At 64.7% G+C, this 57671-nt stretch carries 51 protein-coding genes and 1 tRNA gene (2 of these 52 running past the window's edge); 33 read left to right on the top strand and 19 right to left on the bottom strand.

Going from position 1 to position 57671, the window contains the following annotated elements; genetic code table 11:
* On the bottom strand, positions 1–637 hold the 5' portion of the coding sequence (locus tag IPM18_00735; protein MBK9118124.1) for a hypothetical protein. The gene continues 134 nt to the left of window position 1, outside the view; 637 of the gene's 771 nt are visible here — the first part of the coding sequence; it begins with the start codon at positions 635–637; its stop codon lies beyond the left edge, outside the window.
* A 363-nt stretch (positions 638–1000) separates the two neighbouring features.
* Here IPM18_00735 and IPM18_00730 point away from each other — a divergent pair, with 363 nt between their 5' ends.
* The 3 genes from IPM18_00730 (at position 1001) to IPM18_00720 (ending at position 4479) form a co-directional block, all read left to right on the top strand.
* Positions 1001–2626, top strand: coding sequence for a 2,3-bisphosphoglycerate-independent phosphoglycerate mutase (locus IPM18_00730; GenBank protein MBK9118123.1), 1626 nt, complete (start codon positions 1001–1003; stop codon positions 2624–2626).
* Positions 2627–2931: 305 nt separating this feature from the next.
* Positions 2932–3522 (top strand): pre-peptidase C-terminal domain-containing protein, encoded by a 591-nt coding sequence (locus tag IPM18_00725; protein MBK9118122.1) that lies wholly within the window; start codon positions 2932–2934, stop codon positions 3520–3522.
* 360 nt (positions 3523–3882) lie between these two features.
* Entirely contained in the window at positions 3883–4479 is a 597-nt protein-coding gene (locus tag IPM18_00720) for a PEP-CTERM sorting domain-containing protein (protein ID MBK9118121.1), read from the top strand.
* A 365-nt stretch (positions 4480–4844) separates the two neighbouring features.
* Here the strand turns inward: IPM18_00720 and IPM18_00715 are convergent, their stop codons facing one another.
* Positions 4845–7571 (bottom strand): serine/threonine protein kinase, encoded by a 2727-nt coding sequence (locus tag IPM18_00715; GenBank protein MBK9118120.1) that lies wholly within the window; start codon positions 7569–7571, stop codon positions 4845–4847.
* An 18-nt stretch (positions 7572–7589) separates the two neighbouring features.
* Entirely contained in the window at positions 7590–8186 is a 597-nt protein-coding gene (locus tag IPM18_00710; GenBank protein MBK9118119.1) for a sigma-70 family RNA polymerase sigma factor, read from the bottom strand.
* Between the two features lie 105 nt (positions 8187–8291).
* On the opposite strand from IPM18_00710, the gene IPM18_00705 reads away from it, so the two are divergent.
* Positions 8292–9020, top strand: coding sequence for a hypothetical protein (locus IPM18_00705; GenBank protein MBK9118118.1), 729 nt, complete (start codon positions 8292–8294; stop codon positions 9018–9020).
* A 120-nt stretch (positions 9021–9140) separates the two neighbouring features.
* Here IPM18_00705 and IPM18_00700 read toward each other — a convergent pair whose 3' ends face one another.
* Entirely contained in the window at positions 9141–9872 is a 732-nt protein-coding gene (locus tag IPM18_00700) for a class I SAM-dependent methyltransferase (protein ID MBK9118117.1), read from the bottom strand.
* A 449-nt stretch (positions 9873–10321) separates the two neighbouring features.
* On the opposite strand from IPM18_00700, the gene IPM18_00695 reads away from it, so the two are divergent.
* From IPM18_00695 to IPM18_00685, 3 genes are all read left to right on the top strand, one after another.
* Positions 10322–11365 (top strand): DUF21 domain-containing protein, encoded by a 1044-nt coding sequence (locus IPM18_00695; protein MBK9118116.1) that lies wholly within the window; start codon positions 10322–10324, stop codon positions 11363–11365.
* A gap of 15 nt (positions 11366–11380) precedes the next feature.
* Positions 11381–11833, top strand: coding sequence for an NERD domain-containing protein (locus tag IPM18_00690; protein MBK9118115.1), 453 nt, complete (start codon positions 11381–11383; stop codon positions 11831–11833).
* Between the two features lie 64 nt (positions 11834–11897).
* On the top strand, positions 11898–14267 hold the full coding sequence (locus IPM18_00685; protein ID MBK9118114.1) for a tetratricopeptide repeat protein: 2370 nt from the start codon (positions 11898–11900) through the stop codon (positions 14265–14267).
* A gap of 571 nt (positions 14268–14838) precedes the next feature.
* Here IPM18_00685 and IPM18_00680 read toward each other — a convergent pair.
* The 3 genes from IPM18_00680 to IPM18_00670 all read right to left on the bottom strand — a co-directional run bounded on the left by IPM18_00680 (position 14839) and on the right by IPM18_00670 (position 17517).
* Entirely contained in the window at positions 14839–15093 is a 255-nt protein-coding gene (locus tag IPM18_00680; protein MBK9118113.1) for a DUF4469 domain-containing protein, read from the bottom strand.
* A gap of 583 nt (positions 15094–15676) precedes the next feature.
* A complete protein-coding gene (locus tag IPM18_00675) occupies positions 15677–16903 on the bottom strand; it encodes a BtaA family protein (GenBank protein MBK9118112.1) in 1227 nt (408 codons plus the stop codon).
* Positions 16900–17517, bottom strand: coding sequence for a methyltransferase domain-containing protein (locus tag IPM18_00670; GenBank protein MBK9118111.1), 618 nt, complete (start codon positions 17515–17517; stop codon positions 16900–16902). Before IPM18_00670 ends, IPM18_00675 begins: the two co-directional genes overlap by 4 nt.
* Before the next feature lie 296 nt (positions 17518–17813).
* Here IPM18_00670 and IPM18_00665 point away from each other — a divergent pair, with 296 nt between their 5' ends.
* From IPM18_00665 to IPM18_00640, 6 genes are all read left to right on the top strand, one after another.
* Positions 17814–18179 (top strand): STAS domain-containing protein, encoded by a 366-nt coding sequence (locus tag IPM18_00665; protein ID MBK9118110.1) that lies wholly within the window; start codon positions 17814–17816, stop codon positions 18177–18179.
* 31 nt (positions 18180–18210) lie between these two features.
* The gene (locus IPM18_00660; protein MBK9118109.1) at positions 18211–18648 is read left to right on the top strand and encodes an ATP-binding protein; all 438 of its coding nucleotides are present in this window, start codon (positions 18211–18213) and stop codon (positions 18646–18648) included.
* A 292-nt stretch (positions 18649–18940) separates the two neighbouring features.
* Complete coding sequence (locus tag IPM18_00655; protein MBK9118108.1) at positions 18941–19333, top strand: 30S ribosomal protein S12; 393 nt, start codon at positions 18941–18943, stop codon at positions 19331–19333.
* Positions 19334–19385: 52 nt separating this feature from the next.
* Positions 19386–19868: a 30S ribosomal protein S7 gene (rpsG, locus tag IPM18_00650; GenBank protein MBK9118107.1), complete on the top strand. Its 483-nt coding sequence runs from the start codon at positions 19386–19388 to the stop codon at positions 19866–19868.
* A gap of 159 nt (positions 19869–20027) precedes the next feature.
* Positions 20028–21299, top strand: a complete 1272-nt coding sequence (locus tag IPM18_00645; GenBank protein MBK9118106.1) for a CCA tRNA nucleotidyltransferase — start codon at positions 20028–20030, stop codon at positions 21297–21299.
* Between the two features lie 68 nt (positions 21300–21367).
* Positions 21368–21826, top strand: a complete 459-nt coding sequence (locus IPM18_00640; protein ID MBK9118105.1) for a hypothetical protein — start codon at positions 21368–21370, stop codon at positions 21824–21826.
* 78 nt (positions 21827–21904) lie between these two features.
* On the opposite strand, the gene IPM18_00635 is transcribed toward IPM18_00640, so the two are convergent.
* Positions 21905–22333 carry a hypothetical protein gene (locus IPM18_00635; protein ID MBK9118104.1) on the bottom strand — a complete coding sequence of 143 codons (429 nt, stop codon included), beginning with the start codon at positions 22331–22333 and terminating at the stop codon, positions 21905–21907.
* 146 nt (positions 22334–22479) lie between these two features.
* On the bottom strand, positions 22480–23433 hold the full coding sequence (locus tag IPM18_00630; protein MBK9118103.1) for a prepilin-type N-terminal cleavage/methylation domain-containing protein: 954 nt from the start codon (positions 23431–23433) through the stop codon (positions 22480–22482).
* Between the two features lie 394 nt (positions 23434–23827).
* Here IPM18_00630 and IPM18_00625 point away from each other — a divergent pair, with 394 nt between their 5' ends.
* The gene (locus tag IPM18_00625) at positions 23828–26203 is read left to right on the top strand and encodes a DEAD/DEAH box helicase (GenBank protein ID MBK9118102.1); all 2376 of its coding nucleotides are present in this window, start codon (positions 23828–23830) and stop codon (positions 26201–26203) included.
* Positions 26204–26279: 76 nt separating this feature from the next.
* Here IPM18_00625 and IPM18_00620 read toward each other — a convergent pair whose 3' ends face one another.
* The 3 genes from IPM18_00620 to IPM18_00610 form a co-directional block, all read right to left on the bottom strand.
* Positions 26280–27239: a prepilin-type N-terminal cleavage/methylation domain-containing protein gene (locus IPM18_00620; protein MBK9118101.1), complete on the bottom strand. Its 960-nt coding sequence runs from the start codon at positions 27237–27239 to the stop codon at positions 26280–26282.
* A gap of 499 nt (positions 27240–27738) precedes the next feature.
* A complete protein-coding gene (locus tag IPM18_00615; protein ID MBK9118100.1) occupies positions 27739–28026 on the bottom strand; it encodes a hypothetical protein in 288 nt (95 codons plus the stop codon).
* A 348-nt stretch (positions 28027–28374) separates the two neighbouring features.
* Complete coding sequence (locus tag IPM18_00610) at positions 28375–29127, bottom strand: hypothetical protein (GenBank protein ID MBK9118099.1); 753 nt, start codon at positions 29125–29127, stop codon at positions 28375–28377.
* A 91-nt stretch (positions 29128–29218) separates the two neighbouring features.
* On the opposite strand from IPM18_00610, the gene rsmD reads away from it, so the two are divergent.
* From rsmD to IPM18_00590, 4 genes are read left to right on the top strand one after another with little or no spacing between them, the layout of a single operon-like run.
* On the top strand, positions 29219–29803 hold the full coding sequence (gene rsmD, locus IPM18_00605) for a 16S rRNA (guanine(966)-N(2))-methyltransferase RsmD (protein MBK9118098.1): 585 nt from the start codon (positions 29219–29221) through the stop codon (positions 29801–29803).
* Between the two features lie 53 nt (positions 29804–29856).
* Complete coding sequence (locus IPM18_00600) at positions 29857–30669, top strand: hypothetical protein (protein ID MBK9118097.1); 813 nt, start codon at positions 29857–29859, stop codon at positions 30667–30669.
* Positions 30670–30727: 58 nt separating this feature from the next.
* Complete coding sequence (locus IPM18_00595; protein MBK9118096.1) at positions 30728–31894, top strand: amidohydrolase; 1167 nt, start codon at positions 30728–30730, stop codon at positions 31892–31894.
* A gap of 29 nt (positions 31895–31923) precedes the next feature.
* A complete protein-coding gene (locus tag IPM18_00590) occupies positions 31924–32895 on the top strand; it encodes an ADP-ribosylglycohydrolase family protein (GenBank protein MBK9118095.1) in 972 nt (323 codons plus the stop codon).
* Here the strand turns inward: IPM18_00590 and IPM18_00585 are convergent.
* Entirely contained in the window at positions 32865–33842 is a 978-nt protein-coding gene (locus IPM18_00585) for a calcium/sodium antiporter (protein ID MBK9118094.1), read from the bottom strand. The genes IPM18_00590 and IPM18_00585 overlap by 31 nt on opposite strands.
* A 185-nt stretch (positions 33843–34027) precedes the next feature.
* Between IPM18_00585 and IPM18_00580 the strand changes: the two genes are divergently transcribed.
* From IPM18_00580 to IPM18_00570, 3 genes are all read left to right on the top strand, one after another.
* A complete protein-coding gene (locus tag IPM18_00580) occupies positions 34028–34372 on the top strand; it encodes a hypothetical protein (GenBank protein MBK9118093.1) in 345 nt (114 codons plus the stop codon).
* Positions 34373–34506: 134 nt separating this feature from the next.
* Positions 34507–35043 (top strand): hypothetical protein, encoded by a 537-nt coding sequence (locus tag IPM18_00575; protein MBK9118092.1) that lies wholly within the window; start codon positions 34507–34509, stop codon positions 35041–35043.
* A 218-nt stretch (positions 35044–35261) separates the two neighbouring features.
* Positions 35262–35936, top strand: coding sequence for a hypothetical protein (locus IPM18_00570; protein MBK9118091.1), 675 nt, complete (start codon positions 35262–35264; stop codon positions 35934–35936).
* Between the two features lie 99 nt (positions 35937–36035).
* Here the strand turns inward: IPM18_00570 and IPM18_00565 are convergent.
* A tRNA-Glu gene (locus IPM18_00565) sits at positions 36036–36108 on the bottom strand.
* Positions 36109–36279: 171 nt separating this feature from the next.
* On the opposite strand from IPM18_00565, the gene IPM18_00560 reads away from it, so the two are divergent.
* Positions 36280–36837, top strand: a complete 558-nt coding sequence (locus IPM18_00560) for a hypothetical protein (GenBank protein ID MBK9118090.1) — start codon at positions 36280–36282, stop codon at positions 36835–36837.
* Between the two features lie 36 nt (positions 36838–36873).
* Here IPM18_00560 and IPM18_00555 read toward each other — a convergent pair whose 3' ends face one another.
* Positions 36874–38256 carry a mechanosensitive ion channel gene (locus tag IPM18_00555; protein MBK9118089.1) on the bottom strand — a complete coding sequence of 461 codons (1383 nt, stop codon included), beginning with the start codon at positions 38254–38256 and terminating at the stop codon, positions 36874–36876.
* A gap of 328 nt (positions 38257–38584) precedes the next feature.
* On the opposite strand from IPM18_00555, the gene IPM18_00550 reads away from it, so the two are divergent.
* From IPM18_00550 to acpS, 4 genes are all read left to right on the top strand, one after another.
* Entirely contained in the window at positions 38585–39958 is a 1374-nt protein-coding gene (locus IPM18_00550; GenBank protein ID MBK9118088.1) for an MmgE/PrpD family protein, read from the top strand.
* Between the two features lie 247 nt (positions 39959–40205).
* Complete coding sequence (locus IPM18_00545; protein MBK9118087.1) at positions 40206–40736, top strand: hypothetical protein; 531 nt, start codon at positions 40206–40208, stop codon at positions 40734–40736.
* A 353-nt stretch (positions 40737–41089) separates the two neighbouring features.
* Positions 41090–42215 (top strand): peptide chain release factor 2 gene (gene prfB / locus IPM18_00540; GenBank protein ID MBK9118086.1). Its coding sequence is split into 2 segments (ribosomal slippage): positions 41090–41167 and positions 41169–42215, totalling 1125 coding nucleotides; the frame shifts between segments, so codons are not numbered across the junction.
* Positions 42216–42261: 46 nt separating this feature from the next.
* Positions 42262–42648 carry a holo-ACP synthase gene (acpS, locus tag IPM18_00535; protein ID MBK9118085.1) on the top strand — a complete coding sequence of 129 codons (387 nt, stop codon included), beginning with the start codon at positions 42262–42264 and terminating at the stop codon, positions 42646–42648.
* On the opposite strand, the gene IPM18_00530 is transcribed toward acpS, so the two are convergent.
* Positions 42619–43560, bottom strand: a complete 942-nt coding sequence (locus IPM18_00530; protein MBK9118084.1) for a HEAT repeat domain-containing protein — start codon at positions 43558–43560, stop codon at positions 42619–42621. The two genes, acpS and IPM18_00530, sit on opposite strands and share 30 nt — an antisense overlap.
* 276 nt (positions 43561–43836) lie before the next feature.
* Between IPM18_00530 and IPM18_00525 the strand changes: the two genes are divergently transcribed.
* The 4 genes from IPM18_00525 to clpX all read left to right on the top strand — a co-directional run bounded on the left by IPM18_00525 (position 43837) and on the right by clpX (position 47602).
* The gene (locus tag IPM18_00525) at positions 43837–44658 is read left to right on the top strand and encodes a transglutaminase family protein (protein MBK9118083.1); all 822 of its coding nucleotides are present in this window, start codon (positions 43837–43839) and stop codon (positions 44656–44658) included.
* 226 nt (positions 44659–44884) lie between these two features.
* Positions 44885–45640, top strand: coding sequence for a hypothetical protein (locus tag IPM18_00520; protein MBK9118082.1), 756 nt, complete (start codon positions 44885–44887; stop codon positions 45638–45640).
* A gap of 94 nt (positions 45641–45734) precedes the next feature.
* Complete coding sequence (locus tag IPM18_00515) at positions 45735–46082, top strand: SHOCT domain-containing protein (protein MBK9118081.1); 348 nt, start codon at positions 45735–45737, stop codon at positions 46080–46082.
* 236 nt (positions 46083–46318) lie between these two features.
* Complete coding sequence (gene clpX, locus IPM18_00510) at positions 46319–47602, top strand: ATP-dependent Clp protease ATP-binding subunit ClpX (GenBank protein ID MBK9118080.1); 1284 nt, start codon at positions 46319–46321, stop codon at positions 47600–47602.
* Between the two features lie 208 nt (positions 47603–47810).
* On the opposite strand, the gene IPM18_00505 is transcribed toward clpX, so the two are convergent.
* Together IPM18_00505 and IPM18_00500 are read right to left on the bottom strand one after the other, a co-directional pair.
* Positions 47811–48074, bottom strand: coding sequence for a NifU family protein (locus IPM18_00505; GenBank protein MBK9118079.1), 264 nt, complete (start codon positions 48072–48074; stop codon positions 47811–47813).
* A gap of 666 nt (positions 48075–48740) precedes the next feature.
* Complete coding sequence (locus IPM18_00500; GenBank protein MBK9118078.1) at positions 48741–51467, bottom strand: right-handed parallel beta-helix repeat-containing protein; 2727 nt, start codon at positions 51465–51467, stop codon at positions 48741–48743.
* Between the two features lie 739 nt (positions 51468–52206).
* On the opposite strand from IPM18_00500, the gene IPM18_00495 reads away from it, so the two are divergent.
* Together IPM18_00495 and IPM18_00490 are read left to right on the top strand one after the other, a co-directional pair.
* Complete coding sequence (locus IPM18_00495; protein MBK9118077.1) at positions 52207–52809, top strand: RNA polymerase sigma factor; 603 nt, start codon at positions 52207–52209, stop codon at positions 52807–52809.
* 3 nt (positions 52810–52812) lie between these two features.
* Positions 52813–56202: a protein kinase gene (locus IPM18_00490; protein MBK9118076.1), complete on the top strand. Its 3390-nt coding sequence runs from the start codon at positions 52813–52815 to the stop codon at positions 56200–56202.
* Between the two features lie 21 nt (positions 56203–56223).
* Here IPM18_00490 and IPM18_00485 read toward each other — a convergent pair whose 3' ends face one another.
* Entirely contained in the window at positions 56224–56934 is a 711-nt protein-coding gene (locus tag IPM18_00485; protein ID MBK9118075.1) for a cytidylate kinase-like family protein, read from the bottom strand.
* Between the two features lie 655 nt (positions 56935–57589).
* Between IPM18_00485 and IPM18_00480 the strand changes: the two genes are divergently transcribed.
* A protein-coding gene (locus IPM18_00480) for a PD40 domain-containing protein (GenBank protein ID MBK9118074.1) crosses the window boundary here: on the top strand, positions 57590–57671 show its 5' end (the start). The gene runs 3359 nt beyond the window's last position; 82 of the gene's 3441 nt are visible here — the first part of the coding sequence; the start codon lies at positions 57590–57592; its stop codon lies off the right edge, out of view.

Here is a 57671-nt window from a genome sequence, read left to right as displayed (position 1 = left end):
CGTCAAACTTCGCGAACTTCTCCCAGTCGAGCCGCAGTCTGCGTTCCGTGCCGGCCTCGTCGTAATACAGGTCAATCCAGCCGCGCTTGTTAAAATCGCGCAGGTCCCGTATCGCACTGAAGGGTATCCGCCGGCCGCCATAGATCAGCCCCTCGCCATCAACGATCACACGGAGGGTGACGGCGCGGTAAAGTTTGTAAAGGAAGAACAGGCCGATCGGCAGGGGAATGAGCGCCCAATAGAATTGTTCGCGAATTGAACCAAGGGACTTGTACCAGACGCGGGCTCCCATCTGGGACAGGTTCACGGCGCCGCCCGGGGCTGGTACCTTGACCCAGCCGTACTGGCTCACCCAGTAGTGATCCTCGCCCTCCGAAAAGTTTGCTTGCTGGCCGAAGAACTCCTCGACTGCGGAGAGGCGGTCCGGCCGGGCCTCGCGCAGGCGCTTGAGGGCTTGTTCCGGGTTGGCCGGCTCTACCGGGAGATTGCTGTAGGTCAGTGCGCCGGCGAACGGTCGCAGCTTCAGTCCGTTGGTGGCCTCGGCCTGGGATTTGGCGGGGTAAAGGTACGCCCCGTCGAGGACAAACCAGCCGGAGAAACCGAGGAAGAGTGCGGCCTGCAGAAGCCGCCATAGCATGTCTGTACGGGCGGGTCCACTTTCAACGTGCGGCAAGCGTCACCCCTTTCGGCGCTTGTTTCATGAAAAGCTCACCTGATCTTATCGTACCGTGGCTCGCTGCCGGCGTACACTTCATTCCCCCCTGTGCCATTGTAGCGCCTGTGGTATGATGCCCCGGAATCGGACGGCGGTCGTTTGCGACCGGGTAGATACCCGGGTAAAGCCCTGCCGTCCGCGGAGGTGCTGGGGGGCTCCGCCGGGTGGTCGGCGGAGGGGCATGGATCCTCCCGTTGGCCCGGTGAACGCAGTTCGGCCGTATGACGCCCCACTGCCAGGCAGTCCCGCACCGGGTGTCTTGATGTGCTTATGAAGGAGTGCCGGATGGCAGCTGCCAAAGTGAAGAATCGACCGTTCATCCTGATCGTTCGCGACGGCTGGGGCGAGAATCCGCACGTGAGCGAGAACGCCACGAACGCCATCCAGGTTGCCCAACCGCCGGTGGATGCCCGGCTGCGGAAGGAATGGCCGTGGACGCTGGTCGCGACGAGCGGCTTCGATGTAGGTTTGCCGGAAGGGACCATGGGCAACAGCGAGGTGGGGCATCAGAACATCGGGGCTGGGCGCATCGTGGATCAGGAATCGGTTCGGATCACGAAGGCCATCCGCGACGGCAGCTTCTACCAGAATGCGGAGCTGGTCGCGGCGGTGGAGACCTGCAAGGCACGCCAGGGGCGGCTCCACGTGCTCGGGCTGGCGAGCGACATCGGGGTGCATTCACTGCTGGAGCACCTCTATGCGATCGTCACGCTCGCGGCGCGGCGCGGGCTCAAAGAGGTCTATGTGCACTGCTTCATGGACGGGCGGGATTCTCCGCCGACCTCGGGGCTCGGCTACGTGCGACAGATCGAGGCGCAACTGCGTGAGATCGGCGTCGGCGAAGTCGCGAGCGTCTGCGGGCGGTACTGGGCGATGGACCGCGACCACCGGTGGGATCGCGTGGCGCGGGCGTACCGCATGCTGGTGCATGGTGATGCGGAGGCGGCGCCAACGGCGGCGGAGGCCGTGCAACGCTACTACGACCAGCCGACCTCGGCCAACATGACGGGCGACGAGTTCATCACGCCGACCGTGATCAGCGAGGATGGCCGGACGCCGCTGGCGACGGTGCGCGACGGCGACGCGATCGTGTTCTTCAACTTCCGTGGCGATCGTCCGCGCGAGTTGACGAAGGCGTTTGTCTACGACAAGTTCCCGTACGAGGCGCTGGACAAGGACGGCACAAAGAAGTCGATGGGGTTCGACCGCGGCAAGCAGCTCGACGTGTGCTATGTCACCTTGACGGATTATGAGCGTGGGCTGCCCGTGAAAGTGGCTTATCCCAAACCGCCGAAGATGCGCAACATCGCGGGCGAGTACCTCAGCACGCTCGGGCTGCGGCAGTTCCGTGCGGCCGAGACGGAGAAGTACCCCCATGTGACGTTCTTCTTCAATGACTACCGCGAGGATCCGTTCCCCGGTGAGGAGCGCCTGCTGGTGCCCTCACCACAGGTGGCGACGTATGACCTGCAGCCGGAAATGTCGGCCTATCCGCTGACGGAGGCGCTGCTGGCACGCATCGCGACCGGGATCGACGACTTCATCGTGCTGAACTACGCGAACCCCGACATGGTCGGGCACACTGGCTCGCTCGCGGCCGCGGTGCAGGCGTGCCGGGTGGTGGACGAGTGCGTAGGTCGGGTCTATGAGGCCGTGTTGCAGCGCGGCGGTTGCGGCATTATCACCGCCGACCATGGCAATTTCGAGCGCATGGTCGACCCGGAGACCGGTGCGCCGCACACGGCCCACACTGTCGGAACGGTGCCGCTGTACCTGTTCGGAGAGGCCTTCCGGGGTATGCAGTTGCGGGCGGGCGGTCGTCTCGCTGACCTGGTGCCGACGGCCCTTCAGATGATGGGGCTGGAGGTGCCCGACGGCATGACCGGAGAGTCGCTCTTACTGGGACCGTGAAAAGCACCCGGCCAGTACGACCGATAAAAGACACCATTTTCTGCATCAGAACAGCGTTATTGCGCGCTTTGGGCACGATTTCGGGGATCGTACCGAGGTTTCGGGTTGTGTCGGCCCACCGAGACCGGTAAGCTTCTGTTATCGGGAAAGAGTTGCGCTCCGTTGTTACACGTCTACGGCGGAGTTCCGCATCAATTTTTGGTGCAAGGAACCGGCATATGCGGCGTTCGGGCTGCGCCGAGTTCCTGGCTGGGTCATCCGAAACTGCGGACGGCATGGGTCGTCCGGTAATTGAAGGAGGAACTATGAAGCTCAGGAAAGGCATTACGCTGCTCTGCGGGTTGACGCTGTGTACCGGCACGGCGTTAGCGCAGATCGGCGGCGTCTGGAACGAGGTCGAACCGAACGACAACGTCCCCAGCGCCAACGCCAACAACTACGTTGGCCAGTTTATGATTCCCGGTGGTTCGTTGCTCATCGATGGCTACCTCAGCCCCGGTGACGTCGATTGGTATGCCTTCGACATCGCAGGCCCGGCGCACCTCGTCGCCGCGGCCTATGCCTTGCCGATGAGCTCGAACCTGACTGACGGCCAGTTGATGGTCATCGACGCCGCAGGCACGATTTACGCTGCGGATGATGACAACAACATTGGCTTCATGCCGTCGATCCAGGTGGACCTGCCGGGTCCGGGCCGCTACTACATCGGTATCAGCGGTTACAACGATGGCAACCTGCCGGGCAACCCGACCGTCTTCGACGGTCTTACCCCGTCCGGAGCTCCGCACACCGAGGATTGGGCCTACAAGCTCATCATGGGTGCGAACGTGATTCCGGAGCCGGCATCCCTCGTGTTGTTGGCGCTGGGTGCGTTGTTCGTGACCCGTCGCCGCTAGTGCGGCCGCGGGCGATTGAATAGTTTGCCCCGAATCCAGATGGTTTCCCTCACCCCGCGATGCTTTTCCAGAGGCGTCGCGGGTTCTTTTTTTATCCCGGCAGGGCGCATGCCGTAACCGTTTCCATGGTTGGGAACTCCTGGGAACGGTTTCGAATAACTCACATAACTCACAGGTTTTTTACCCTCCGGTCACCCATCTTTGGGTTGAAAAGAGATAGGCGGTGCGGGTAGACTCTCCGATGGTGGTGAAAAGGACCGAGGCGCGCAAACCGCGCCGCGTGGAGGTTGCCCCGTTTCGGGGCATCGCGCTGGTATCGGAATGAGTGCGGCCTTAGGGCCGACGGAAAGGAGTCAGAGGATGAAGCACTTCTGGAGAGGTACTGCGATCTGCAGCATGGCGCTGCTGGTATCGCCGGCGCTCGCCCAAATTGGCGGCGTCTGGAACGAGGTCGAGCCGAACGACAGTGTCGCAACCGCGGATGCGAACAACTACGTGGGTCAGTTCATGATTCCCGGTGGTTCTCTGCTTATCGATGGTTATCTCAGCCCCGGTGACGTCGACTGGTACGCCTTCGACATTGAAGGTCCGGCCCATGTCGTCGCGGCCGCCTACGCCTTGCCGATGAGCACGACGAGCACCGATGGCCAGATGATGATCATCGATGCCGCGGGCAACATCTACGCTTTCGATGATGACAGCAACATCGGTTTCATGCCGTCGATCCAGACGGACCTCCCCGGTCCGGGCCGCTACTACCTTGGTATCAGCGGTTACAACGACGCGGGCGTGGCCCGGGTAACGCCGACCGTCTTCGACGGTATCGACGACGACACCGATCTGCCGCACACTGAGGACTGGGCGTACAAGATCATCATCGGCGCGAACGTGATTCCGGAGCCGAGCGCTCTGGTGCTCCTCGCGCTGGGTGGCATCTTCGCGGTTCGCCGCCGCTAGTCCGTCCTCCGCACGAGATTTTCTCGCGATCGATCGACCGCGGGTTCCCATGTCCGGGAACTCGCGGTTTTCTTGTTTGGGTTCTGACACAACCGGGATTCGTTCCCGCGACACTCAAGGAACGAAGACTCGTCGTCGCGGCTGTGACGGTGTACTTGCACCGTCACAGCCGATCGTAAATGTGGGGTTGAATCGTAGATTCGGTCGTGTCCATCACGATCACGACGCCGCAGAGGAACTGTGCCACAGCAATAACTCCCCGACCTCTGCCGAGTGGGGATCGGCCCAGCTCAACTTCGAAATGGCCCATTGGACGTTGCGCCCGTTGCAGCAGGTTTGGCCTGGCGGGTGCGACTGCAAGGGGTTCAGTCCGCCACCCATGTGCGGCTGTGCCACGTTGCGGCATCGCTGGCGCGATCCAGCGACGTACACAGCGACGCGAGCAGTGCCGCCGCCCGGCGGGCATTCTCGTGTTCGCCGCGCATCAAGCTCTGTTCGTACGCCTCACAGAGTTGCATCTCGGCCTCGGTGAACCGGCCCGCGACGAGCAGCGCGTGACCCAGATTACGGCGCACCACGGGTACCATCGCTTCGAACGAGTTCTCGATCACGCGTACGAGCGTCGGTTCGAGTACCGCGATCGCCGCGTCCCCATCGCCGGACTCAGCCAGGCACAAGCCGTAATTGTTCCATGCCACAAGCGTCTGTGCATGTGTCGGCCCCAGCGCCGCCTCGAGCGCAGCAATCGCGTCAGCATACACGGCGCGGGCCTGTTCGACATCGCCCAGCCCACAGAGCGCTGCGGCCAGTGTCAATCGGCTGCGGTGATGCCAGAGGTGGTCAGCGCCGAGTGCCCGCTCGGTCTCCTGCACCGCGCGCTGCGCTAGCGCGTGTGCATCGTCATACTGCTTCAAGCGCAGCAGCATGGCCGCATACCCTCCGCAGGCCGACAGCGTCCGATCGTGTCCCCACCCGTTCGACTCGACCCGCCGCTCGAAGATGGTCCGTGTTTCGGCCAGCGCCTCGTCGGATGCGCCTGCGCGGTGAAGAAACTCGGCCAGCGACGCGCGTTGCTCGAGCGTGTGCTCGTGCGATTCGCCGAGATACTTGGCGGCATCCGCCACCACGGCGCGCAGCGCCGCGATCGCGGCTTCCAACCGTCCCTGCTCCGCCATCAGACCCGCGAGGTTGCCGCGCAGTGTGATGGCATCCAGCGTATGTGGACCGCCAGTGACGAGCCGCGCTGCGAGCGCTTCCTGTGTAAGCACTTCGGCTTCAGCATAGCGGCCCTGGGCGGTGAGCACGACGGCGAGATTGCCGAGCGTCGTGAGTGTCTGCGCGTGCCGGTCGCCCCAATGTCGACGACACACTGTAAGGATGTCTCGGTAGGCCTCCTCCGCCGCACCGAGTTGATCGAGGTCGAGCAGACAGCCGGCGAGCGTTTCGGCGGCGATCAGCGTGGTGAGGTGCCCTGCACCGAGGGCATGGTGTGCGCGCTTGTGGACCTGGCTTGCCAGCAGGCGGGCCTGCTCGGGCTCATACTGCCAGCGCAGGATGATGGCAAGGCGGGCCTGGTCTGCCAGCAGGTCGGGGTCTGATTCGCCCACCAGCGGCTTGCGCAGGGCGATCCCGCGTTCCAGCAGCTCCCGCGCGCGATCATAGTCCCCCAGCCCGAAATAAAGCGTGCCAAGCGCCGAGCGCACACCGGCCTCGACGTCGGGTGTCAGACCCGGGGTCTGGTCGATACGCCGTTCGGCCGACGCGAGCACCGCGGCCATCGTGACGTGGCGATCGCCGTAGTGCGGGTCGGCGGCAGAGATCATGTTGCGCAGCAGGGTATTGACGGCGGCGGCCCGGGCATGCTCGCGGTCGGCCCGGATCCAGGCGCGGGTCACGCTGACTCCGGCTGCCGCAACCAGCACGATGAATCCTGCGATTAGGAACAGCCCGGTGCGATGCCGCCGGGCAAACTTGACCACCCGATAACGGAGCGTCGCGGGCCTTGCAGCGATGGGCTCGTTTCGCAGGCAGCGCTCGAGATCTTCTGACAGGGCTTGCGCAGAAGCGTAACGCCGCTGCTTCTCGCGCGCCAGCGCCGTTGTCACGATCAGGTCCAGATCCGCTGCGATCCCCCTGGCCACACGACTCGGTGGTGCCGGCTCCGCCCGCTCAATCCGCTGCAGCGCCTCGTGCAGTGTCGCCCCGCGGATCTCGATCGGCAGCCGCCCGGTAAGGAGCTCGTACAGCAGCGCCCCCAGCGCCCACACATCCGTCCGCACGTCGATCTCATCCGCCCGGCCCAACGCCTGCTCAGGGCTCATGTAGCCCGGCGTGCCGAGCAGCATGCCCGCTGCGGTCGGACCGATGTCGTAATCGCCGGTTCCGCCTGTGATGCGTGCGATCCCGAAGTCGAGCACGTGCGGCTCACCCGCCGCGTCAACCAGAATGTTGGCCGGCTTGAGATCACGGTGAATGATCGCCTGCTGGTGGGCGGCGTGGACCGCGCGCGCCACCTTGATCATTAACCGGAGGCGGTCGCCCTGTCCGAGCGAGCGCACGCGGGCCGCGGTGTTGATCGGCAATCCTTCGATGTACTCCATCGCGATGAACGGCAGCCCCGCACCCGCTGCCGTTCGATGTACGCCCGCCTCGTAGATCCGTGCAATGTGAGGATGCTCGAGCCGACCGAGGGCCGCCGCCTCGCGGGCGAATCGGCCCGATGCTTCCACCAGTGGCAGGGGCTCGCGAAGCAGCTTGAGTGCCACCCGGCGCGCCGGGGCCGCCTGTGTGGCCTCATACACGGCCGCCGTGGCCCCCTCGGCAAGCAGGCGCTCCAGCCGATAGCGCCCAATCCGTTGACCATCGAGCGCCCCCAACTCCGGGCGCCCGAAGCCCACCCATGCGTCCAGCGCCGGCGATAGCACCCCGGCACTCGATTCCGACGAACTCACCAGGGACTCAACCTCGCTGCGCAGCGAAGCATCCGCCCCCGTCTGGGCAGCCAGGTACCCCGCCCGCTCTGCGGTCGGCAGGTCGATCACTTCCGCGACCAGTCGTTTGACGGTTTCCCAGTTGCCCGGCGCGGGCTGCATCGCATCGCACCTCCGGCATCAGGCGCCTCTTGGTTCTATGCGTCGCAGGAGCCAGGCGCGTGCAACCGACCAGTCATATTTCACCGCCCGGAGCGAGCGCCCGAGCGTGGCCGCGACCTCCTCAAACGTCAGACCGGCGAAGAACCGCAGCATGACCACCTCGGCCAGGTCCGGATCGAAGGTCCGCAACTCCGTCAGGGCCTCGTCCAGCGACAGCAACGCAGCCGGGTCGGTCGTCTCGGCCACAGCGGCCCCTGCCTCGTCCACCTGCTCCAGGGATTCCCGGCGGCGGCCCTCACCGCGCTTGGTAGTCGCGTAACGGCGAGCTCGCTCGATCAGGATACGGCGCATGGCCTCGGCGGCGGCGGCGTAGAAATACCGCGGATTTTCCCAGCGTACGTCCGGGTCGCTGCTGAGGCGCAGATAGACCTCGTGAACCAGGGCGGTCGTATGCAATGTCAGCCCGCGCGACTCCTGGGCCATCTTGCGGTGCGCAAGGTCGCGCAACTGCGTATAGATATGTGGAAACAGCGCCCCGCTTTCGCCGGATAACGCCGGCGCGGACTCGTGACCGTGATTCGGATTCTCCGGCCCGGAGAATTCTTGCACGCCCATCCCGGAATTATCGCATATCTCCGTGCGTCATCCAAGGCCGAACGCACGTCGGGATGGTCCCAGTACGCGTGGTTTGTGGCCCACCGACGCCCTGAGGAGTGCCAGATGTCCACCCGGTTTGCCCGCAGCGCGGCCGTTTCGACAATCGTCTTGTTCGTGCTGCTCGTCCCCGCATCGGCTGAAATGGTGACCTATCAGCTAGATCCACAGCAGAGCTTCCTTGAGCTCACGGGCGGTGCGTACGTTGGCTGGAATAACTCGTACTTCGGCTTCGGCGACCAGGGCGCCGGGTCTCGAATTGCACATTTTGGCGGACAGATCACCGGCGACCTCGTCGACTCGACGCTTTCCTTTGCCGGTACGAGCCATATCGTTGGTCTTGAGCATCCCCTGCCGGCGTTCGATCCCCCGGGGCCGGGTGTCGATGTCTTTGGCGCCATGACGTTCGCGCTCAACGGGTCAGCCGCCAACCGGTTCTTCGACATCGCGCTCGAGCTGCCGTCCGGCAGCGCGACACATGGTTCACCGCTGACCGCGCCGATTCGCTATGGCCCGGCTAGCATGGCCCACACGCCCTTCCTCCTTGAGGAGGCCTACAGTCTCGCCGCCAACTTCGCGAGCAACACCGCCGCCGGACCGGTTTCACTCACCCAGTCGGGCAGCACGGAGACGCTGGTGCTTCCGGTGGATGTGTTCATCATCAGCGGCGTGACGTACTGGAATTCCGTCCAGACGCGGCTCCAGGGCCAACTCGTCGCGACGCGCGTCATCCCCGAACCGGCGACGTTCGCGCTACTGCTCCTCCTGGCGACCGTGCTGCGCCCACGTGGCTGACGAGCACCGTGGGGCCGTGTACCGCAATAGCAGCGACGTACCGTGCCCGCTCATATAGCTCCCCGGCCGCGTTACGCACAACGCTTGCCTCGCCACACCTCCGCCAGCCCTTGCAAGTGGTTACTTCGTGGCGATCAGCATCAGTTCGTAGTCGTCCAGGCGGATTGGACGCAGGCCCCAGTTTCCGGCCGTGCCGCCGTAAATGCCCGCGACGCGCAGGCCGGCGTCTTCTGCCATGCGCCGCAGCTCCGGCGCGGTGTAATAGCGTTCACGCATCCTCTCCGCCGCCGGCAGATCGGGCAGCAAGTCATGAACGTCACTTTGCTCGGTCATCGTCAGCGGGTCGAATCGACCGTCGTGGATGCTCTGCTCGGTGGCCGCCCGTGCGGCGCGCAGGGCACTGAGTACGTTCAGAATTACAACACCGCCCGGTCTCAGCGCGGTGTGGATGTTGTGGAGAATAACCAAGTCGTGCCGCAGGGGATCCTCGTTGTTGTTGAGCAGGCACAGCGCGCCTTCGCACAGGCAGATGACCGCATCAAACGCTGCGCAGCGCACGAAGTCCTTCACGTTCGAAAGGACTAGCTCGACCTCTACGCCGACACGTTGGGCCCGCTGCGCTGCCACCGCGAGCATGCCCGCCGAGAAGTCTACCCCGGTCACCCGGTAGCCGCGCTGCGCCAGCGGAATGCTATGGCGACCGGTACCACACCCCAGGTCGAGGAACGCTGACCCGGCCGGCAGGGTGGTCTGTTGGAGGATGAACTCGACTTCGGCGTCGGTATTCTTCGTGAAGACCTCGTCGTCATAATTCTCTGCGTAGCGATCGAAGAACTGTTGCCATGGATTCATGCTCGGTCCCACGTCTCTCCCAGTTGCGGATGGCCGTGGCGCTTCCGGTAGTTTCCCGACCAGTCTAGCCGATGGTGACCGGTATCGCAGCCGATTTCCTCCCGCGCGGCCCTGGGTGCGCGACGATGAGCGGTGGGGATCATGCCTTGCCTCACCCACTCGGCCGGTACCCTGGCGGCAATCCCGTCGCTTGGGAGGGCGGACGAATAGTGCGGCAGCGCTCTCAAGTCCGCGCGCCGCGCCCGCCTTTGGGCGAGTGCCTTCTCAGGCCCTCTCCTTTCATGTCCACTCGCCTCTGCTGCATACAGGAGGACACCCGCAGCGCGCCCCCCGTAACATGCACCGATTGACGCCTGCGCGGGCGCACGCTACGTTCCCTCGTACAAACCAACGCCTCGGCCGGGTCGTAGTCACGTGCGGGCGCATGGTTGCTCACGGTAACACGTTCGATGACACTCCTGCTCGTCTACGCGGTGCTTGCGATCGGCGTTTCCTTCCTCTGTTCTCTGCTCGAAGCCGCGCTGCTCAGTCTGCCACGCAGCCGCGTCGAAGCGCTCGTGGCGCAGGGTTCGCCCGCGGGCCTGAGCATGAAGGGACTCAAGGACAACATCGAACGGCCCTTGGCGGCGATTCTCACGTTCAACACGATCGCCCACACGGTCGGCGCGGCCGGCGTTGGCGCGCAAGCGGCCATGACGTTCGGCGATGCGGCCGTGGGCGTGGCGAGCGCGGTCATGACGCTGGCCATCCTGGTCCTGAGCGAAATCATCCCCAAGACGCTCGGTGCCGTGCATGCCGATCGGCTGGTGGGCATTACCGCGTACACCACGCGCGCGATGATCGTACTCTGCCTGCCGCTCATCGTACCGCTCGAATGGCTGAACCGCCTGATCGGGCACCAGGGCCACCATGATCGCATCAGCCGGTTCGAGGTCCTTGCGACCGTCCGTCTGGGACACAGGGCCGGCGCCCTGCGCGAGCGCGACCTCCGAGTGGTGACCAACGTCATGTCCCTCGAAAGCGTCCGGCTGAATGAAATCCTGACGCCCCGCGTGGTCCTGTTCGCCTTACCCGCCACCGAAACCATCGGTGCTGCCGCCCAGATGCAACCGCCGATTCGCTACTCGCGCGTCCCGATCTACGAGGGCACGATCGAGAACATTGTCGGCTACGTGACGCGCTACGACATTATGACGGCTGCCGGCCGTGGCCGTGGCGACGAGCCGCTCACAACGCTCAAGCGCCCGATTCTCATCCTGCCGGAACTGGCCTCGGTCGCGGATGCCCTCGATCAGCTGCTGGTGAAGCACGCGCATATCGCCGCGGTGGTCGACGAGCACGGGGGCATCGAGGGCATCATCACGCTCGAGGATGTGATCGAGACGCTGCTTGGGCGTGAAATCGTGGATGAAACCGATTCCGTTAAAGACCTGCAGCGGCTGGCGCGGTGGATGGAACACCGCCGCTCCAAAACGCTCCGCCCGCTTCGCTGACTTGCCGATACCTCCATGCCGCCTGCGCCCACGCAATCAATGCTTCGAATCGCCGCCACCCCGGCTATTCTGGGGGGCAACTCTGCCGCAGCGGCGTTGACGGCTGTGTACGTAATCGAGACGAAGTCGCGCTCAAAGTGCGTGGTGTGTCGCGATGTTCATGTGACGTACAACGGCCAGCGCATCCGCGTCGACGGCCACGAGCCCGACCGCGACCCCATCCGCCAGGTGCACGCGCTGACCGACCGCGTGCGGGAGATCATCCAGGTGGAGACCGGGCTCACGCCGCCGATCCGGCCGGTGGTGCTGTTTCCGGGCTGGTTCGTGGAGCCGCAGCCGCGTGGCGTGTCGGTGTGGGTGCTGAGCCCGAAGGCGCTGCCGAGTTTCATTCGCCGCGAGCCGACTGTCCTGAAGCGCGAGGCGGTCGAGCGCATCGCCGCGGCGATCGCGCGGCACGGGCGGGAGTAGCCTGCATCGTAAGTGTCTCGCAGGCGTGTTGCCGCCTCAGGCGAGTTCACCGTACAGTACTCGCATGTTCACGTCGCGGTGGGAATTGGGGTTGCTCGCCTTCATCGAGCAGTTCCGCACGATCGGCGTAGCGCTGCTGGTCGGGCTCCTGCTCGTCGGTGCAGTCTGGCTGGTGTGGTGGTGGCGCCGGCCGTACCTGCGCCTCGCGTGGATATGCCTCGTCCCGCTTGCGATCGGAAGCTGGTTTCCCGCGTTTCATTTCAAGTTCGACCTGCCCGACGTGGGTAGCGGCGAGTTCAGCACGGTGGACTCGCGCTGGGCGCTCTCGCTACCACTCGCGTTGGCGGGCATCGTCGCCCTCGTTCTGCACTTTCTCTGGCACCGCCCGCCGCCCGCAAGCTCAAACTGTTCGCCGGTGCCAACCGCACCCTCGCCGCTGACGCTTGAGATCGTGGACAAGCTGGTGCAGGAAGCCAGGGAGCACGGGCGCGCCCTGGGTCGCGCGGAAGTGGCAGGCGAACTCGCAGGTCTCCGCAACGAAAGCGAATCGATGCGGAACGAACTGACTGCCGCGGTGGCTCGCGTGGAAGAACTCGCCCGCGGCGGCGATGAGGGCGCGACGGCGGCGATCGAGGAGGCCCGGGCCTCCGGCGACCCGGCGAAGCTGGAAGCCGCCCTGATCGCGGATGCGGATCGGCAGGAAGCCCAGTACCAGCGGTTTGCGAAAGACTACGTGCAGCGCTGCCGGGAGATCGCGGCCGTGGCGTACCTGCGCGGCAACATCGACGAGGCGGAGAAGCAAGTGACGGCGATCCTCAAACTTTTGCCGGACGACCTCGATGCAGTCAACCGCCTTGCCCGCATTCATTTCCTGCGGGGCGATCTGCAGTCGGCGCAGCGCTGGCTGGAACGCGTCCTAGCACTTGGCCAGGATTGCGAGGAGAGTAAGGGAGTGGCCTACGGCAACCTCGGACTAATCTACCGAACACGCGGAGACTTCATACATGCCGAGCGGCTGCACCGGGCGGCGCTTGAGTGCTTCCAAAGACTCGGGCGTCCTGAGAGCGCGGCGCGCCAATACGGGAATCTCGGCATTATCCTGTACAGTCGTGGCGACCTAGATCAGGCTGAGGTCATGCATCGCAAGGCGCTTGAACTCTACCGACAGCACGGATGCCTCGACGGGGTAGCGAACGAGTATGGCGAACTGGGTCTGATTCATCGGACTCGCGGTGACCTCGCCGAAGCCGAGGCCAAGTATCGAGATGCGCTAGAGATCAATGAACGCCTTGGCCGATTGGAGGGAGTGGCGACGGATTGTGGAAACCTTGGATTGATCTACTACACACGCGGCGAACTTGAGCATGCCGAAGCGATGCAGCGCAAGGCGCTAGAAGTCAATGAGCGGCTCGGCCGACAGGAGGGCATTGCCAACGCATACGGGAACCTCGGCCTGATTCTTCGTTGTCGCGGCGAGCTCGAGCAGGCTGAGCGCATGCACCGTAGCGCGCTGGACATCGACGAACGGCTCGGTCGGAAGCAGGGGATGGCGAGCCACTATGGCAATCTCGGGCTGATCTATGCCGCACGCGGCGACTTGGGGCAGGCGGCGGAAATGCACCGCCAGGCACTCGCAATCTTCAAGAGCCTCGGCGTGCTCGAGGGCCTCGCAAACCAGTACTGTAGTCTCGGTGTGATCCACCGGGTACGTGGCGAGCTGGAAGACGCCGAGGCCATGCACCGCAAAGCGCTGGAGATCAATGAGCAGCTCGGCCGGCGGGAGGGCTTGGCCGCCAACTACGGCAACCTCGGTATCGTCCGCCATATGCGCGGCGACCTGGAGCAGGCCGAGGCCCTGCACCGCAAGGCGCTGGAGATCGACGAGCAGCTCGGCCGGCTGGAGGGCGTGGCCAGCAGCTACGGCAACCTAGGAATCGTCTACCGGATACGCGGCGACCTGGCGCAGGCCGAGGCCATGTTCCGCCGGGCGCTGGAGATTAATGAGCAGCTCGGACGGCTGGAGGGCATGGCCAACCAGTACGGTAACCTCGGAACTGTCTACCAGACGCAAGGAGACCTGGAAAAGGCCGAGGCAATGTTCCGCCGGGCGCTGGAGATTAATGAGCAGCTCGGACGGCTGGAGGGCATGGCCAACCAGTACGGTAACCTCGGAACTGTCTACCAGACGCAAGGAGACCTGGAAAAGGCCGAGGCAATGTACCGCAAGGCCCTAGAGACCAATGAGCGCCTCGGGCGGCTCGACGGAATCGCCAACGCCCACGGTAACCTCGGCATCGTCTACGAGACCCGCGGCGACCTGGAGGCGGCGCGGGAGCTGTGGACGAAGGCCCGCGACCTTTTCGCACAGATCGGCATGCCACAAATGGTCGCGCTGGTGCAGGGCTGGCTGGACAAACTGCCGCCCGCGGAGTGAGGGTTGGCGGCCGCGGGCCGCGGGTGTCGGTGGGGCGCGGGGGGTGGCTTCTTCGTTCTGACTTCATCCTTCTGACTTCTGCTTTTCTTCGCGCTCTTCGTGGTGGCCCTCCGCCCTCGGCCGGCGGGACCCCGCACACCGGCCGGCCGGGTCCGGTAGGAACGCCCGCCGGGGGCACGGGTCGGGGTCGTTCGGGGCGGGGGCCGGGTGGGGTCCGGCAGCGGTTCGGGGCGGGGGGCGCCTCTATCAACCCGAGGCAGCGTGTCGACCACGGCGTGGTACGAACCCGACCACGGCGTGGTACGCACCCGACCACGGCGTGGTGCGCACCAGACCACGGCGTGGTACGGACCGTACCACGCCGCAGCGCGGGCGCAGCCTCTGCCCGGCCCGGATCGCGCCGCGGCAGGACCCGGGATCGCGCACTGGGACGCGAAGGTCCGCGTACGGGCCGCGGGGCCGCCCGTGGCGCGGGCCTTGCCGTTGTTACGTTGTTCCCTTGTTCCCTTCCCTCCCGGCGCCGTTCCCCCGCGCCGTTCCCACGTGCCCCCGTTCCCCCGTTCCCCCGCCCTCACTCCGCGGCGGCCGTCAGCGGGCCGTCGAGCCGGCCGGTGCGCAGCTCGCGGGCGGCGCTGCCGCGGCCCACGCGGGCGCGGACCTCGAGCGTGTACGTCCCGCTCAGCCCCGGCGGGTTGAGGAAGACGAGCAGCGACGGCTTGTTGCGCTGCACCACCTGCGGCGGGATGCGCAGCGCGGGGCCGCCTGCGGCCGGCAGGAGGAAGATGCCCTCATCCGCGGCGGCCGGGTCCGCTTGCAGACGGCTCACGAGGTCGTTGGGCCAGGCGTGCTGCTTGATCTCGTGGCCGGCCGCCTGCGCGTGGCGGCGGAACAGCTCGTGCAGCGCTTGGCGGTCACCACCGCCGAAGCGGCTCCGAATTGAGCGTCCGTCGATCTGCCGTACCCCGCCGTTTCATCCGACCGCACCCCGCGCTGGCGATCGCACGCCGCCGCGCTTTGGGCCATGACGATTCGCCCCCCGTCGCGCCTCACCGCTCGCCACTGCGCACCCCGCAACTTCGCCTTGCCCTCGATCGTACCCGGGGTAATCCTCCTGCATGCGCATGCCGCCCTTCATCCCCGCCGTCCACCCCGACCCCGCGCCGCTCCCGCGCCCCGGAACGCTCCCGCACCGCTTCCCCTCCCCGCGATCTTACCCATCTTCCAAGAATCTCACTTCTGGCGCGCGACAGGCGCGCATTCTTGATATTCTTGGCAGATTCTTCCCCACTCTTGTGCCGTCCCGTTGCGCGAAACCCAGCCATTCCCCCCACCTTCACACCCCACCCCGCCACGCACAGCGCCCCCGCCCCCCGGGACGACGGGCGTCCCGCCCGCGAATCTCTCCATTCCTATACCCCCGCTGCCCCAACTTCCGCGCTGTTCGGCTCGACCGCGACAGCGTGATTTGGATCGTGCCCGTTCGGTTTGCTGAGCACGGACAGGACGTAGAAGCTGCCGTACGTCGCCGAGCGATCCGTCGCGAACAGGCGCTGGGCCAGTTCATCGTGCCGTTGCACGTGCCGCGCGATCGACGGCGGCGGGTCGAGGCGGTAGCTCCCGCTGCGGTAGATCAGGGTGGCCCCCGGGGCGGCCGCGCGCAGGACGCTGCGCAGCGTGCCCTCGAAAACCTCGGGCGTCATCCAGTCGAAAATGTCGAGCAGGTTGAACTTCGTGATCGAGCCGGCCGGCTGCGTATCGAGGAACGGGCCGAGCCAGCCGTTGACCACCAGAACGCGGTCCAGATTAGCCCGCAGCGTCGCGAAGTTCTCCGGGAGCAGGTAGGGGGGGACGCGTTGCCCGCGAAAACGCCCCGTGGCCGTTACGCTGAGGAAGTAATTGTCGTAGATCGGCACGCGTGTCAGCGCGTACTCGAGGCGCTCCCGCACGTAGGCGTACATGTCGTGCCGCCCGTGCACCAGGTCGAACTGCCGCGGATGAACGCCGCACAGGTACATGAACCAGCGCGACTTGCAGAGTCGATGCACCACCGGCCCCCACAGCCGCGGGGCCACGTGGCGCTCGTAGTAGGCCTGCTGTTCCGCGACGCTGCGCAGCTCGAAGAACTCCTCCATGCGCCGGGCAGAGATCCCGATACGCGGCAGGACGAAGCGGATCAGACGCGCCGCGAGCCCCATCTTGCCGAAGTCATACAACCCGCGGTGCGCCATCCACAGGTGCCGATCCCAGAATTCCTGCGAGCGGACCGAGAGTTCACCGCGCAGCCGCGTACGGTACACCTTGCTCACGATGCTCGGACGCCGCGCCGCGAAGATGTCGAAGAACGTTTCGTAGTCACACGTGGCAATCGTCGCCAGTTTCAGTTCGAGAATGGCGTTCTGCGCGGGATTGCCGTCCACGCTGATCAGCCGACGCGGGTTCTGGCAGAGAAAGTTCAGCGGATTGCAGCCGGCCGAACTGATCGAGATCACCGTGTCGTCCGGCGTCAGTCGGAACGCCTGGCGGTCCATCTCCGGGTCTTCCCACGACATGTTGAACACGATGCCGCGGAACACCATCCGCTCCAGCCAGGCGCGCCGCTCGCCTGCGGGCATGTCGAGGACTTGGACCATCGTCATGCTCCCCTTCGGCCGACGGCCGTGAAGTTGTAGCCCCCGCCCCAATACTTAACTTCGCAGTGGTCGAAACGCCGCCGAATCTCATCTTCGTAATTGCGTTCCGTCTCGACATGATTCCACCGCAGCCAGCCCCGCGGCAACGCTCCCAGCGGTCCCCAGCCCGCAAAGCGACTGAAATCGAGCACCACCGCCACCCCGCCCGGCTTGAGATGGGCATACGCCCGTTCCAAGGCCGCCGGCCAGTTCGGGATCATCGTCAGACTGTATGCGAAGTAGACCGCGTCGAACGTGCGCCCCAGGTCCATCGTCGTCGCATCCGCCTGTGCCAGTTCGACGTGCGGCCAGCCGTGTCGCGCCACCCGGCGGGCGGCTCGGCGCAGCATGTCGGCGGAGAAGTCGAGTCCGATGAGTCGCCCATTCGCGGCGGGATTCAGGTGGGCCAGCACATGGCGGAAGTTCAACCCGGTGCCGCAGCCGACCTCGAGTACGGAGCTGCCCGGTCGTAGTCGCAGGGCCGCGGCGGCGCGCCGGCGACCGTGCAGGATCGTCCAGCGCGTCGCGTCGTAGACGTAGGATTGCAGGCGGTAGTACCGTTGGACGGTCGTATCGGACAAGGACGCAGGCCTCCGCGGGTTTGAGTTCGGCCCGGATGCACCGGGGCGCCGCCGTGCCGCGCGCCTCATCCGAGCGGAAGTGGCTATGGTACTCAACGCGGCGGGCTGTGACAAAGGGCCCGCGCAGCCGGCGCGCCCGGGCGGTCCGGCGGACTAAGTTGGTTGACAGCCCCGCGTGACGCCCGCAGAATCGCCTATAATTGGCGCGGCCAAGGCCCGGAGCGTCCGTGGCCCGGCCCCGGATCGGTCGCTGCGGGAGCGTATATTCGCCGAAGCCCGCGGAGGTTACTGCCGGAATGGAACAGCCGTCATCGCACCTCAAGATCAAACGGATCGGGCAGGTTTCGGTCGTCGAGTTCGCCGACCGGAAGATTTTGGAAGAGCTTTCGATCCAGGAGATCGGCGACGAACTGCGGCGTTTGGCCGAGGCCGAACCGGGTCTCCAACTGCTGCTGAACTTCGAAAACGTGGATCACCTGGCAAGCGCTGCGCTCGGCATGCTGATCACGCTCAACCAGAAGGTCCAGGAACAGAAGGGCCGCCTCAAGCTCTCCAACATCAACAAGCAGATCTTCAAGGTCTTTCTGATCACTCGGCTCAACCGCGTGTTCGACATCCACGACACGTCGGAGCAGGCCCTCAGCGCGTTCGAGCAGGGGTAAGTGGCGACCGGTGCAGGGGTCAGAGTGGGCCATGAAGGTGCCTCCTGATTTTGGCATAGCCGACGCGCAATTGACCGATGTCACGGTCAAGAACGATCTGCGTCTGCTGAAGGAACCCGAAGCACGCATCATGGCCGCGCTGCACGACTGCGGTTACGACGAGGATACCATCTTCGCGATCAAGCTCGCCTTCGAGGAAGCGGTGACCAACGCCGTCAAACACGGCAACTGCAACGATCGCTCGAAGCACGTTCACTTGCGTTATTACGTGGACCCGCAGCGCATCGTCTTCATGGTCCGTGACGAGGGTCCCGGCTTCTGCCCTGAAAAGGTACCGGACCCGACTGCGGATGAGAACCTGGAGCGTCCCAGCGGCCGGGGCCTGATGCTGATGCAGTCCTACATGACGAAAGTCGCTTACAGCGACAGTGGGAATGAAGTCTGGTTGTTGAAGGAGAATACGCGCTGAGCAGGTCCGTTGGGGCAGGAACCCTGCCGCCGAGCCCACCACGGTCGCGGATTCGCACCGTAAATCATTGCTAATAAAGAGCATGCGAATATGGCGGGGGCGGGTTCGCACCCATGAGTCCGTTCGGAGACCCTCCCGTCGGGTGATGGTGCGGATCCCCGGCACCCCGCAGCGGTCGGGAGGCCAGGAATTCACAGCGGCGGGGCCTTGGCAGCGTCTCAGCGCACGGTATACTCAACGATCTGCCGCTATTCTGGTGGCATAAGGTTTATGGTTCAGCAGCGGAAGTGCGATGCCGACGATTAATCAACTAGTGCGCCGCCCGCGCCGGGATGTGGCTGCGAAGTCCAAGGTCCGCGACCTGGAGCGTTCGCCGTTCCGGCGGGGGGTCTGCCTCCAGGTTAAGACACAGACTCCCAAGAAGCCGAACTCCGCGTTGCGAAAGGTGGCCCGTGTGCGCCTGACGAACGGCAAGGAAGTCACGGCCTACATTCCCGGGGTCGACCACAATCTGCAGGAACACTCGATCGTCCTCGTTCGCGGCGGCCGTGTACGCGACCTGCCCGGTGTGCGTTTCCACATCGTCCGCGGCAAGCTCGACTGCGCGGCCGTGCAGAACGACAAGGAAGGCAAGGCGCGCAATCGCAGCCGGAGCAAGTACGGCGTCAAGCGGCGGAAGAAGTAGCAGGGCCTGAGCCGGCCGCGGCAGGCGCCGGCCTGAGGGATTGCACGACACCATGGCGTACAAGAGTTTCACGAATTCAGCGAAGCAGCTCCGCGGGGACGCGCGGTACAACCACCGCGTGGCACAGAAATTCATCAACTGCATGATGTGGGACGGCAAGAAGTCGGTCTCGCAGCGCGTTTTCTACGGCGCGATGGAGCGGATCGCGGACAAGATCAAGGATGTACCGCCCATCGAGGTCTTCGAGAAGGCGATCGAGAACGTCAAGCCCGACGTTGAGGTCCGTTCGAAGCGCGTCGGCGGCGCCAACTACCAGGTGCCGATGCAGGTCAACCCGCGCCGCCGGCAGTCGCTTGCCATTCGCTGGATTCTGGACGCCACGCGAAAGAAGAGTGGACGCCCCATGTCCCACCGGCTGGCCGATGAGTTCATGGCCGCCTATCGCCGCGAAGGTGATGCGATGCAGCAGCGGGAAATGGTCCACCGCATGGCGGACGCCAACAAGGCCTTTGCCCACTTCGGCTGGTCGCGCTGAACACACCTGTCGCAAAATGGACTACCGAAATGACCCCGGCTTGAGCGTGCCCGGGGTTTTTTCATGAGATGAGCTCCGCGGAGGGGCTGAGGACGCTCGCAGTCCCCAGCTCCGTGCGACTCTCCACGGCTGGTTCAATCCCACGTACCATAACACACCATGTCCGCAGAGTGTGTCGCGTTTGAAGGGGTGCTTCCGCCGGAAGCGCAGCCGGCCGTGGCCGTGGTGCGTACGCTCGTCGCGGCGGGCTTTGAAGCTTATCTTGCCGGGGGATGCGTGCGCGACTTGCTCCTGGGAACGGTTCCCCAGGACTATGACGTCGCCACTTCAGCCCCGCCCGAGCGTGTCACCGCGCTCTTTCGGCGCACGCGGCAGGTCGGAGCGGCCTTCGGAGTCGTGCTTGTCCAAAGCTTGGGCCGCTGGGTCGAGGTGGCGACCTTTCGTGAAGACGGAGACTACCACGACGGCCGGCGCCCTGCGGTAGTGCACCTGTCGGATGCCCGCCACGATGCCGCCCGCCGCGACTTCACTGTCAACGGCATGTTCCTGGATCCACAGGCGGGAATGCTCCACGACTACGTGGGAGGGCGCGCCGATCTGGTCGCGCGGCGTCTGAGTGCGATCGGGAATCCCGCCGCCCGCTTCGCCGAGGACCATCTCCGCCTGCTGCGCGCCGTCCGGTTTGCCGCACGACTGGGTTTTGTGCTCGCCGAGCCGACCGCCGCAGCCATCCTCCAACATGCCCCACGCCTCGCGGATGTAGCGGCTGAGCGTGTTCGCGATGAGTTGCAGCGCATGTTGACCCATCCAAGTCGCGCGACCGCATGGGCGCTGCTCGGCAATTGCGGCTTGCGGCCGTACCTATGGCCGGGGGCACAATGGGCGGCAGCGCAGGCGGAAAGCGCGCTAGTCACACTCGAGGCACTCCCGGCGAACGCTTCGTTTGAGCTGTCGCTTGCTGTACTGCTGTCCGATCGTGGAGCAACAGAACTCGAACAGATCTGCCGCGCCCTGACCCTCTCCAACGACGAGCGGGCCGCGGTGCTCTGGCTGGTGGCACAGCAGGCGGCATGTGATGATCCGGCTGTGTTATCGCTGGCCGAGTTGAAGCGCTTGTGCGCACACCCGCACTGGCTTGACCTGTGGCAGTGGATGGCGGTCCGTCTCACCGCACAGTCGGATGGCGCAGCGCGACACACTATGCTACGGGAGCGTATTGCGGCCATTGCTCCGCAGGACATTGCTCCCGCGCCGTGGATCACCGGCTCGGATCTATTGGCGGCCGGCCTCACTGCCGGGCCGGCGTTCAAGGACATTCTGAACGTGCTTTACACGGCCCAACTCAACGAGGAACTACCGGATCGTTCAGCGGCCTTGCAACGGATGGAGGCGCTGGTCGCCGAATTTCGGCGCGGAATGGTACAACCATGAAGGAACGTACTCAGAGGTTTCACTACGGAAGCGCAACAGAACGCCACCGTGGGGTCGGAGCCGTGCTCATGGCCGCCGCCCTGACGTGTGGCGGTACGGGGGGTTGTGTGTTGGTCGGGGTGCGGGCGGACCCAGCCCCAGAGCCGGTCCGTTTCGGCCTGCACGTCGCGAGCGAGAAACCGCGCGATGGTTTCGTTCGTACTGTCGACGAGGTCGGGTTGCCGCTGTTCGTCGAAATGGAACCGTTGGTCACGGAGCGGGATGTGCTGACTGCTACGGCGCTCGAAGGGACGCAGCGCTCGTTTGTAAAGGTAGAATTTACCTCGGGCGGGACTGTAGCGCTGGACTATGGCACTCGCGCGCTCGTCGGAGAACGCCTCGCGGTCCTGATTGACGGCGCCCTCGTCATGTCGCCGCGCCTGCGGGCACCGCTCGAAGGGGGTGTGCTCATGCTGAATGGGGATTTCAGCGTGGCTGAGGCGCGCCACCTTGCGGCGCGCCTCAATGCCGCCCGGGCGGGGGGATAGCAGAACAATAAGTGTGCGACTCGCAGAGCAAGTCGGCTCTACCTGCTGCGGCGGTGACCGATCCGACTGGCAGACCCGCTACCCACCACCCTGGGCGGCCTGGGTCTCGTAGTCGATCAACCACTTCGGAATTGGGACATCGCGTCCACGGGAGTCTCGTTCGATGTACCACTTGCCCGTTGGGCCGTGGATGGTGGCCCGGACGATCGAGTACTTGCCGGTCGAATCGTTCTTGAAAACCATCTGGGTCGGACCCATGGCCATGACGCCACCGCCGGCGGAGTCATCAGGGGCACGCAACTTGCCCGGAGTCGTCTGCCATTTGCGCAGTTCAGCCGGTGAGAGGGAGAACCTTTCTTCCGTTTCCTCGTCCATCCAGTGTGTCGCGTACTCGTCCGAGGTGGGTAGGGCCTCCTCGCCAGTGTTACGGGAGTAGAAATAGAAGGCGAGTCCGACCACCAAGAGCAGAACCACGATTAGGATGCCATTCTTTAGCGCAGGATTCAACTTGGACTCCTTTCAACTGGCTGGGGGATAGCCCGGCGCTCGGTGTCGTTCGCGGGGTCGCAAAACGAAAGGACCGCGCGGCGGGCGTGCCACCGCACGGGCCTATCGTGCCTTGCGCCTGATCCACTGTCAACCGTTCAGAGTGCCTAGCGGGGCGGATTGCAGGTGCGCCGCGAAGCCGCCGGGGTCATGCCCGGCAGAATGGACGGCAGGTAATTCGCGATCGACGGCTTAGTCTGCCCAAAGTTCCACACCCAATCCGGGTTGATCGCCGTCCAACCGACGCCGCACCAGCCGCGCGTATCCACGGGTCCGTACACAGCGTGACCATCGAGGTAACCGGTCGAGTGGCGGTTGAACTTACCGTGCCAGCCCGTAACCGGGAGCATCCAGTTCAGGCCGTAATCCATCGGATCTTCAAGGAACATTACAAAGGTGCTGGCGTGCCGTCGGAGCACGCTGCGCATCAATTCGCGGCCGCGCTCGTCCCACTTGCCGGGACCGCCCCATGGGTCCGAAGGGCCGCCACGCCATTGAAACTGCGAGGAATTGCCGACGATCGCGTGCAGGTTGTAGTGGTAGCTCGTGCCGACGCCGACATAGGAACCGGGCGCAACGGGTTCGACGTTGAAGGTGCTGAAGACCTGGCCGTTGTAGGCCTTATTGTCGGATGGGCAGGCCAGGAACTGCATCTCGGCCCGTTTTACGATGACAGAGCCGTTCATGATGTCGAGTTCGGGCTCAGTCCCCAGGATGTAGCGGTTAAGCGGGCGGTTCTGGATGGGGATGTGGAAGATGCCGCCGGCGTAAGTGCGGAAATACTCATCGAGACCCGTTGCGCCGCCATACATCCAGGTGCAGATGCCGCCCCCACCAGGCGTCGTCTGGAACGGGAAACCGTCCTTCCACTCCAGCAGGTAGGATGTGGTTGCCTGCATCAGAGTCCGATAATTAGCAAGGCACTTGGCCACTTTGGCCTGTTCCCGCGCATCCCGCAGGGACGGCAGCAGGATCGAGATCAGCAGGGCGATGATTGCCACCACCACCAGCAACTCGATCAGGGTAAAGGCATGCTTACGACCTAGGTTTGCCCTTCTCATCACTTCGCTCCTTACTGATCGCGGCTCTCGGCCAATAGTAGCAGGTATTGATCCGGAAACGATGACAGGCCATGCGCCGCGCGGCAGATAGCCGCGGACTGCATCCGAAGTTCGGAATCAACACATTTGTAAAGACATGTCGTTTCGATTTTGTTCCACGGGTAGGGGGGCTGTCAAGTGCAAAGCGTGAAAAGTGCGCGTAACTCATGACAGAACATGGATTTGGAGAATTAACCGTTTCAGTCAGAAAAGCTGAAAACCAGTTGCCCCCACCGCAAGCGGCAGTGTTTGGAATATGTTAGCATGTGGGCAGCCCTTTGCATCCCGACCCCAGGTCCGCTGTGACGGCAACGCCCACGGGCGGCCTGGGCTTGTTACATGGAGGTGTACGGACATGGATGTCCACGCGTTGCTGAAGCGTATCTCGGCCGGGCGACACTACCAAGGGCAGATCGCATCCGTAAGAACACTGGCTGCTCGTACTGCTATTTTCGCCGAGCTCGCGCACCCGCTGCCGGACCTTGTCCGGGACGCGCTGGCCGCCAGCGGGATCACGCAGTTCTACGCGCACCAGGCGCGGGCGATCGATGCGGTCCGCGCCGGCAGCCATGTCGTGATTGCAACCGGCACCGCGTCGGGCAAGAGTCTGTGCTACCAGGTGCCGGTGCTGGCGGAACTGCTCGAAGTTCCCACGGCCCGGGCGCTCTACCTTTCGCCCGCCAAGGCGCTGGCCCACGACCAGCTCGGAGCGCTGGAGCGCTGGGGGTTCGCAGGCCAACTCGGCGCCTTCCTGCGTCCGGCGTGCTACGACGGCGATACCCCAACCCACAAGCGGCCGGGGATCCGCCGCAGCGCGAACCTGCTGCTGAGCAATCCGGACATGCTGCACCAGAGCGTGCTACCGTACCATGCCAAGTGGGCACCGTTCTTCGCGGAGCTGCGCTATGTCATCCTGGACGAGATTCATTCGTACCGCGGCATCTTCGGTAGTCATGTCGCCAACGTGCTGCGCCGGCTGCAGCGTCTGTGTGCCCACTATGGCTCCGCACCGCGCTTCATCTGCTGCTCGGCCACGCTCGGCAACCCGCGCGCCCTGGCGGGTCAACTGATCGGCAGCGACGAGCTCGTGCTCGTCGACCAGGACACGTCGCCTTGCGGTCCGCGCACCGTCGTTCTCTGGAATCCACCGTGGGTCGATCCGAAGAACCCGGTTGCGCGGCGCAGCGGAAACGTCGAAGCGCAACATCTCATGCAGGCGCTCATCGAGGAGGGGGCTGGAACGATCGCTTTCACGAAGGCGCGCGTTGTGGCCGAGTTGTTGTACACCTACCTTGTGGAGGCCCTGCGACGGCGTCGGCCGGACCTCGCGAAACGCGTGCGGCCGTACCGCGGCGGGTATCTGCCGAGCGAGCGACGCGCGATTGAGCAGCAGCTTTTCCGGGGCGAATTACTGGGTGTCTGCAGTACGAATGCACTGGAGCTTGGAATCGACGTCGGTGCGCTGGACGCGGCCATCGTCGTGGGATTTCCCGGTACGCTTTGCAGTTTGTGGCAGCAGGCCGGCCGAGCAGGACGGCGGCAGTCCGACGCACTGGTCGTGTTCATTGCCTACGATGAACCGGTGGATCAGTACCTGATGCGTCACCCCGACTTCATGTTCGCCCAACCGCTCGAACACGCCGTGATCGATCCGCAGAATCCGCAGATCCTCGCGGCGCAACTTCGTTGTGCGGCATTCGAGCTGCCCCTGACCGCGGAGGATCTGGATCGATTGGGTTCCACCGCTACGGCTGTCGCGACCGCGCTCGCGGAGGAGTGCGAGCTGCGGTACACCGCCGAGCGCTACTACTGGGCGAGTCCGGAGTTTCCTGCCAGGCAGACCAGTCTCCGCACCACCAGCACGGCGACATTCTCGATCGTCGACGCGACCGGTGGGCGGAACGAGGTCATTGGGCAGGTCGACTCCATCTCGGCGCCGGAGCTGATCTATCCGGAGGCGGTGTATCTGCACCAGGGGGAGAGCTTCATCGTACGGGAACTGGATTGGGCCGCTCGGCTGGCGCGTGTCGAGCGGCTCAACGCGGACTACTACACCCAGCCGGTGCTGGCCGACGAGTGCCGCATTCTCACGGAGCGGCACGTCGCCGAGCTGCTCGGCGGGCAACGTTACTGCGGTGACGTCCGGGTGAAATGGCAGACGGTCGCGTTCCAGAAGTTCAAGCTGTATACGCAGGAGCAGATTGGGCAGACCGTGCTCGATCTGCCGGCGCAGGAGATCCACACGGTCGGGGTGTGGTTGCAGCCGCCCCCGGCGGCCTGCGCTGCGACGCGCGAAGCAGGTTTCAAGGTGCATGAGGGTCTCAACGGCCTGCGGAATCTGCTGTGCGTAGCTCTCCCGCCACTCGCGATGTGCGATCGGTACGACATCGGTGGCGTTGTGGACACGGCCCAGCTCGGTGCGAGCACGATTATCCTTTATGACCGTTACGAGGGCGGCGTCGGCTACGCGCGGCACGGGTTCGAGCACGCGCACGAACTGCTGCAATTGGCATGGCGGCTCGTCCGCGATTGCCCGTGCGACCGCGGCTGCCCGGCCTGCGTGGGTCCGCCCAACCTGCGGATCCCGATTCACCATGACCCCGATCTCGGCCATGGCTACGCGATTCCAGAGAAGGCCGCTGTCGTGGCGCTGCTGTCCACATGGTGTGAAGGAACCGCCCCCGCGCCGCCACAAGTCACTCCCGCGCGCCAGGCGTTCGCCCGGGCGTAAACACACAGCACCGGGGAACGGGTCTTGAAACCCGTACACCGGTGCTGGGTATGAGGAGCCAGGCGTTCGGCTGCATCTACCGCGGCGGGTTGCACGTGCGACGGGCGGGCGACGGTGTCATGCCCTGCAGAATCGTCGGCATGTAGTTGGCGGCGGCGGGTCGGGGCTGTCCAAAGTTCCAGACCCAGTCGGGGTTGATGGCACTCCAGCCCGTACCACACCAGCCACGCGTGTCCACGACACCGTAAATGGCGTGTCCATCGAGGTAGCCAGTCGCGTGACGGTTGAACTTCCCGTGTGAACCGACGACCGGCACCATGTGCTTGAGGCCGTAGTCCATCGGATCTTCGAGGAACATCACAAACGTGCTGGCGTGACGGCGCAACACGGAACGCATCAGCTCGCGGCCGCGTTCGTCCCACTTGCCGGGGCCGTACCACGGACTGGAGGGCCGTTGCTGCCAACTGAAGGCCGAGGTGTCACCCGAGATGGCATGCAGGTTGTAATGGTAGCTCGTGCCGAGGGCCGTATAGGAACCAGGTGCGACCGGTTCAGCGTTCAGGATGTTGAAGTTGGGGCTGTTGTAGCGCTTGGTGTCGGACGGGCACGCGAGGAACGGCATCTCCGTGCGCTTGATGATCGTGTTCCCGTCCATGACGTCCAGCTCGGGTTCGGTCCCGATCAAGTACCGATTGAGCGGCCGGTTCTGGATCGGGATGTGAAAGAGCCCGCCATTGTACGTGCGGTAGTAATCGTCGAGGCCGGTGGCGCCACCGTACATCCAGGTGCAGATACCGAGCCAACCGGGCGTGTTCCGCATTTCAAAGGGGAAGCCGTCCTGCCACTCGATGAGGTACTGGACGGTGCCTTGCATCAGCGTGCGATAGTTGGCGAGACACTTGGCCACCTTGGCCTGCTCGCGTGCATCGCGCAAGGAGGGTAGGAGGATGGAGATCAGCAGGGCGATGATCGCAACAACTACCAGTAGTTCGATCAGCGTAAAGCCCCGCGTACCGCTGAAACGTCGTCGCTGCATGTGCCAACTCCTTCTTCACCGGCCTGTCGGCCCGACAACCGGTATCCGAGGCAGATATGGGCGCACCACCCGTGCGCATCCCTTCCAGCCGCTGTTGAAATGACGCTCGTACTCCGCCAGCAGCCCGCTGGAGACATGACCACTATATGCATCATACCGCACGTTTGGGATGCAGGCCACTCTTTTTCCGGTACGCACGGTGCGGAGGACCGGTCCCAAACGGGTTGGCGGAGCACGCCGGGATGCCTGTGCCTGGGTTGTACCGGAGCTGGCCAGGGGTGTACGGTGACCATACGACAAGCCCGGTGAGGATTGCCTCACCGGGCTCACCGCGGCACCGTCGGAAGCCGGCAGTTTTCCCGCTGCACGGTCGGGTGGGTCGCGCAGGACGATCCGGGGTGCTACCGGACCGGCAGATGGCTTGGAGGGGTACTCCTTACGGCAATTCTACGTCTGTGGGGCTTGACGACGCCGCCATGGGGCGCCATCGAGGTGAGGACTATTCCTCCTTTTCGGGATCCTTGTTCGAGTTGGGATCCTGCTCGAGCATCTTCCGCAGGTAACTGTTTTCGCGGCGGGTCGCCTCCAGGTCAAAGAGCATGTACTTGATCCCCAGCCGCAGGAAATCGATGCTTTCCTGCAAGCTGCTCACGCTCTTGCGAATCTGGTCATGACGGTCACGGGTCTCATCCGCCAGCTTTCGCAAGCGCTCCCGCTCACCCTCGGGCAGCGTCTCGATCTCGTCCACCAGCTCCGCGAGCCGCTTCTGGAAATCCGACTCGTTCATGCTTCTTTCCTCCTCTCGGGAGTCACCGGGCTGTGGGTCGGGCAGCCATTCGGGTGTTGACCGCTACCCTCACGTGGCGGTCGTGCGAATTATACCCCGCGCAACCCGGGCCCCACCCGGATCTTGCGCAGGGCTCCGGACCGTGGCGGGGGTGACGTCTGCAACGGTCCACCTAGCCGGTGCATCGGCATCTGTTATGGGAAATGACCGCCGTTGAGACTGTTGAGGGAGGCGTGCGGAATCGGTAAACCGGGGTGGGTTCCGAGAATTGCTGTCGCGGCGTCGGCTCTGGTGGCAGGGGAACGAGTGTGGGTTCGTCGCGCGTCTGAATCGTTGCTGGATGGGGCGCTACCCTGCCCGCCCCTGCTGGGCCAATGCGTCCCGCAGCAGTGCGGCGCGCTCGTAGTCCTCCGCGGCCAGGGCGGCGTTCAGTTCGGTCTTGAGCCGCGCAGGGGCCGTGACAGGCAGACTTTCCAAAATCTCGCGCCGGAGCTTGTGCAGCACGCGCAGCTCGCCGTCCTGTGTCCCGATACCGTCGGCCTCGTCAGCCAGGGCCTCGAGTGCGCCCAACGCATCTTCCACGATCTGCAGCGCATCGTCCGGGTGTTCCTGTTCCCAACGCAAGTGCGCCCGCGCCCGTGCATTCATCATGGTCACGTAGCCGCGCTGCTCGCGCACCAGGGCGCGGTCGTGCTCCACGGCAGCATAACGCTCACATAGTTCGACCACACGCAGGTTGCGGGCGGTGTCGCGCACCACACCGGCGTACTCCTCAAGTACGAACAGCGACAAGTACCGCTGGTAATAAAGGTAGGCTTCGTGCCGCAACTCCTGGCACTCTTCCGGTGTCAGGACGAAGTCCTCATCGTCGCCGTACTGTTCCACATGCCGCTGCAGCCGGTGCTCGTGATGCTGCAAGAGCGATTCGCAATCCATGGGACGTTGACCATCCGGCCGTCCGGCGTATTCGAACTGCAGCAGCCCGAGGTCGATCCGCGTCTGGACCTTCTCTCGGCCGTCACGGCCGATGATCTTGCGCACCGAGATCTTGCCTGGTTCATACTCCCAACCGTCGAGGATGAAGCGCAGATCGCGTATCATGTTATCTGGCGTATCGGTCGGCCCGCCGGGCTTCATCAGTTCCCTGCCCCGTAACGGGCGGTTGGCGAATCGTGTGCTGGAGAGTGCGGTCGTGCGGGTTGTGGCGGGCACATTTCGCGGACGGTTGCTCGCCGCCCCGCCGGGTGACACCACCCGGCCGATTACCGACCGGGCCAAGGAGACGTTGTTCAATATTCTCGGTCACCGCTTCGGCACCCCCGGAACTCTGCCGGATGTCGCCGTGCTCGATCTATTCAGTGGACCCGGTTCGCTGGGTATCGAGGCCCTTTCACGGGGTGCGGCCACTTGCACATTTGTGGAGCGCGACCGGCGGGCGGTGTCGGCGCTACGTGAGAACATTAACAAGCTGGGGCTTCAGGACCGGGCCTTCGTCCGGACCGATAACGCGTGGACACTGCGGTTGATTCGTGTGGAGCCGGGTTATGGTCTGATGTTCGTCGATCCACCCTACCGGGACGCGACCGAACCCGCGCGCGTGTCTGACCTGCTGGAGCGACTTTCATTGGGCCTGGCAGCCGATGGGCTGATCGTATTCCGACAGGAGACGACGGCGACGCCACCCTCCGGTGCCGACCTGCACCTGCTACGAATTGCGGACGAACGGGAAATCGGGCGGATGCGGCTGCTGTTCCTGGTGCGCGGCCAACCGGACTGACCGGAGCGCTGCAATCGGGTACGAGCTCAGTGTTGACGAAGGAGTACCACAGAATGAATCCAACCCGCCTCACCGCAGTATGGCCGAGCCGTTCTGCGGTTGGATTCGTGCAGCGAGCTGTAGGGGTGTGCATGGTTGCGAGCGCAACCCTGTTAGCCGGCTGTGAGCAGCGCGGGGCCGCGCCGGGGGGTGCGGCCGGGAGTTCCGATGACGAGGCGCCGACGGCGCGTCGCATCGTGGATTTCGATTATGAGGCGGACTGGCGCTGTCTTACCTGCGACCACCGGGTTGCCGCCCCGGGCGGGACAGGCCCGCGCTCCTGCCCCAACTGCAAAGCCCGCACGCTCTGGGTTTCGCTCGATTTCGACACGGAATCGGGTGCGACCGTGCCGGTGGCCTACCAGTACAACGAAGAGGGCGATCATACCCATCTGCGGATCGGTGCTGGTCCGTGGCAGCCGGCGTACGACGCCTCCGGAAATGTCACGCCGTTGGTCTGCCCGCGCACGGGGGAACGGCTCTTTATTCGCGGGCCACGCCGCACCGCATTCTCGTTTCGGGTAACGTGGATCTGTTCGGAGTGCGAACACCAGGAGCGCGCCGCCGCTGCTGTAGGACCGCGGAAATGTCCGGAGTGCGCCGCGGATTCGTTTTGGGCGACGGTGCGGTTCCAATGTCGGACACACGGCCCGATCCAGGTGCGCTACCAGTACACGGCCGACGGCCAGATCGATCGGGTGGCGCTGCCCGGCGGTGACTGGGTCCAGGATTTCGACCGTACCACCGGCCAGTCGAATCTGCGCTGTCCCGAATGCGGCGAAACGTTGGCTCCGCGGGACCGGGTTGAAATCGCCGACGAACCCTGAGGATTGCGAGCGCTCCGCAGTCGGCGCGCATCCGCTCTCAACCGGCGGAGGAGTTGGTATGGCAAGTCTACGCTGCGCGGCCGCAGCCCTTTCAGAGCGTCTCGTGGCGTTCCGCCGGCACCTGCACGCCCATCCCGAACTCAGCGGCCAGGAGGAAGAAACAGCGCGGTTCGTAGCCGATCGCCTGCGCGCGCTTGGACTTGAACCACAGGAACGACTCGGTGGGACGTACGGCGTCTCCGCAACGTTACCGGCCGGCAGTGGTCCGGTGGTGGCGTTGCGGGCCGATATGGATGCCCTGCCAATCGAGGAAGAGAGCGACATTCCATACCGTTCCCAACGCCCGGGTGTGATGCACGCATGTGGACACGATGCCCACACCGCAATGCTGCTCGGTGCAGCGGAGCTGCTGGTGGAGCGGCGCGCGGAACTGTTGCGACCAGTGCGGTTCATCTTTCAGCCAAGCGAGGAATCGCCTCCTGGGGGGGCGCAGCCAATGATCGCCGCAGGGGTGCTCGAAGGTGTCGCCCGGGCCTATGGTGTGCACATCTGGTCAGAGATGCCCTGCGGTACCCTCGGAACCCGGCCGGGACCGTTCATGTCGGGTGTTACGAACCTGCGCGTCATCTTCAATGGGCGCGGTGGCCATGCGGCGATGCCGCAGCAGTGCATCGACCCGATCGTCGTGCTGGCCGAGTTCATCCTCGCGGCCCAGACCGTCGTGAGTCGCTCGTTGGCGATGACGGACAGCGCTGTGGTCACGATTACGCGCGTGCAGGCCGGTTCCACACACAATGTCATCCCGTCGCGCGCCGAGGCCGTGGGGACGCTTCGTGCGTTGTCCGAGGAGGTTGCGGCAACGGTCACGCACCGGCTGCGTGAGCTTGCGGAAGGCATTGCCCGTGCGCATGGCGCGACCGTCGAAATCGTGTTTCAACCGGGGTATCCGCCGCTGGTGAACGATGGCGGCGCGGTGACCACCGCGCTTGACCTGGCCCGCGAACTCGGCTGGACCGAAGAGCAGATCATGCTGCTCGCGCCTCAAGGCGGGGCGGAGGACTTCGCGTACTACGCCGCGCAGGTGCCGTCTGCGTTTCTGTTCCTCGGGGCGCGGAACGAAGCACTGGACTGCCGCTATCCCCATCATCACCCGCGATTTAACGTCGATGAGGCCGCGCTCCCGCTGGGGGTGGCGCTGCTGGCTCGCCTGGGCATGGCCGGTTAGCCCAGTACACGGCCCATGGGAGGTGCCTCATGGACACCATGATCGACCCGCTCCGCGCTCGGTTTGAGGGGTGTCTGCTTGGGCTCGCCGTGGGCGACGCGCTGGGTTGGCCGACGGAGTTTCTGTCGGTTGCAGAGATCAGGGCGCGATACGGCCCCGCCGGAGTTACCGACCTGGTCCCCGCGGAGCGCCACCCCGCCGGTACGTATTCCGATGACACCCAGATGTCGATCGCAGTGGCCGAGGCCCTGCTCGAAGCTGGCGGCGGACCGCTCGATCAACTGATGGTAGCCATGGCCGCCCGTTTCGTGGCCTGGCATCGCGCGCCGGACAACGACCGTGCTCCGGGGCAGTCCTGCTCGGCCGGTTGCGAACGGTTGGCCCGTGGCGTGCCGTGGCGGGAAGCCGGGGTCCCGGACTCGAAGGGTTGTGGCACCGCGATGCGCAGTGCGCCCATCGGTTTGTATTTCCGCGCGGACGAGGCGCGACTCATCGAGGTAGCACGCGCCAGTGCGCTGCCCACCCACGGCCACCCAACCGCGTGTGCCGCGGCTGTCGCGACCGCTTTACTCGTCGCCTGGGCGGTGCGTGGCGATGATCCGGGCGAGTACCCTGCACGGCTGGTAGCAATCATGCGGACACTGCCGGAGGGCGAGGAATTGGCCGCATGGGTCGCCCGCGTGCCGGAGCGGTTGGCGCGCGCGCCGGACGAGGTACTCATCCACGGGGAACTCGGCGAAGCTTGGGTGGGTGAGGAGGCCGTCGCGAGTGCATTGTATTGCGTCTGCCGTACGCCGTACGACTTCAAGGCCACTGTCCTTACGGCTGTGAACACGAACGGTGATTCTGACACGATCGGCTGTATCAGCGGAGCGATCAGCGGCGCACGGAATGGAGTAGCGGCGATTCCACCCGCGTGGCGTGAAATGGTGGAAAACTCGGCGGGCTTGCGTGAACTGGCCGGACGCCTCTATGCGGCCGCCGAACGCGAAAGGAGGTAAGCGGTGTAGGCCACGTAGGCCCCGAGAAACGCCGCGCCTTCCCAGCGATCGACGCGCCGGCCCGTAAAGAAGATTGGCAGGCACGCGGCGGCCACCAGCAGCATGACGGGTAGATCGAAGCGCAATGCGGCCGGACTCACGTGAACTCCGCCATCCCCGACCGCCGCCGCGGCCCCAAGCACGGCCAGGATATTGAAGATGTTACTGCCGACGACGTTGCCCACCGCGATGTCACGTTCGCCGCGCACGGCCGCGACCACCGACGTCGCCACTTCGGGTAGTGACGTGCCCGCGGCCACGATGGTAAGGCCGATGACCCACTCGCTGACACCCAGCGCACTTGCGATCTCGACTGCGCCTGCGACGAGCCAGCGCGCACCGATGACCAACAGGGCGAGTCCCAGGACCACCAGTCCGAGTGAACTGAGCAGGGCCCCATGTTTGTGCGTGGGCTCGCCGGCGGTCGCGGCTTCCCCGGAATGGAGCGTTGTACCCGCGGCGCGGCGGCCCGCCTGGATCGACCAGCCCGTGTAACCCGCGATGCCGGCAAGCAGGATCAGGCCGTCGGTGCGACTGATTCGGCCGTCGAGTCCCATGAGGAGTGGCAAGGCGGATACTCCGAGCATGATCCACAGGTCGGCGCGGAGCAACTGCGCATGCACGATCAGGGGGGTGATGCACGCCGATACCCCCAGGATCAGCAGCACGTTGAAGATGTTGCTACCGACCACGTTTCCGAGCGCCAGATCGGCTTGGTTGGCGAGACTGGCGCCGACGCTAACGGCCAGCTCCGGGGCACTGGTACCGAACGCGACGACGGTCAGCCCGATGACAAGAGACGACATGCCCGCCGCGGCGGCCAGACGGGCGGCACCTCGCACCAGGGCTTCCGCACCGGCCACCAGCAGCACCAACCCCAAAAGGAAGAGGCCGAGCGTCAACCACACGGCACGAACTCCGACGGATCACTAGCGCCGCATCCCGGGTTACGGGCGGGCACGCGGCGTGCATCCGACAGACTATCCCCGCCGGGCAGAGTTCGCGCGTACAAAAGGTGACGATTCTTCTACCCGGGACGGCTGCCGCAGCACGGACCGCAGTCATGCTATACTATTCAGCAAGAGCATTGCATATGGACCTCCTCACGAAACGTTCGTTCACCGCTTTGCTGGCGCTGGTCGCGGCGTGGCCGTGGGCTGCGCCGCAACTGCTGCGGCCGCAAGTGAGTGGACAGGACGCGCAGACCGAAGTTGCTGCGCTTTGCCTTTCCGACGCACCAGCGTTCTACCTGGCGACCTTGCCCGGCGATCGTAAGCCCCTCTCGCGCACCGACCGGATCGACAGCTTTAGCGCGTCTGGGTTTGAGCACTTCGCGACACCGAGCGCTCCCATGTGGCACTCAGGTGCCGCCACCCTCCCTCGGCTGCACCCATGGCTTGGCGCCAGTTGTGCCCAGCTCTGCAGGTTCCTCATCTAGACGTCGACACGCGACGCACAAAATCCCATCAACAACCTGCGTGTCTGCACGGCTTGGCAGCGTTGCGCTGCGCCGGAATCGAACCTGCGGCCCCGCCTCATGGCGGCGCGGCCCCCCATAGGATCAAATCTCCCATGCATAGCAAGCCCGCGACGGCCAGCGAAGCGCTGGCACGGATGGAATCCCTCCTCGATCAGGGCAAGCCGCAAGACGCGGCCCGCCACTTCAAGAACTGCGGACTGGACTCGCCCGAGCTCCGCAACGCATACGGCGTCGCCCTGATGCGCAGCGGCGAGACCGCGCGCGCGCTCGAGCACTACATCAGTTTGTGTGTCGGGGAAAGCGGCTACTGCCTGAAGCCGAATCTACCGGCAACGTTCAAGGCCAACTACGCCACCGCGCTTCTGCTCGCACGAAATGTTGCCGGGTGTCGGGCGCTGCTTCGTGAGATGGGTGCTCCCTGCAGTCCGTACGTGCAGAAGTTGCAGCGTGCGATCGAGCGCTGGCGACGATCCCTGCACTGGTGGCACCGCCTGAGTCTGGACTGGTACGGCGCGCACCCCGACGCACCGATACCGCTGGATTTCGAGCCGGGTGAAGTCCCTCCCGCGCGGATCATGCGGGAAGATTCCGCACCGAGCAGGTTGAACGGACTCGTCCCTGTACGATAACGGCGACGATCCTCCCCGGTTACAGGTCACCCCGACCCTTCTTCGGCCCCCGAAAGGGGGGCCGCACAGGCGTTCACCCCTCCCGCGCGCCCGACGACCTGGCGCGGTAGAATGATCCAGCACGGCCCGTCAGCGGAGCCGGGTCCGATCAAACGGGAATGGTCGGGTGCACACCATTCGAAGTCTGGGCCGGTGCGGCCCCCAACGGGAGGTTACGCATGCACGTCAGAGCCATCGTCTTTGCAGTGCTTGGGGCTCTCGTCGGCGCCCTCGCTTGGGCGCTTGTGGCTTTTTATGCCAGCGTGGAAATCGGTTACCTCGCATGGGGCATCGGTGGATTGGTCGGCGTCGCGGCCGCGTGGGCCGGAGGTCGCGGTGTGCCGCTGGGCATCACCTGTGCAGTCCTCGCGCTCGCCTCGATCTTCATGGGCAAACTCGTCGCGATGCAGTGGTCCGTGGAGCACGCGATTGACGAACAAACCCGCGAAGTCTGCACAACGGAGCTACTTGAAGAACTCCGTGAGGACGCTGCGGCCTTCATCGCGCTTTCCTCCGAAGCCGATTACCCGCAATTCATGATCAACCGTGGCTTCACCGATGCCGACGAACCGGCGGACATTCCCACGCAAGACCTTGAGGAGTTCCATGAACACCGCGTCGCGCAACTGCGCTGGATCCACGAGCACCAACCCACCCTCGCGCAATGGATCGAGCACGAGTCCCGCGAGCACCGCCGCGAGCTGCTTTCGGCCCACTCCCTGGTCTTCATGGTGCGAGAAGATTTGAATCCGATCGACCTGCTCTTCGCGTTCCTCGGTGTGGCGACCGCTTTTGGCATCGCCCGGCGCGGCCTGAACCCCGCTGCCGCGGAACCGCCTCCCGTGAATGTCTGATCGCCCAGCGACAAGATTTCGTAGGTGTGTGAGCTTCGGGCGGATGACCCCGTGAAGGTGCGGGTGCATCTGCGAACGCCCCGGCGACCGGTGAAGGCACGCCCCCAACGGGATTCGAACCCGTGTCGCCGGCTTGAAAAGCCGGTGTCCTAGGCCTCTAGACGATGGGGGCGGTAGCGCTTTGGCGTGCCAAAGTCGCGGAATCGTAGGGGTACGGTCGGGGGAAGTCAATCGTGCCGACCGGACCCGCTCGCGAGCCCGGCCGGCCGCGCGTTACGATGCCAGTAAGAGCTGCGCCCGGTGGCGTGGCCGGAGTTCGTGGGTCCGTCTGGGAGTGTCGGCGATGCGGGCGGAGATTGCGGCGCTGTTCCCCGAACTGGAGCAGATCGGCGAGGTTGCCCTGCGGACGAAGGTACTGGCAGTCTGGGAGGACGCGATTCGATCGGGCGGCTGGACAATCGCCGAGCTGAAGACGATTCCGTTTACGCTGCTGGCCGGTGAAATCGACATCCGCTTCGTGGAGCACGTGCGGACGTGCGCCCGCATGTCGCTGGCAATCTACGAGGTGCTCAAGGACGCTTACGGGGAGCGGGTACCCCTGCAGCGTGACCACCTGCTGGCCGGGGCGCTGCTGGCGGATGTCGGCAAGCCGATCGAGTACATCCGCGGTGTGAACGGGCAGCCGGCCAAAGGGCCGCGGGGTGACCTGCTGCGACACCCGTTCAGCGGGGTGGGACTGTGCTGGAAGCACGGGCTGCCGGACGAAGTGATGCATATTGTGGCGACGCACAGCAAGGAGGGCGAGCACGTGCAGCGGACGCTCGAGAGCATCATCTTCCACCACGCGGACTTCGTGGACTTCGACATCGCCTGCGCATTGGGTCGGCGTGCCCGGAAGTAGCCGCCACTCGGCGGGACGGCCGGTACCGGCAGGCCGTCAGGATGCAGGCGCTGCACCGCGCGTGTACACATGCACGTCGCGCTGCGGGAACGGGATCGAAATACCCGCGGCGTCGAAACGCTGTTTCACGGACCGCGTCACATCCCAGTAGACCGTCCAGTAGTCTGACGTTCGCGCCCATGGGCGACAAACGAAATTCACCGAAGACTCGCCGAGTTCATGGAGCTTCACGACGGGTGCAGGGTCCTTCAGGACCAGCGGGTGGGTTGCCACGATTCCCTCGAGGACGGTCGTGGCCTTGTCGATGTCGTCGGAATAGCTGATGCTGAAGACCAGATCGACGCGCCGCGTGGGTAGACCGGTCACGTTTGTGATGACATCGTTCCAGATGGCGTTGTTCGCGACGATCACCCGCTGGTTGTCGGCTGTCTTGATGTACGTCGAAAGCAGCGTCATGGATTCTACCGTACCGAAGACGCCACCCGCCTTGACGACATCTCCGAGTTCGAACGGCCGGTAGGCCAGGATCAACAGACCGCTGGCGAAGTTGCTCAACGTGCCCTGCAGGGCGAAGCCGATCACGAAGGCCGCGCCACCGATGATCGCGAGCACGGGTGTGATTTTCACTTCCAGCATCGTCAGGGCGACAAGCAGTCCCGCGAGCAGCACCACGCGCCGCACAAGGTTGACTGAGAACGTGCGCAGTAGATCGGAGATGTTTTTACCGAAGGCGAAGGCGCGGTGTGTGGCACGGCTGGCGATACCCGCCAGTATCCAGAAAACAATTAAAGTGACGAAGAACCAGAGGATGTTGAACGCCCACCGGATACCCCCCTGTGGGGATCGCAGCCACCCGACGATGGCAGTCCAGGTGGCGGTGGTGTCGGTCAGATCGACGGTAATGCCGGAGACGGCCGCGGCATATTTTTCATAGTCGGCCGTATCACCCCCCTTGAGCTCGAATTCAGCGAGGACGGCCTTGAGCCGGTCCAGCAGGCCCACGCGCTGCTCGCGCAACTTGGTGATTTCGTCGAGGAGATTGCGGCGCTCCTCGGCACGTGTTTCGGCTGCCGGTTGCGTCTCCGCGGTCGGCAATGTACCGATCGCGGTCTCGTCCGTGGATGCCGGTTGAGTATCGGCCGGCCGGTCACGCGTGGCGCGGGCTTCGCGATTGGCCTGCCGCAGGGCGATCTCCGCCACGCTGATCTCCGCCACCTTGGCCTTCAGGAGGTCGCGCCAGGCATCGGCCTCCACGGCCAACTCGGCTTTCGTCAGGGGCTTGAGCAGGAGTCGCAGATCCTCGATCGGAATGGCCGGATCGGCATTCGTCTGTGGAGCCGGGCTGTCACCGAGTGTGCTCGTGACACAGAGCACCGCGATCAGGAGTGTGACGACGGGAGCAGATCGAAGCGTACGCATGGCGGAACACTCCCATGGGGGGTTGCGGTTATGAAGTGCGCGATGCAGTCGCGCGTATGGTAGACCGTACCCGTGCCTGGGCCAAGTATTGAAGTGGGGAGATGGGTGCGTACTGCCAGCGCTGCGCCGCTCCGCGTTCAGCATTCCCCACTGAGCCGTAAGGCGGTGCAACCCGGACCCAGACCGGCGTCGCTGCCCCTCGGGCTGAGCCAACCGACTACCCGTTCGGACCGCATGTCGCGCCCCGTGCGAGGTTGAGAATGTCGTGGTACCCTTCCGCCATTCGGCGGGGGCGGTGCCAACCCGGGCCCCGCCGCGGAGAACCCACATGGCGACGATCAGTGGTAAGCTGGCCCAATGGGCCACCGCGGTGCGCTTCGAGGACCTGACCCCTGAAGCCATTGCGGCCGCCAAGCGTTTTCTCATCGACACGCTCGCTTGCGCCCTGGGAGGCGCGCAAGTCCACGACTGCACGCTCTTCCTCGAACACTACCGCGCGCTGGAGCAGTCCGGCCCGTGTACGATCATCGGTCACGGCGACCGGATGAACGTCGTCGCGACCAGCATGCTCAATGCGTTGATGGTGCGCTCGCAGGACTACAACGACATTTACTGGCAGCAGGATCCTTCACACCCATCGGACCTGGCGAGCGCGCCACTCGCCATCGCGGAGTGGCACAAGCTGAGCGGTCGTGACCTGCTCGTCGGCCTCGTGCTCGGATGGGATGTCACGATGCGACTTTGTCACGTGGCCGTGCCGGGCATCCGCGAGCGGGGCTGGCACCACGCGACCCTGATGGCCTTCGCAACCCCGGTGGTGGCCGGCCGTATGCTCGGACTTACGGCGGAGCAAATGCAGCACGCGATTGGCATCGCGGCCTGCCACCGTTTCACCCTCGGCTGCGCCGTCGCCGGCAAGCTGACCATGATGAAAAACACGGTCAGCCCACTCAGTACGCGCGATGGGGTGGAGGCGGCGCTGCTTGCGCAGCGCGGCTACACCGGCCCTGAGGGCGTCTTCGAGGGCAAAGAGGGGATGTCGCACTGTCTCGGAGCGGCGTGGGACTGGAGCTGGATCACAGAGCGACTCGGGGATCGCTGGATGATCGGCGCTTGCGGCATGAAGAGCTTCCCGGTGGAAGCGCTGATGCACTCGCCGTTGTCCGCCACGTTGCACCTCATGGAAACGCATGACCTGCGGGCGGAGCAAGTCGCTGAAGTCCTCGTGGAGAGCATCGCCCGGGCGGCGGACATTCTCTCCGATCCGGCCAAGTACGATCCGCAGTCCAAGGAATCGGCGGACCACAGTCTGCCGTACTGCCTGGCCGCGGCGCTCGCCGAGCGGCGTGTGACGCCGCGGGAGTTCCGCGAGGAAAAGCTTTGGGATGCAAGGTTGCGGGCGCAGATGAAAAAGGTCCGGGTCGTGGCGAATGCTGATTTTGAACGGGCGTTCCCGGCGAAGCAGTGTGCGCGGGTCACGATCACGACTGTGGACGGCCGTAAGCTCACGCACCAGCTCGATGTGCCGAAGGGGGATCCGCGTGACCCGATGACGGATCGTGAGTTGGTGGACAAGTTCGATGCGCTGGCGGAACCACTGCTGAGCGCGGATCGGAGAAAGCGCCTGCGGGCGACCGTCTACGAACTGGAGTCCTTGTCCACCGTGGGCGAGCTGCTCGCGCTCACGGTGCGAGACCGGTAGGCACACTTCACTGCGAACATCACGCTGGCAGGTTTTCAAGTACGGTGGATGGCGTGAAGAACTGACGGTGTAGCAAGTTCGAAACGTGGTGTCGGCGCGTTACAGTGATCTTTCCGACGATACCGATAGCCGTATCTTGGAGGATCGTGGAGCCGGACGAGGCGCACCGGCTGTTTCGAGTGCTGCGGAGCCAGCCGCAGTCGGGCGTAGAGCGGTTCCGAACGGAGACTCCCGCAGGAGATGCCTGATGCGCCGCCTTCGAAGCATGCTCGTGCCACTTCTCATGGTTGCACTTCCGCTGGTGCTGGTTGCCGGCTGCCCGGGCGATTGGACGGGGCTGGAAACCGGGAACCCGTCGCCGGGCACTGTTCGTGCGTTAACCCTGGTGCATGCCGGGGTCGACTTCTCACTGGGGCTCACCGGGACACCGACCGCGGATATCGAGAACAGTGATGGTGAAACCATCGGTTGGCCGCCGTTGCCCAACAACTGGCGCATGACCGACACGGAGGTGTGGTTCCGTCCGGCCGCAAACACGGCCGAGGACAGCTTCAGCAAGGACATGGGCGCAGTTGCGCTTCGTTCAGTCACTACGGTGCCTGACACCTGGGATGGCGGGGTGGGCCTCGAATTGGCGGCGCTGCAAGTGGGGCATGTTTATGTGGTGAAGTGCCGCGACGGCTACGCTAAATTCCTCGTCAAGGCCATTCGTGTAGAGTCGGCTTGGGAGGTTGATGTCGAGTACGTCTTCACATCGGGATTGACCTTCCCCGACTGAGTAGCGGGTAACCCGGTGCCATTTCGGTGATCTTCTCCCTGATGAGGGGAGGGCGGGGGAGGATCGCCTGCAAACGGATTCAGAACCTCCCCTCTCCTCCTCGCCCCTTGGGAGGAGACTGCACGCGGTGCGCATGCTCCATCCAGAACGCGTGCAGATCGGCCCCCCGGTGGCTCCGAGACGCCCAGATCCCGGGCAGTGGTCTGCACATCGAGTTGGTGCCTTTCTCGTCCTTGAGAATCTGCTATCATGGCCGGCTTGACCGGATGCTTCGCTCCAGGCGGTCGGGGTGGACCGGCTGCCACGTTGAAACAAACCAGTGTGCGTCCGCGCGTCACCGAAACTTAGGAATCATGGCTGTAACTTTTGATGACCCTGCCGCGGCACTGGCCGAGCTTACGGCCCGGATCCACGCGATCCGGGACTCTCTTTGACCTGCCAAGCAAGATCGCGCGGCTGGCGCACCTGACCAGCCGCATGGAGCAGCCCGGCTTCTGGGATCACCAGGAGTCGGCGCAACAAGTTGTCTTCGAGATGAAAGGTGTGCGCGCCCAGGTGGAACCCGTGCGCGAACTGCTCCGCCGGGCAGACGATGCGGCCATCCTGATCGAACTGGCCGACGAACAGGGTGACGCGCAAGGTGCGGCCGAGGTGCAGCAGGAACTGGCCCAGATCGCGCAGCGAACGGACCAGGTCGAGTTGCTGACGTTGCTTGCCGGCGAGAACGATGCGCGCAATTGCTACTTCAGCATCCAGGCGGGGGCTGGTGGTGTGGACTCCTGCGACTTCGCGGAGATGCTGCTGCGCATGTACCTGATGTACTTCGAGTCCGTGGGGTTCAAAGCCAGTGAAGTTGACCGGCGCGATGGCGACGAGGCGGGGGTCCAGTCCGTAACGCTGTTCATCGAGGGGGCGTATGCGTACGGCTATCTCTCCTGCGAGATGGGTGTGCATCGCCTCGTGCGGATTAGTCCCTACAACGCGCAGGGCAAGCGGCAGACATCGTTTGTCGGGGTGGACTGCCTGCCGGAAATCGAGGACGCCAAAGTCGAGCTGTCGGAAGGCGACGTCGAGATCGAGTTTTTCCGGCGTGCCTCCGGCGCCGGCGGGCAGAACGTGAACAAGGTCGCAACGGCGGTGCGTGTGCGTCACAAGGCCACGGGCATGATGGTGGAATGCGTGAGCGAGCGCAGCCAGGCGTCGAACAAGCGCCGCGCGCTGAGTATCATGCAGTCGAAGCTCGAGCAGATGGAGAAGGCCAAGCAGGATGCTGAACTGGCGGCAATCTACAGTGAAAAGGGCGATATTGCGTGGGGCAATCAGATCCGCAGCTATGTCGTGCATGGGTCCACGATCCATGTGAAGGATCACCGCACGAACATCGCGATCGGGGATGTGCAGCGCGTTCTCGACGGCGATTTACAACCCTTTATCGACGCACGGCTGCGGCAGCGACTGCGGCGCGGAGAGAAATCGTGACGCCGCTGGCCGGCGCGCACCGTACCGGGCGGTACACGGCCCCATGATGATCGTGGCGCACGGTATCGATCTGGTCCACCTGCCGCGGCTGGAGCGCGTGTGGACGGTGCATGGCGAGCGTTTCCTCGCGCGGGTGTTCACCCCGGTCGAACGGACCTACTGCCTTGCGCGACACCGCGCGGCCGTGCATCTGGCGGGACGTTTCGCGGTCAAAGAGGCCGTCATGAAGGTGCTCGGAACCGGCTGGAGCCGGGGTCTGCAATGGACTGACATCGAGACGGTGGCGGGGGAGTCCGGGCGGCCGGAGGTGCGCCTGCTGGGGCGGGCGGCCGAACTGGCGGCCGAACGGGGGATCACCCAGGTGCTTGTCTCGATTACCCACGCGGGGGAGTATGCGCAGGCCTCAGCGCTGGGGTTGGGTAGCGGGCACTGAGGGTAGCACGCCCCACTCGGCTGGTGGCCCAGCCGGAGCAGTCGTAGCGGGTGGTTTCACCCAGGCTGCCCACTTCGCCTGTGCGGCTCCCCGTTCGTCCGTTGGCAGACTCGAAGCGAATGGCGGCGCGAGCCCCGTAATGCGTTGCAGCGCTACAGCGGCCCGCTCCGCTACAGTGGTGGGCGGCAAGCCGGTCGCCGGCAGTGTCGTCGGCATGACCGTCCAACCCTGCAGGGCGAGTGGGCCTAACAACTTCTGTACGGCTTCGTCCGCGGCGGACCAGGAAGTGACGGCAGCGTGATCCTCAAGCAGGGCCACCAGCGCCGGAACCGCCTCCGGTCTGCCGATGCCACCGAGCGCATCCGCAGCCGCTGCCCGGGCCTCCGCGGTGGGCAGTTCGGTACACACGCGCGCAAGCAGTTCTACAGCGGCGGGCGTGCCGAGTCGCTCGAGCGTGAGCGCGGCGGCCCGTACCGTGTCGGCGTCACTGGCGCGCAACAGCGTTGCCAGCGCAGGGACGACGTCATCGTGCTGGTGGGCAGCGAGTGCGACCGCAGCCAGGCGCCGGAGCGCCGGGTCGGGATCGGAGAGCAGGGGTAGCAGGTCCGCGCGGCTGCGCGCGTCACGTAAGGCCTGCAGGATCAGGATGCCATACGAGCGCAGTTCAGTATCCTCTTGCGCGAGCAGTCGGCGCGCTGCGCCGCGCGCTGCCGATCCCAGGTTGCACAGCGCGGTGAGGTAGGCGGCGCGCATGTCGAGCTCGTGCGTGGAAGAAAGGCGCAGGGCCCAGTAATGCGCTCGGATTTCCTGGCGCCAGAAGAGTGCGAGGGCGCAGGTGGCGATGGTCACCGCGATGACCAGCCGGCCCCAGATGTGGCGTGCGCGCTTTTGCTGTGGAGTATCAAGTGCCATGTTGACCACATGTTAGCGGGCCTTGTCCCCACCGGGCAGGGTGTGTCCGGCAACCGCTACGCGAGCTAAGCAGGTCACCAGCAAGCGGTTGGGTGCGCGGCCCCGCGCTGGGGAGTCGGGCGTGGAGGCGATCGCGCGCAGAAGCTGCGCGTCTCATAAGTGCGAGCGCGAAAAAAGCTGTCTGTGCAGGGGTTTTTTGCCGTGCTCAAGTCGCTATCATCGAATTGTTCGCAGGAGTGGAAGGTTGCGAAAGAGGCCACTCATCTTGGGGACCAGATGAGCCGTCACCCGTTTGATCTATTGATGGAACTGGAAAGCTCGCAGATCCGGCTGGACTGTGCGGCACTCCATCTCGCACGTGACGAATATCCGGGTTTGAACATCAGTCGTTACCTGCGCCTGCTTGATGAACTCGCGGAAGCCGTGGCCGCGCAGCGTGCCGGCGCTGCGGCCAACCTGCGCTATCTCGCGATGCGCGCCGTGCTGCTCGACGAGTTTGCGTTCGATGGGAACCGTAACGATTACTATGACCCGGAGAACAGCTACCTCAATCGAGTACTCGACACGCGGCGCGGAATCCCGATCTCGTTGGCGATGGTCTGGATCGAAGTGGGTCGGCGCCTGAAGTGGCCGGTGCACGGGGTACCGCTGCCGGGTCATTTCCTGGTACGGATCGACGATGCGGAGCGCTTTGTGCTGGTCGATCCGTTTCATGAGGCGCGCTCACTCGATTTGAGTGACTGCCGGCAACTCCTGCGGGGTGTGTCCGGAGGGAGCGTGTCGCTTTCGGCGCGCCACCTCAAGCCAGCCGACACGCGGATGGTGCTGCGCAGGATGCTGGAGAACCTGCGCCGCATCTTCATGGCACAGAATGACCTGCCGCGGCTGGCCGGTGTACTGCGGCGACTGGTGGCTGTCGAGCCGCGCGAGGTGCGGTATCTCCAGGACCTCGCGACCGTGCACTACCGGCTCGGGGATGTCCGTAGTGCATGTGCCCACCTGCAACTGCTGCTGGAGCGTGAACCGGATGGGCAGGACAGTTCCCTGGCTCGCACAAACCTCCGGCAGCTCCGGGCTGCTCTGCTTGCCCTGAACTGAGCCCAGTGGTGGGGGAGCCAAGGCGGGGAGGCAGACGGGGCTGTTTCAGAATGTGAAAAAGCGGGAGGGGTTCCGGGAACTTTTGTCCGGGCACGTCGGTCCAAGGGGCAGAGGAACACGGGTGAAGACCCCGATGGGTAGGATTGCCCCGTGTCCGATGGCACTATAATGGCCCATGGGCGGTGGCCAGTTACCGCCGCTGGCAACGCCAACAGGAGGCACGGCCATGAAAACCTATCTTTGCATCGGAGCGCTGGTGTTGCTCACGGGTGCGACTGCTTTCGCGCAGCCCGCCCGACGCGCTCCCGGGACATTGGCGCTGCTGAACCAGCGTGTGCCGGAAGTCAGCATGACCGAAACGCCGCTCGAGCAGGTCATGGATTGGCTGACTGACTTCACGCAGTTGAACATCATCGTGCGGTGGCAGAATCTCACCGATGCCGGAATCGAGCGTGATGCACCCATCAGCATGCAGGCGCGCAACCTGCGGCTGTCGCAGGTTCTGTGGCTGATCATGAACGAAGCCGGCGGCTCGGAAGTGAAGCTCGCATACCGGGCCAGCGGACGGTTGCTGATCTTCTCCACGGAGGAGGATCTCAACCGCGAGATGGTGACGAAGATCTATGACGTCTCGGACCTCCTGCTGGTCTTGCCGCGCGCCCGGCAGGATCAGGGGTTCGACGTTACGCAGGGTCTTGGCCAGGGCGGTGGCGGCGGTGGCGGCGGTGGGATGTTCGGTCAGGGTAACCAACAGCAGGACCAGGGCCAGGATCAGGATTACGACGCCGATGGCATGGGGGGGCCGATGATGCGACAATTGGTTGACCTGATTCAGCAAACGGTCGAGCCCTACAGTTGGGTGGAGAACGGCGGCCTCGGAACGATTCACGCCTTCCAGCGACAGTTGATTGTTCGCAACACGCTGCTCGTGCATCAGCGGCTGGGTGGCTATGTGCGCGAGGAAGAAGTGGCCGGACCTTAAGCGTGCACCAGCTCGGCTGCTGAAATCGGCTTGCCTGCGGTCGTTCCGGGACGGCCGCAGGTGCTGACGTATACGGGAAGTACCCTCTGCGGTGTTGAGTTGGACCAGAGACAGCGCGGTCGTGCTCGGGGTGCTGACGCCTGAGGGGCTCGGGCAATTACTGCTGTGGTTCCTGGTCGTGGTGCTGCTGGCGTTGGGGGGCTTCGTCGCGGCCATGGCGGTACGGCGCTGGGCGCACCGGGAAGCGGCTGGGGAGAACTTTACGTTTCAGGATCTGCGCGAACTGCGTACGCGGGGCGAGATCAGTGAGCGTGAGTACACCGCGATGCGTGCGGCGTTGCTGGGTAAGTTGGATGCGGAGGGCGCAGCAGGGCGCGAGGTAGACCCGGATGGCGGGGCGGAGACGCGGAGCGCCGGACCCCGCGACCCCCACAACAACTGATCGGGGGCGGGAACGGAGGGATTCCGCGGTATCAGCGCGGGCGCAAAGGGTGTCTCAAGGACGGGAGCAGCCAGCCATTTGCGACCGATGATAGAGGAGCGGTTCTGCGCCCCGGCCCGACCACATGCGTTGGAATTGGTGCCGGTGGCCGCTACAATGAGGCGGTGTGGTGTGACGACAGCGGGAGTGCGTGCCCGGCGTCGGCGAACTCCGCCCGTGCGTGCTGAGGAGCGTTCATGAGTGGAAGTCGTGGGACAACGGGCAATCGTGGCGGCCGCCGGTCGAGCGTGTGCAGCTTCTGCGGCAAGAGCCACCGCGACGCGGGCCCGATGGTGGAGGGGGCGAGCGATGTGTTCATCTGCTCCTCCTGCATCGAGCTCTGCCACAACCTGATCCGCGAAGAGCAGCGGCGGGCGGGCAAAGGCCGCACGACACTGAAGACGATCCCCAAGCCACGCGAGATTTATGACTTTCTCAACCAGTACGTGATTGGTCAGACGCACGCGAAGCGGGCATTGTCGGTGGCGGTCCATACGCATTACAAGCGTCTCGCGCATGCCGATGCGATGACGAGCGAAGACGTCGAGATCGACAAGAGTAACATCCTGATGATCGGGCCGACGGGCGTGGGCAAGACTTTGCTCGCGCGTACCCTGGCCCGCATTCTGAACGTACCGTTTGCGATCGGTGATGCGACGACGCTGACCGAGGCGGGGTACGTTGGGGAAGACGTCGAAAACATCCTGCTACGCTTGTTGCAGGCCGCGGACTATGACATCGAAGCGGCCCAGCGTGGCATCGTCTACATCGACGAGATCGACAAGATCGGAAAGACCTGGAACAACGTCTCCATCACGCGCGACGTGAGCGGTGAGGGTGTCCAGCAGGCCCTGCTGAAGATGCTTGAAGGCACCGTCAGCAACATTCCGCCGCAGGGTGGTCGGAAACACCCTGAGCAGCAGTACATTCAACTGGATACGACCAACATCCTGTTCATCTGCGGCGGCACGTTTGTCGGCCTCGACAAGATCGTGAGCAAGCGGCTGGGCCGGAAGAAGATCGGGTTCAATTCCGAAGGGCGGGATCAGGACGAACTGCGCGACTTGGGCTGGCTGCTGGACCAGGTCACGCCCGATGACCTTATCGAGTTCGGGATGATCCCCGAATTCGTCGGTCGCCTCCCGATCATCTGCCCGTTGCAGCCGCTGGACGTGCCGGCCCTCATCCAGATCATGACCGAGCCGCGCAACGCGATCTGCAAGCAGTACCAGAAGCTGTTCGAGCTGGAGGGGGGCAAGCTCGAGTTCAGCCGCGAGGCCCTCGAGGAGATCGCCCAGCAGGCCCTGCAACGCGATACTGGGGCGCGGGCGCTGCGCAGTGTGACGGAAGAGTTCATGCTGGACTGCATGTTCGAACTGCCCGAGTTGAAGCAGGGCACTACGTACAAGGTCACGCCGGAAGTGGTGCGCGGGGAAGCGGACCTGCTTGCTCCGGGACGATTGCGAAAGGAATCGGCCTAGAAGCAATCTCCATCTCCCTCTCCCCGTTGGGGAGAGGGCGGGTGAGGGGCGCTTTCAGCGGAGACGGGGACCCACCCGCAAGCCCGGCCTACGAAGGCGCGGAGTTTCAGGATCGATCGCAGATCCCCTGGTGCGGGTCGTTTCTCTTTGCACGGGCAGCGCGGCCAGTGCTTGGTACCAGCCACCGTCACACCGGAATCGCTGACACTTACTCGCAGATGCTCACGACACCGCGAATTTCCGGCACTGCCGCGCGCAGGTGTCGTTCCACCATGCGTTGCAGGGTGACTTCCGCCTGCAAGCAGCACCCGGATTCCAGGCCGAGGATTCGGATACGAGCCATGCCATCCTTCACGCCGAGGAATTCGAGGTCGCAGCCGTCCGGGCGTATGAACGGGCGATAGCTCTCGATCGCATCACGGGCACGCTCGATCACATCGTTCGCCGGCGCGCTAGTGGGTAGTCCGTTCATGACATGTCTCTCCCGGCGAGCCGTTGGCACGCGAGCTAGCAACTCGCGTAACGCCCCGCGGTAATGAAATGCTCCCTCACTTCAGAGAGTAGCGGTCAAAAAGCGGCAAGGCAAACCAGACCCCAAGCGATTCCGTGTGTCGCTCGCGAGGTGAAACGGTTCACACGCTGCCGCGTCACATCATGGAACTCATCGACCGAATCCTCCTGCTCTGTGTACATAATCGGAGCTGCAAAGGCAGGACCCCGGCCAGCGCTGGCCGGGGTCCAGGTGGCCCCTCCCAGGGCCCAAACGCATCTCGCAGCGCTGTCGCTGTCGGACTCAAACCACGGGTCTCAGCACACACACATCCTTGCGCAAGGGGCGACGGTGTCCAGGCCGGCGGTGATGCGGAGCAAAAGGTGATTCAGGTGAATCTCCATTGCTTGTATAGCCGCGGAGCGCTGGCCGGAGCTTGAACCGGTGCGAACCCGCAGCTCGCCTTCACTCGCAGGTAAGTAGGTCGTGCAAGATGGCGATCTGTCAGAAAGTGCCGTGGTTTCGGCTATCGGGAAGTAGGCCGGTGACCCGGTGACCGCGCGCACCGCGAGCCCCGGCCGGGTTACGACCGGGGCTCGCAGCAAGTGCGGCTTTGCGATCCGCCGAAGCGGGTTCGCACGATGGGTGCTACGGGCAGGTACTCACACAGGGCGGCGGCGGGGCCTTGAGGAGCGCGATGAACGGCGAAATGTCGGCGAAATTCACCACCTGGTCGCCGTTGGCATCGCTGTTGCGATACGGGCCGAAGCCGCCGGCGATGTTGCAGTTCCAGTTGCCCGCGTTGCCGGCCTTGATCGCCGCGATGAAGGGCGATATGTCAGCGAAGTTCACGACACCGTCGCCGTTGGCATCGCCGGGGCACGCGGTCGGTGTCACGATGATCTCTTCAGAGAACTCGTAGGCGCCGATATCGACGATCGGCGGGGTTCCGACACCCGTGTCGACCGTGGCGGGATCATCGAAGAAACGGGCATCGCCATTGCGGTCGATCGGGATCAACTCGCTCACATCGTTATCGCCGTCGAGGTCAAACAAGTCGAACGGCAGGGCATTGTTGTCCCCTGCATCGATGCAGGGAGAGCCCGCGTTGATCCGCAGGTCACCATGGGCGACGTCGACAAAGACCGGATCGGCGTCGATGTTGCCGGACTCCCAAAGTACGAAAACATCTCCAGGGTTGGCCTCGGTAATGCTGAAGGCCGCCTCCCCGCCCTGCAGGTTGTTGTAGGCGAAGATCGCAATTGCGAAGTCGGCGAGTGCAATCTGGTTGCCGCCGTTCGCGGCGGTATTGCCCCAAGCGAGGCAATTGGCGATGGTGATGAAGGCGTTATCGCTGATCGCGAGCGCACCGCCGACAGCGGTTGCCGAGTTGCCGCCAAAGGTGCTGTTCTTAATGTTACCGCCGGCGACGGTACCGATCGCACCACCCTCCTCGCTCGTGTTGCCATAGAACACGCAGTTGACGACATCTTCGAGCACATTGGAGGTCGCGGTGCTGGCGATCGCGCCGCCGTAGAGCGTCGCGGAGTTGCCGGTAAAGGTGCAATTAAACGCCCGCAGCGCGGTGTTGGAAGTGAGCCGCAGCGCGCCGCCATACGTGCCCGAGCTGTTGTTCTCGAAATTGCAGTTCACAAAGACCTGATCTTTGGGCAGACCGGACCCCGCAAGCCAGACGGCCCCGCTCCAGTAGGCGCTGTTGTTGCGGAACGTCGTATCGCGAACGACCACGCTCGCCGGAAAGTTCGAAGTGGCCCAGCAGGCGATGGCGCCGCCGTAGCTGTTCGGGTTCTCTGTCGGCTGACCCTGATCATCCAGGAAGATGCCGATGGCCTCGTTTCCCTCGAAGAGGCAGTCGGTAATGACCGACGGGGTACCCTGCACGATGAAAATTGCACCGCCGCGGCCAATGCGGTCGGTATTGTCCCGCAGGGTGGCGTCGGCGATGTTGTTGCGGAAGACGCAGCCGGTGAAGTTCGAAGCGCTGGACTCGGCGCTGTAGAAGGCCCCGGCCCGCCAGCGGGCGAAGTTGCCCTCGAACAGGCAGTCGACGAAGTGCTCCTCCGTGAACGCGGTGCGAATGGCGCCGCCCGCCTCGGTCTCAGACCGGTTGCCGAGGAAGCGGCAGTTGTTCCACTGGATCGTCAGGAAGCGGTTCGCCGTCGTCCGGGCTGCGCCACCCTGCGTCTGACACACGTTGTTGATGAAGTCCGTGTTGGTGATCGTCGCGGTCAGCGGGACGGGGTTGCCGCCCGAGGTGAGGCCGATCAGGCGCAGCGCGCCACCGCCCACGGCGGACGTGTTTGCGGTGAAGGTGCAGTTCTCAATCACCGTCGTCTCACAGGCGGAATAGACGGCGCCACCATCGGCGGCCGCTGCCGTGGTGGCGTTGCCGGTGAAGGTCGAATTGCGGATCGTGAGCGTGGAAACCCCCACGGAGGCGATCGCACCACCCTCGTTGGCCTGGGCGGTGTTGCCGGTAAACGAGCAATTCTCGATCAACACGTTGAATGTGCCGGTCGTTCGGATGGCGCCGCCGTTCGCGCCGGCGGTGTTGTTCACGAAAGTCGAGTTCGTGATGGTGAGTGTTGCGCCGTTGACCGACACGGCCGCCCCGCGGAACGCGAGATTGCCCTCGAAGTGGCAATTGCTGATGCTGGAACTGGCTAGGCCCTCGAACATCAGGCCGCCGGCGTAAAAGGTGTTCGACGTGTTGTCGCGGAATTCGCAATTCTCGAAGATTGGGGAGGGGCTTCCGTTCACGTACGCCGAGGCGCCCTGATAGCGGCACACGTTGTTCACGAAATGCACGTTCGCAACCGTGGCGGCGCTGCTGAAGGCCTGCAGGCCCGCGCCGTTGCGGTGGGGATCGGCGACATCATCAGCGTTACCGCGCGTCACCGTGAAGCCGTCGATCCGCGCGCTGTTGGTGCCGAGCAGCGACAGCACGTGGTAGCTGTTGTCCGCATTGTCATTGGCGACGCCGATATCGCCGCTCAGGATCGTGCCGTTGGTCGCCGGGTTCGAATTCCGCTGACTCAGCAACGTCTCCGTGCCGGTGAAGCCGCCGTACAGCTCGACACCATCGCCGACTACGAAACTGTCGGCCCGGAGGCCGCTGCCGGCTGGGTTCAGATCCGTGCGGTCGGGGTAGTAGGTTCCGGCCGCGACCCAGACCTGGTCGCCGGGCTGGGCGACCAGCAGTGCATCCTGAAGATGCGCATACGCGGTTGCCCAGGTGGTACCGTTACCGCCGGCAGGGGCGCCGGCCCGGACGCGCAGCACGGCAGCCGAAGCGCTGGCGGCCGCAAAGGCGACGAAGGTGATGGTCAGGATGCATTTCGTACGCACGCTCATTCTCAATCCTCCTCCAGCCACTCGATCCAATCAGTTGTGGGAACGCCGTGGCCCGGCCACACAGCCCATCCGGGTTGCATTAATCGCGCGCACGTGCGCGCCTGAAACCGATGTGAAGCGGCAAGTGAACCAGAATGGCTCTCGGCTGCCGCCGATGCGGACATCGAAGCACCTGCACCCCAGCGCAGGCACTCCTCCTTCTGCGGAGGGCGTGAGAAGGGATCGGAACTCACGCCCGCCTTGCCAGCTTCCATTATGCCGCATCGGACGGGTGGGCTCAATGGAATTTCGATCTGTGGCGGGTGGACAATCGTGCAGCCGGGGAGTGGCGCCGCCGGGTAGTGGGAGAACTGCGAACCACCGCGGGCCCCCATCCTCGGCTTGCACTTCCGTTTGATGTCAGAAGCTTGGCCGGGGTTTCCCGTCCACCGGCACGGCCATCCAATTCCAGATCATGCTCCGGCGAAGAATCACCGCATCGTAACGCGGGTTGTCGCGAAGCTGTTACGCACTGGCAGGCATGCCCCCCATTTGGTGCTTCGGTGCCTTCATCAAGCCCGGGTGGATTCTCCACCCTGGCAGGAAAATCGAACGACCGTCCGAGAGTCTGGGGCTGAGTAGGCAGTGCGTGCCGGTATTAGAGGGCTGCGGACGCTGCGGGGCGGTCACAGGGCAGCAACGTTTGAAGCCCCGTAACCAGCGGTGTAGAATGCGCTTACAACCCCAGAACGAGTGCGTTATGAACCCGGTGGACGTGCCCACGACAACCGCCTTGCTAGCCGGTCTGCATGAAGACGGGAACCGCGCGGCGTGGGGTGAATTCGATCGGCGCTACCGTCCGATCCTCGTCGGGTTCCTGCGCCGCATGGGATTGAACGAGGCCGATGCGGCCGACGTCGCCCAGGAAACGCTCACGACCTTTGTCGAAGACTATCGCAAGGGGAAGTATGACCGTGAACAAGGACGATTGCGGTCCTGGCTGATCGGAATTGCGAGATTTCGGCTGGGAGATCTGCGCCGGGCCGTCGGCAAGCGGCGCGTCCTGCGCGGCGAGTCGGCGCTGGCGGCCTTGCCGGATGATTTCGACGCCGAGGCCGTGTGGGAGGCCGAGCAACGGCGAATCATTTTTGAGCAAGCGGTGACGGAGCTGCGCGCCTCCACGCGTTTGAGCGAGCGCACGATCCGGGCGTTCGAGCGGGTGGTCCTGGGGGGGGAGCCGGTCGAGCGGGTGGCCGTGGAACTGGAGTTGACACCGCAGGAAATCTACAACGCGAAGAACCGGGTAGTGAACCGGCTGCGCGAGATTGTCCAGCGGTACGACGAAAGTCCCCTGGGCGCCTGAGTCATGTCCACGGTACCCGCACACTGTCTGTCCGTGGAAGTCCTGGAGACGCTGGCAGCCCGTGGCGCCGGTGACCAGGAAATGCAGGCACACCTCTCGGTGTGCGTGATGTGCCGCGATAACCTGGCGCGCATTCGTGCCGACAACGAGTTCCTCGCCCGTTTTGCAGCCGGCGGGTTGTTGCCTCTGAGCAGCCCGGCGGGGCCGGTAGCGGCATTCGAGATTCCCGGCTACGAGATCAAGCGCGAACTCACCCGGGGCGGGCAGGGCGTGGTGTATCTGGCTGTGCAGCGTTCGACAATGCGGGAGGTCGCGATCAAGGTCACACGGCAGGGCCCCGGCGCGACACTGGCGGACCGCACGCGCTTCGATCGCGAAGTGGAGTTGTTGGGCCGGTTGAACCATCCCAACATCGTGGCGGTGCACGATGCCGGTGTTGTGGCCGGCTGCCAGTACTTCGTGATGAATTACGTTGACGGGGTGCCGCTCGATGAAGCCCTGGCGGCCCTGCAAGCTGCGCGGGTTGCTACCCATGCATCCGTCCCACCGACGGCGCGCGCCACGAGCGCCGCCGCGACGACCGCCACCCGTGCCAGTCGGCCTCTCCATCACAGTGCCCTGGAATTGTTCATCAAGGTGTGTGATGCCGTACACGTGGCGCACTTGCGCGGGGTGATTCACCGCGATCTGAAGCCGAGCAACATCCGCGTGGACCGGCGTGGTGAGCCGTTCGTGCTGGATTTCGGCCTGGCAAAGACCCTGGACGCGAGCGCGGACTCGGCCATGACGCGGACGGGCCAGTTTGTGGGTTCACTGCCGTGGGCCTCTCCGGAGCAGGTCGAGGGGGCGAGCGCGCGCGTGGATCTGCGGACCGATGTGTACTCGCTCGGAGTGCTGCTGTTTCAACTCCTCACAGGGGAACTGCCTTTCGACCCGGGCAGCAACCTGCGCACCGCGGTCGATAGTATCCTGCACCGCGACCCGCCGCGACCAAGCGTGGTGGCGGCGGCGCGTGGCGGTCTGCCGGTCGATGATGAACTCGATACGATCGTACTGAAGTGCCTCGCGAAAGAACGCGACCGACGTTATCACATCGCCGGCGAACTGGCCCGTGATTTGCGCCGCTATCTTGCCGGTGAAGCGATCGAGGCAAAACGTGACAGCGCCACCTACATGTTGCGCAAGACCTTGCAGCGCTACCGCTGGCCGGTGGCGTTCGCGTGTGTCGGCGTGGTACTCCTGACCTTGTTCGGGGGGGTGATGGCCGTGCTGTACCGGCACACGGCGGTGCTTGAGGCCGCGACGGGGCGGCAGGCGCAGGCCCTCGCCCTCGCCTTGTCCAAGAGCACGATCGAGCGGGCCCGGCTGCTGGGTGCCGGCGGCAACATGAGCAGTGCCGAAGCGCTGCTGTGGCGGGAATCTCGCGCGCACCTTCCGGACACGCCGGTGGGTCGACAGGTACACTGGGCGCTCTGGGAGCTGTACGCGCGCAACCCATGCGTGGGGACTTGGGTATCGGGGGCTGCCGTACCGCACCTGCCGGGTTTCGGGCCCGACGGCACATTGCGCTGCGTTGACAGCGCGGGGCGCGTGCTGACCTGGTCGCTGGCGGAGAGTGCACCGACGGTCGCGGGTGTACTTGCAGCGCTCCCCAACGTACCGGTGCTGGCGGTGCAGGGGGACACGTTGCTGGTGCGTGACGGCGCGCTGGCACGCAGTTGGAATCTCCGCACGGGACACCGTGGCCAGGAGTACCAGGCCGGAGACGAGCCGCTCACCTGTCTCGCGCAATCCGCCGACGGAGCGCGCGTCGCGTTGGGAACGGTGGGCGGAACCATCCACCTTTTCGACACCGCTTCCGCAACACTTCTGCACTCGTGGGTCGCGCACGGAGCGAGTCTGGGGGCGCTGTGTTTCAGCGTGGACGGCAACCGACTCTATTCCTGTGGCTATGACTTGCGGCTGTGCGTGTGGGATGGGCGCAGCGGGGCCGCGTTGGAAGAGCAGCCGATCACCGAGCCCCAGCCGCGCGTGCAGATTGGCAACCTCACGCTTTGTCCGGACGGCACACGGCTCGCGCTCTCCCTGCGCTGGTCGGTACTGCTGTTCGATGCCCAAACGCTGGCTCCGCAGGAGGTGCTGGGGGGCTCGTTGGGCGCCATCCAGCGGCTGGCTTTTACATCCTGCGGCCGGTGGTTGGCGGCGGCGGGAGCGGACAAGCGCATCTTGATCTGGGATCTCGAAACCGCCGCGGTCGTACGGGTTCTCGCGGGTCATGCCGGGGCCTATACCGGACTGGCCTTCAGTCCGGACGGCGCGTATCTGGCCAGTGCGGCAACAGACCGGATGTTGCGAGTGTGGGAGACGGGACTGGGGAGTGAATTGCCACTTGGTGTAGCGGCGGCGCTCACGACCGCGCGCGCCATTCAGGAAATTACTGTTGCGCCGGATGGTACGGAAGTTCTCGCGGCTGGGGAGGACGGTGTGATTTGGGCTTGGAATCTGCGCCGGGACGGGGAGCCGCGGGCCTATCGCGGGCATACCGATGTCCCGTACAGCGTGGCCTTCGCGCCCGATGGCCGACACTTCGCCAGTTGCGCGAACGACGGCAACCTGCGGATCTGGGATCGGGCGGTGGATACCCCCGCAGTCACAATCAACCTGCGGGAGACGATCGTACGCGGCGCTGCGGGGAACGGAGTCCGACCCTACAGTCCACAAAGGGTTGCGTATGCACCGGATGGAGTCACGTTGGCGATCGGTGGCGACGATGGCATGATCCTGCTTTGGGATGTGGCGGCTGAGCGGGTGCGGGCGACACACGCTGCCCATCGAGGGCGGATCACGGCGTTGCTGTATACCCCAGCGGGCACGGAGCTCGTGTCGGCGAGCATGGATGGCAGCATCGCCGTGTGGGATGCGCGTGATTTTCGGCTCGTGCGGCGCATTCCCGCCCATGTTGGAGGAGTGCGTACACTCGCCCTGAGTCGCGACGGTCGGTCCATGGTCAGTGGTGGCGTTGACGCGACGGTTCGCCGGTGGGAGTCGGACACCGGGGTCGCGCTGTGGGCCGCCTCGGGCCACCAGCAGGATGTCTTCGCGGTACGCTTCAGTCCGGACGGTACCCTCGTGGCCTCCGGAGAGCGCGGCCAGGTGGCGGATGGGACGTCAGTCATCATCCTCTGGGATGCCGAGAACGGCAGCGAGCTTCTGCGGTTGGCGCGCCACGCCGACATGGTGTTCGCGCTCGATTTCTCCCCGGACGGGCGCTATCTCGTCTCCGGCAGTCGGGACCAGCAGCTACAGGTGCATGACTTGCAGTACTTCGAGCGCCACATCACGGGTAATGCGGCCGTGCTTTCCGTCTGGAACGCCGCGGCCGGCGAGGAGTAAGCGCCGCGCCGCCGTGCGGATTCACACGGCGGGCTCACGACTGCGCAGGGCAAGCAGCACCAGCGCGACCAGTTGGGGTAGATCGAACTGCGCCGCGTTGAGGACGAGATCGTACTGGAGCGGATCGTTCGCACGCGCTCCGAACTGTCGGCGCAGGAAGCCGGAACGCTCTTGCTGGATGCGTTCGACCTCGGTGCGGGCCTCGTCCATGGTGAGGTTGAAGCGGGCGGCCAGATTCTCGGCACAGTAGGTGAGCGGCGCGATCAGGTGGATGCGCAAGCCGCGGTGGTGCGGCAGGATCAGGTGCGCACCGCGGCCGACGAAGATCGCCGGGCCCTTGCGCGCGAGCGCGAGAATGGTCTCGTGGAGGCGGTGCGCGTAGTGAGCGGTGCTGGCGCCTTCGGCCACGAGCCAGCGCAGCGTGTCCTCGACCCAGCCGACATCGCGCTCGTCGAGGTGCTCGAACAACTGGGCGCGGATCGCATCGTCGCCGGACATGGCCTGTAGAATCTCGCGGTCAAAGACCGGCCAGCCGAGTTCAGCGCTGAGGGCGTTGGCGAGCCGTCGCCCGTCGGCGCCGACCATGCGCGAAATGGTGATGAAGGCGTGGAGTTCAACCTTGTGCGCAGGTTCGGGTGCGGGCGGCAGGGCACGCGCCAATTCCCAGTTCCGAAGTTGTCGTTCAATCAGGCGAGCCACATCCATGTCGGGTGGAGTTCCTGGCGGCGGCATGCGGCACCTCCAGTAGCAGCCCCCGGTTTCGGACGGCTGGCTGAGGCGCCAGCTCTCTCGATATTATAGTCTCGTAGTCTCAATCAAGCGGCGGGTCTGAGGGTGCACGCGGGTACCGGGGGACCAGGCGGCCGCCCGCGGGACGGACTGGGGCGGGTGGAAACAGCACCGCCGGGGGCGGCCGGCACGTTGCGCTCCGGCACCGTGCCATCCGGCGGGACTACACCCAGTGTACCATCGTTGGGCGGCGTTGCGGGACGAATGGGGCCGCCACCACCGGCGTCATCGTCGGGTTCTCATGCTTGAGGCCATAGATGGTTGCGAAGCGGCGGAAAGCGTCCGTGTTCCGCTGATACCCGCCGAATAACTCCGCACCGGGCCTGCTCCGAGCAGGTTTCGGCGGCTGACCTTGTTGCGGTGCATTTTGTGTTTCTCCTTCCTACGAGACGCGCGACCGCGCCAGGTGTTTCAAAATCCGGCGGCACCCTAACCGGGGCGATTGAGCATCGGGCTAAGGAACAGGCAAATGTCGGCCAGGCCAGGTGGGGGAAGGGGTCAGCCGTGGCACCCCATTCGCGAAATGGATCGGTGGCGGTAGACTGCCCGCCTTGCGCTGCGTCGGGCGCGGCGCCCTATCGTGAATGAGGATCTGCTCATGTCTTTGATTCCCCGCCTGTCTGCCGTCGTCCTCCTGCTGCTGGCCGTCGGACTGTCGGTCCCCACAGCCCGGGCGGACG

The organism is Phycisphaerales bacterium (genome assembly GCA_016716475.1).
GTDB lineage: Bacteria > Planctomycetota > Phycisphaerae > UBA1845 > Fen-1342 > JADJWG01.
The sequence above is the reverse complement of the archived record's forward strand: the minus strand, read 5'-3'. Positions and strand labels throughout refer to the sequence as shown.

Excerpts from the sequence above, each read along its gene's own strand:
- IPM18_00625 (MBK9118102.1), top strand. The coding sequence starts at position 23,828 with ATGGATGTCCACGCGTTGCTGAAGCGTATCTCGGCCGGGCGACACTAC.
- IPM18_00555 (MBK9118089.1), bottom strand. The coding sequence starts at position 38,256 with ATGCGTACGCTTCGATCTGCTCCCGTCGTCACACTCCTGATCGCGGTG.
- IPM18_00485 (MBK9118075.1), bottom strand. The coding sequence starts at position 56,934 with ATGCCGCCGCCAGGAACTCCACCCGACATGGATGTGGCTCGCCTGATT.
- IPM18_00580 (MBK9118093.1), top strand. The coding sequence starts at position 34,028 with ATGGACCTCCTCACGAAACGTTCGTTCACCGCTTTGCTGGCGCTGGTC.
- IPM18_00550 (MBK9118088.1), top strand. The coding sequence starts at position 38,585 with ATGGCGACGATCAGTGGTAAGCTGGCCCAATGGGCCACCGCGGTGCGC.
- IPM18_00695 (MBK9118116.1), top strand. The coding sequence starts at position 10,322 with ATGACACTCCTGCTCGTCTACGCGGTGCTTGCGATCGGCGTTTCCTTC.
- IPM18_00525 (MBK9118083.1), top strand. The coding sequence starts at position 43,837 with ATGAGCCGTCACCCGTTTGATCTATTGATGGAACTGGAAAGCTCGCAG.
- IPM18_00710 (MBK9118119.1), bottom strand. The coding sequence starts at position 8,186 with ATGGGCGTGCAAGAATTCTCCGGGCCGGAGAATCCGAATCACGGTCAC.
- IPM18_00715 (MBK9118120.1), bottom strand. The coding sequence starts at position 7,571 with ATGCAGCCCGCGCCGGGCAACTGGGAAACCGTCAAACGACTGGTCGCG.
- IPM18_00630 (MBK9118103.1), bottom strand. The coding sequence starts at position 23,433 with ATGAGAAGGGCAAACCTAGGTCGTAAGCATGCCTTTACCCTGATCGAG.
- IPM18_00725 (MBK9118122.1), top strand. The coding sequence starts at position 2,932 with ATGAAGCTCAGGAAAGGCATTACGCTGCTCTGCGGGTTGACGCTGTGT.
- rpsG (MBK9118107.1), top strand. The coding sequence starts at position 19,386 with ATGGCGTACAAGAGTTTCACGAATTCAGCGAAGCAGCTCCGCGGGGAC.
- IPM18_00690 (MBK9118115.1), top strand. The coding sequence starts at position 11,381 with ATGCCGCCTGCGCCCACGCAATCAATGCTTCGAATCGCCGCCACCCCG.
- IPM18_00495 (MBK9118077.1), top strand. The coding sequence starts at position 52,207 with ATGAACCCGGTGGACGTGCCCACGACAACCGCCTTGCTAGCCGGTCTG.
- IPM18_00645 (MBK9118106.1), top strand. The coding sequence starts at position 20,028 with ATGTCCGCAGAGTGTGTCGCGTTTGAAGGGGTGCTTCCGCCGGAAGCG.
- IPM18_00575 (MBK9118092.1), top strand. The coding sequence starts at position 34,507 with ATGCATAGCAAGCCCGCGACGGCCAGCGAAGCGCTGGCACGGATGGAA.
- IPM18_00675 (MBK9118112.1), bottom strand. The coding sequence starts at position 16,903 with ATGACGATGGTCCAAGTCCTCGACATGCCCGCAGGCGAGCGGCGCGCC.
- IPM18_00615 (MBK9118100.1), bottom strand. The coding sequence starts at position 28,026 with ATGAACGAGTCGGATTTCCAGAAGCGGCTCGCGGAGCTGGTGGACGAG.
- IPM18_00610 (MBK9118099.1), bottom strand. The coding sequence starts at position 29,127 with ATGATACGCGATCTGCGCTTCATCCTCGACGGTTGGGAGTATGAACCA.
- IPM18_00640 (MBK9118105.1), top strand. The coding sequence starts at position 21,368 with ATGGCCGCCGCCCTGACGTGTGGCGGTACGGGGGGTTGTGTGTTGGTC.
- IPM18_00530 (MBK9118084.1), bottom strand. The coding sequence starts at position 43,560 with ATGGCACTTGATACTCCACAGCAAAAGCGCGCACGCCACATCTGGGGC.
- IPM18_00730 (MBK9118123.1), top strand. The coding sequence starts at position 1,001 with ATGGCAGCTGCCAAAGTGAAGAATCGACCGTTCATCCTGATCGTTCGC.
- IPM18_00595 (MBK9118096.1), top strand. The coding sequence starts at position 30,728 with ATGGCAAGTCTACGCTGCGCGGCCGCAGCCCTTTCAGAGCGTCTCGTG.
- IPM18_00665 (MBK9118110.1), top strand. The coding sequence starts at position 17,814 with ATGGAACAGCCGTCATCGCACCTCAAGATCAAACGGATCGGGCAGGTT.
- clpX (MBK9118080.1), top strand. The coding sequence starts at position 46,319 with ATGAGTGGAAGTCGTGGGACAACGGGCAATCGTGGCGGCCGCCGGTCG.
- IPM18_00505 (MBK9118079.1), bottom strand. The coding sequence starts at position 48,074 with ATGAACGGACTACCCACTAGCGCGCCGGCGAACGATGTGATCGAGCGT.
- IPM18_00700 (MBK9118117.1), bottom strand. The coding sequence starts at position 9,872 with ATGAATCCATGGCAACAGTTCTTCGATCGCTACGCAGAGAATTATGAC.
- IPM18_00500 (MBK9118078.1), bottom strand. The coding sequence starts at position 51,467 with ATGAGCGTGCGTACGAAATGCATCCTGACCATCACCTTCGTCGCCTTT.
- IPM18_00590 (MBK9118095.1), top strand. The coding sequence starts at position 31,924 with ATGGACACCATGATCGACCCGCTCCGCGCTCGGTTTGAGGGGTGTCTG.
- IPM18_00660 (MBK9118109.1), top strand. The coding sequence starts at position 18,211 with ATGAAGGTGCCTCCTGATTTTGGCATAGCCGACGCGCAATTGACCGAT.
- IPM18_00560 (MBK9118090.1), top strand. The coding sequence starts at position 36,280 with ATGCGGGCGGAGATTGCGGCGCTGTTCCCCGAACTGGAGCAGATCGGC.
- IPM18_00520 (MBK9118082.1), top strand. The coding sequence starts at position 44,885 with ATGAAAACCTATCTTTGCATCGGAGCGCTGGTGTTGCTCACGGGTGCG.
- IPM18_00600 (MBK9118097.1), top strand. The coding sequence starts at position 29,857 with ATGAATCCAACCCGCCTCACCGCAGTATGGCCGAGCCGTTCTGCGGTT.
- IPM18_00705 (MBK9118118.1), top strand. The coding sequence starts at position 8,292 with ATGTCCACCCGGTTTGCCCGCAGCGCGGCCGTTTCGACAATCGTCTTG.
- IPM18_00720 (MBK9118121.1), top strand. The coding sequence starts at position 3,883 with ATGAAGCACTTCTGGAGAGGTACTGCGATCTGCAGCATGGCGCTGCTG.
- IPM18_00620 (MBK9118101.1), bottom strand. The coding sequence starts at position 27,239 with ATGCAGCGACGACGTTTCAGCGGTACGCGGGGCTTTACGCTGATCGAA.
- IPM18_00490 (MBK9118076.1), top strand. The coding sequence starts at position 52,813 with ATGTCCACGGTACCCGCACACTGTCTGTCCGTGGAAGTCCTGGAGACG.
- IPM18_00545 (MBK9118087.1), top strand. The coding sequence starts at position 40,206 with ATGCGCCGCCTTCGAAGCATGCTCGTGCCACTTCTCATGGTTGCACTT.
- IPM18_00655 (MBK9118108.1), top strand. The coding sequence starts at position 18,941 with ATGCCGACGATTAATCAACTAGTGCGCCGCCCGCGCCGGGATGTGGCT.
- acpS (MBK9118085.1), top strand. The coding sequence starts at position 42,262 with ATGATCGTGGCGCACGGTATCGATCTGGTCCACCTGCCGCGGCTGGAG.
- IPM18_00685 (MBK9118114.1), top strand. The coding sequence starts at position 11,898 with ATGTTCACGTCGCGGTGGGAATTGGGGTTGCTCGCCTTCATCGAGCAG.
- IPM18_00570 (MBK9118091.1), top strand. The coding sequence starts at position 35,262 with ATGCACGTCAGAGCCATCGTCTTTGCAGTGCTTGGGGCTCTCGTCGGC.